The organism is Bacillus sp. PK6-025 (assembly GCF_056530265.1).
On record NZ_CP096509.1, the window covers coordinates 1,123,323 to 1,180,830 of the forward strand.

Annotated in this window: 56 protein-coding genes and 2 pseudogenes (2 of these 58 only partly in view); 36 read left to right on the forward strand and 22 right to left on the reverse strand. The window is 44.3% G+C overall.

All coding sequences use genetic code 11. The annotated features are described in order from the left end of the window. A protein-coding gene (locus tag M1D67_RS05695; protein ID WP_003180300.1) for a cation:dicarboxylate symporter family transporter crosses the window boundary here: on the reverse strand, window positions 1–572 show its 5' portion. The gene continues 715 nt to the left of window position 1, outside the view; only the first 572 of its 1,287 coding nucleotides appear in the window; its start codon is at window positions 570–572; its stop codon lies beyond the left edge, outside the window. Window positions 573–880: 308 nt separating this feature from the next. Further along, the gene (gene yhfH / locus M1D67_RS05700) at window positions 881–1,015 is read right to left on the reverse strand and encodes a protein YhfH (RefSeq protein ID WP_003180302.1); all 135 of its coding nucleotides are present in this window, start codon (window positions 1,013–1,015) and stop codon (window positions 881–883) included. 156 nt (window positions 1,016–1,171) lie between these two features. Between yhfH and M1D67_RS05705 the strand changes: the two genes are divergently transcribed. The 3 genes from M1D67_RS05705 (at window position 1,172) to M1D67_RS05715 (ending at window position 4,615) form a co-directional block, all read left to right on the forward strand. Further along, window positions 1,172–1,906 (forward strand): MBL fold metallo-hydrolase, encoded by a 735-nt coding sequence (locus tag M1D67_RS05705; RefSeq protein WP_195536144.1) that lies wholly within the window; start codon window positions 1,172–1,174, stop codon window positions 1,904–1,906. A gap of 18 nt (window positions 1,907–1,924) precedes the next feature. Then, window positions 1,925–2,914 carry a lipoate--protein ligase gene (gene lplA / locus M1D67_RS05710; protein WP_020450815.1) on the forward strand — a complete coding sequence of 330 codons (990 nt, stop codon included), beginning with the start codon at window positions 1,925–1,927 and terminating at the stop codon, window positions 2,912–2,914. 159 nt (window positions 2,915–3,073) lie between these two features. Then, on the forward strand, window positions 3,074–4,615 hold the full coding sequence (locus M1D67_RS05715; protein ID WP_059231183.1) for a fatty acid--CoA ligase family protein: 1,542 nt from the start codon (window positions 3,074–3,076) through the stop codon (window positions 4,613–4,615). On the opposite strand, the gene M1D67_RS05720 is transcribed toward M1D67_RS05715, so the two are convergent. Beyond that, window positions 4,586–5,032, reverse strand: coding sequence for a YhfM domain-containing protein (locus tag M1D67_RS05720; RefSeq protein ID WP_128822848.1), 447 nt, complete (start codon window positions 5,030–5,032; stop codon window positions 4,586–4,588). The two genes, M1D67_RS05715 and M1D67_RS05720, sit on opposite strands and share 30 nt — an antisense overlap. Window positions 5,033–5,159: 127 nt before the next feature. Here M1D67_RS05720 and M1D67_RS05725 point away from each other — a divergent pair, with 127 nt between their 5' ends. The 4 genes from M1D67_RS05725 (at window position 5,160) to M1D67_RS05740 (ending at window position 8,072) form a co-directional block, all read left to right on the forward strand. Further along, entirely contained in the window at window positions 5,160–5,711 is a 552-nt protein-coding gene (locus M1D67_RS05725; protein WP_003180313.1) for a helix-turn-helix domain-containing protein, read from the forward strand. 12 nt (window positions 5,712–5,723) lie between these two features. Next, window positions 5,724–6,440 (forward strand): AzlC family ABC transporter permease, encoded by a 717-nt coding sequence (locus tag M1D67_RS05730; RefSeq protein WP_003180314.1) that lies wholly within the window; start codon window positions 5,724–5,726, stop codon window positions 6,438–6,440. Beyond that, the gene (locus tag M1D67_RS05735) at window positions 6,433–6,744 is read left to right on the forward strand and encodes an AzlD domain-containing protein (RefSeq protein ID WP_009328928.1); all 312 of its coding nucleotides are present in this window, start codon (window positions 6,433–6,435) and stop codon (window positions 6,742–6,744) included. Before M1D67_RS05730 ends, M1D67_RS05735 begins: the two co-directional genes overlap by 8 nt. Before the next feature lie 71 nt (window positions 6,745–6,815). After that, window positions 6,816–8,072, forward strand: a complete 1,257-nt coding sequence (locus tag M1D67_RS05740) for a M48 family metallopeptidase (RefSeq protein WP_020450818.1) — start codon at window positions 6,816–6,818, stop codon at window positions 8,070–8,072. 57 nt (window positions 8,073–8,129) lie between these two features. Here M1D67_RS05740 and M1D67_RS05745 read toward each other — a convergent pair whose 3' ends face one another. Then, window positions 8,130–9,266, reverse strand: a complete 1,137-nt coding sequence (locus M1D67_RS05745; protein ID WP_023856571.1) for a S8 family peptidase — start codon at window positions 9,264–9,266, stop codon at window positions 8,130–8,132. A 384-nt stretch (window positions 9,267–9,650) separates the two neighbouring features. Here M1D67_RS05745 and M1D67_RS05750 point away from each other — a divergent pair, with 384 nt between their 5' ends. The 4 genes from M1D67_RS05750 (at window position 9,651) to M1D67_RS05765 (ending at window position 14,034) form a co-directional block, all read left to right on the forward strand. Then, on the forward strand, window positions 9,651–10,580 hold the full coding sequence (locus M1D67_RS05750) for a DMT family transporter (protein WP_035339432.1): 930 nt from the start codon (window positions 9,651–9,653) through the stop codon (window positions 10,578–10,580). A 109-nt stretch (window positions 10,581–10,689) separates the two neighbouring features. After that, entirely contained in the window at window positions 10,690–11,667 is a 978-nt protein-coding gene (locus tag M1D67_RS05755; protein ID WP_035339055.1) for an ABC transporter substrate-binding protein, read from the forward strand. A 346-nt stretch (window positions 11,668–12,013) separates the two neighbouring features. Continuing rightward, entirely contained in the window at window positions 12,014–13,012 is a 999-nt protein-coding gene (locus tag M1D67_RS05760; protein ID WP_023856573.1) for a FecCD family ABC transporter permease, read from the forward strand. Then, complete coding sequence (locus M1D67_RS05765) at window positions 13,012–14,034, forward strand: FecCD family ABC transporter permease (protein WP_035339053.1); 1,023 nt, start codon at window positions 13,012–13,014, stop codon at window positions 14,032–14,034. The genes M1D67_RS05760 and M1D67_RS05765 overlap by 1 nt, the downstream gene beginning before the upstream one ends. A gap of 30 nt (window positions 14,035–14,064) precedes the next feature. Here M1D67_RS05765 and M1D67_RS05770 read toward each other — a convergent pair whose 3' ends face one another. From M1D67_RS05770 to M1D67_RS05800, 7 genes and pseudogenes are all read right to left on the reverse strand, one after another. Then, complete coding sequence (locus M1D67_RS05770) at window positions 14,065–14,637, reverse strand: histidine phosphatase family protein (RefSeq protein WP_411239130.1); 573 nt, start codon at window positions 14,635–14,637, stop codon at window positions 14,065–14,067. A gap of 107 nt (window positions 14,638–14,744) precedes the next feature. Next, window positions 14,745–15,836 carry an acetyl-CoA C-acyltransferase gene (locus tag M1D67_RS05775; RefSeq protein ID WP_479831656.1) on the reverse strand — a complete coding sequence of 364 codons (1,092 nt, stop codon included), beginning with the start codon at window positions 15,834–15,836 and terminating at the stop codon, window positions 14,745–14,747. Continuing rightward, window positions 15,833–17,266 (reverse strand): AMP-binding protein, encoded by a 1,434-nt coding sequence (locus tag M1D67_RS05780; protein ID WP_479831657.1) that lies wholly within the window; start codon window positions 17,264–17,266, stop codon window positions 15,833–15,835. Before M1D67_RS05780 ends, M1D67_RS05775 begins: the two co-directional genes overlap by 4 nt. Window positions 17,267–17,279: 13 nt before the next feature. After that, the gene (locus tag M1D67_RS05785; RefSeq protein ID WP_043927300.1) at window positions 17,280–17,831 is read right to left on the reverse strand and encodes a biotin transporter BioY; all 552 of its coding nucleotides are present in this window, start codon (window positions 17,829–17,831) and stop codon (window positions 17,280–17,282) included. Window positions 17,832–17,978: 147 nt separating this feature from the next. After that, window positions 17,979–18,485, reverse strand: a complete 507-nt coding sequence (locus M1D67_RS05790; RefSeq protein WP_370510583.1) for a methyl-accepting chemotaxis protein — start codon at window positions 18,483–18,485, stop codon at window positions 17,979–17,981. Window positions 18,486–18,785: 300 nt separating this feature from the next. Continuing rightward, a pseudogene (locus M1D67_RS05795) lies at window positions 18,786–19,157 on the reverse strand (protoglobin family protein); the annotation flags it as partial. Between the two features lie 220 nt (window positions 19,158–19,377). Further along, window positions 19,378–20,928, reverse strand: coding sequence for an FAD-dependent oxidoreductase (locus tag M1D67_RS05800; protein ID WP_479831658.1), 1,551 nt, complete (start codon window positions 20,926–20,928; stop codon window positions 19,378–19,380). A gap of 120 nt (window positions 20,929–21,048) precedes the next feature. Here M1D67_RS05800 and M1D67_RS05805 point away from each other — a divergent pair, with 120 nt between their 5' ends. After that, complete coding sequence (locus M1D67_RS05805; RefSeq protein WP_479831659.1) at window positions 21,049–21,906, forward strand: SDR family oxidoreductase; 858 nt, start codon at window positions 21,049–21,051, stop codon at window positions 21,904–21,906. Between the two features lie 68 nt (window positions 21,907–21,974). Here M1D67_RS05805 and M1D67_RS05810 read toward each other — a convergent pair whose 3' ends face one another. After that, window positions 21,975–22,208, reverse strand: a complete 234-nt coding sequence (locus tag M1D67_RS05810; RefSeq protein WP_020450828.1) for an IDEAL domain-containing protein — start codon at window positions 22,206–22,208, stop codon at window positions 21,975–21,977. Window positions 22,209–22,480: 272 nt separating this feature from the next. Between M1D67_RS05810 and M1D67_RS05815 the strand changes: the two genes are divergently transcribed. Continuing rightward, window positions 22,481–23,059 (forward strand): competence protein ComK, encoded by a 579-nt coding sequence (locus M1D67_RS05815; protein WP_026579946.1) that lies wholly within the window; start codon window positions 22,481–22,483, stop codon window positions 23,057–23,059. Here M1D67_RS05815 and M1D67_RS05820 read toward each other — a convergent pair. Next, a complete protein-coding gene (locus M1D67_RS05820; protein ID WP_020450830.1) occupies window positions 23,053–23,418 on the reverse strand; it encodes a YhjD family protein in 366 nt (121 codons plus the stop codon). The two genes, M1D67_RS05815 and M1D67_RS05820, sit on opposite strands and share 7 nt — an antisense overlap. Before the next feature lie 207 nt (window positions 23,419–23,625). Here M1D67_RS05820 and M1D67_RS05825 point away from each other — a divergent pair, with 207 nt between their 5' ends. Together M1D67_RS05825 and lepB are read left to right on the forward strand one after the other, a co-directional pair. Then, window positions 23,626–24,237, forward strand: coding sequence for a TVP38/TMEM64 family protein (locus tag M1D67_RS05825; RefSeq protein WP_479831660.1), 612 nt, complete (start codon window positions 23,626–23,628; stop codon window positions 24,235–24,237). 12 nt (window positions 24,238–24,249) lie between these two features. Beyond that, window positions 24,250–24,768 carry a signal peptidase I gene (lepB, locus tag M1D67_RS05830; RefSeq protein WP_020450832.1) on the forward strand — a complete coding sequence of 173 codons (519 nt, stop codon included), beginning with the start codon at window positions 24,250–24,252 and terminating at the stop codon, window positions 24,766–24,768. A gap of 143 nt (window positions 24,769–24,911) precedes the next feature. Here the strand turns inward: lepB and M1D67_RS05835 are convergent, their stop codons facing one another. Further along, complete coding sequence (locus tag M1D67_RS05835; protein ID WP_479831661.1) at window positions 24,912–26,687, reverse strand: S8 family peptidase; 1,776 nt, start codon at window positions 26,685–26,687, stop codon at window positions 24,912–24,914. A gap of 422 nt (window positions 26,688–27,109) precedes the next feature. Here M1D67_RS05835 and M1D67_RS05840 point away from each other — a divergent pair, with 422 nt between their 5' ends. Then, window positions 27,110–28,351, forward strand: a complete 1,242-nt coding sequence (locus tag M1D67_RS05840) for an MFS transporter (protein ID WP_035339045.1) — start codon at window positions 27,110–27,112, stop codon at window positions 28,349–28,351. A 40-nt stretch (window positions 28,352–28,391) separates the two neighbouring features. Here the strand turns inward: M1D67_RS05840 and M1D67_RS05845 are convergent, their stop codons facing one another. After that, a complete protein-coding gene (locus tag M1D67_RS05845; protein ID WP_020450835.1) occupies window positions 28,392–30,005 on the reverse strand; it encodes a PucR family transcriptional regulator in 1,614 nt (537 codons plus the stop codon). Between the two features lie 604 nt (window positions 30,006–30,609). Between M1D67_RS05845 and allB the strand changes: the two genes are divergently transcribed. From allB to M1D67_RS05920, 15 genes and pseudogenes are all read left to right on the forward strand, one after another. Further along, a complete protein-coding gene (gene allB, locus M1D67_RS05850) occupies window positions 30,610–31,974 on the forward strand; it encodes an allantoinase AllB (protein WP_039072642.1) in 1,365 nt (454 codons plus the stop codon). 598 nt (window positions 31,975–32,572) lie between these two features. Then, window positions 32,573–33,802 carry an allantoate deiminase gene (gene allC / locus M1D67_RS05855; protein WP_020450840.1) on the forward strand — a complete coding sequence of 410 codons (1,230 nt, stop codon included), beginning with the start codon at window positions 32,573–32,575 and terminating at the stop codon, window positions 33,800–33,802. A 23-nt stretch (window positions 33,803–33,825) separates the two neighbouring features. Further along, window positions 33,826–34,614, forward strand: coding sequence for a (S)-ureidoglycine aminohydrolase (gene allE / locus M1D67_RS05860; RefSeq protein WP_026579941.1), 789 nt, complete (start codon window positions 33,826–33,828; stop codon window positions 34,612–34,614). A gap of 15 nt (window positions 34,615–34,629) precedes the next feature. Next, window positions 34,630–35,658, forward strand: a complete 1,029-nt coding sequence (allD, locus tag M1D67_RS05865; protein WP_020450842.1) for an ureidoglycolate dehydrogenase — start codon at window positions 34,630–34,632, stop codon at window positions 35,656–35,658. A gap of 27 nt (window positions 35,659–35,685) precedes the next feature. Further along, a complete protein-coding gene (allD, locus tag M1D67_RS05870) occupies window positions 35,686–36,735 on the forward strand; it encodes an ureidoglycolate dehydrogenase (RefSeq protein WP_020450843.1) in 1,050 nt (349 codons plus the stop codon). 17 nt (window positions 36,736–36,752) lie between these two features. Further along, window positions 36,753–38,510, forward strand: coding sequence for an acyl-CoA synthetase FdrA (locus tag M1D67_RS05875; protein ID WP_214485514.1), 1,758 nt, complete (start codon window positions 36,753–36,755; stop codon window positions 38,508–38,510). Beyond that, window positions 38,510–39,775 carry a YlbE family protein gene (locus M1D67_RS05880; protein ID WP_035339038.1) on the forward strand — a complete coding sequence of 422 codons (1,266 nt, stop codon included), beginning with the start codon at window positions 38,510–38,512 and terminating at the stop codon, window positions 39,773–39,775. The genes M1D67_RS05875 and M1D67_RS05880 overlap by 1 nt, the downstream gene beginning before the upstream one ends. Further along, window positions 39,772–40,542 (forward strand): oxamate carbamoyltransferase subunit AllH family protein, encoded by a 771-nt coding sequence (locus M1D67_RS05885; RefSeq protein ID WP_479831662.1) that lies wholly within the window; start codon window positions 39,772–39,774, stop codon window positions 40,540–40,542. Before M1D67_RS05880 ends, M1D67_RS05885 begins: the two co-directional genes overlap by 4 nt. A gap of 5 nt (window positions 40,543–40,547) precedes the next feature. Next, window positions 40,548–41,480 (forward strand): carbamate kinase, encoded by a 933-nt coding sequence (arcC, locus tag M1D67_RS05890; RefSeq protein WP_479831663.1) that lies wholly within the window; start codon window positions 40,548–40,550, stop codon window positions 41,478–41,480. 165 nt (window positions 41,481–41,645) lie between these two features. Beyond that, window positions 41,646–42,899 carry an MFS transporter gene (locus tag M1D67_RS05895; RefSeq protein ID WP_075212921.1) on the forward strand — a complete coding sequence of 418 codons (1,254 nt, stop codon included), beginning with the start codon at window positions 41,646–41,648 and terminating at the stop codon, window positions 42,897–42,899. Between the two features lie 71 nt (window positions 42,900–42,970). Then, the gene (locus tag M1D67_RS05900) at window positions 42,971–43,267 is read left to right on the forward strand and encodes a DUF2690 domain-containing protein (protein WP_479831838.1); all 297 of its coding nucleotides are present in this window, start codon (window positions 42,971–42,973) and stop codon (window positions 43,265–43,267) included. Window positions 43,268–43,517: 250 nt separating this feature from the next. After that, complete coding sequence (locus M1D67_RS05905; protein WP_457983402.1) at window positions 43,518–44,615, forward strand: response regulator aspartate phosphatase; 1,098 nt, start codon at window positions 43,518–43,520, stop codon at window positions 44,613–44,615. Continuing rightward, entirely contained in the window at window positions 44,615–44,731 is a 117-nt protein-coding gene (locus M1D67_RS05910; protein ID WP_020450851.1) for a hypothetical protein, read from the forward strand. Before M1D67_RS05905 ends, M1D67_RS05910 begins: the two co-directional genes overlap by 1 nt. A gap of 248 nt (window positions 44,732–44,979) precedes the next feature. Beyond that, entirely contained in the window at window positions 44,980–45,474 is a 495-nt protein-coding gene (locus tag M1D67_RS05915; protein ID WP_026579936.1) for a hypothetical protein, read from the forward strand. 262 nt (window positions 45,475–45,736) lie between these two features. Beyond that, a pseudogene (locus tag M1D67_RS05920) lies at window positions 45,737–45,847 on the forward strand (hypothetical protein); the annotation flags it as partial. Between the two features lie 24 nt (window positions 45,848–45,871). On the opposite strand, the gene M1D67_RS05925 reads toward M1D67_RS05920, so the two are convergent. Beyond that, the gene (locus tag M1D67_RS05925; protein ID WP_105980863.1) at window positions 45,872–47,026 is read right to left on the reverse strand and encodes an AbrB family transcriptional regulator; all 1,155 of its coding nucleotides are present in this window, start codon (window positions 47,024–47,026) and stop codon (window positions 45,872–45,874) included. A 209-nt stretch (window positions 47,027–47,235) separates the two neighbouring features. On the opposite strand from M1D67_RS05925, the gene M1D67_RS05930 reads away from it, so the two are divergent. Genes M1D67_RS05930 through M1D67_RS05940 form a run of 3 tightly spaced genes read left to right on the forward strand, consistent with a single transcriptional unit; the run spans window position 47,236 to window position 48,329 of the window. Next, on the forward strand, window positions 47,236–47,469 hold the full coding sequence (locus M1D67_RS05930; protein ID WP_020450858.1) for a spore coat associated protein CotJA: 234 nt from the start codon (window positions 47,236–47,238) through the stop codon (window positions 47,467–47,469). Window positions 47,470–47,474: 5 nt separating this feature from the next. Further along, window positions 47,475–47,738 (forward strand): spore coat protein CotJB, encoded by a 264-nt coding sequence (locus tag M1D67_RS05935; protein WP_020450859.1) that lies wholly within the window; start codon window positions 47,475–47,477, stop codon window positions 47,736–47,738. A gap of 21 nt (window positions 47,739–47,759) precedes the next feature. Beyond that, entirely contained in the window at window positions 47,760–48,329 is a 570-nt protein-coding gene (locus M1D67_RS05940) for a manganese catalase family protein (protein ID WP_023856600.1), read from the forward strand. Window positions 48,330–48,373: 44 nt separating this feature from the next. Here M1D67_RS05940 and M1D67_RS05945 read toward each other — a convergent pair whose 3' ends face one another. Together M1D67_RS05945 and M1D67_RS05950 are read right to left on the reverse strand one after the other, a co-directional pair. Further along, window positions 48,374–49,993, reverse strand: a complete 1,620-nt coding sequence (locus tag M1D67_RS05945; RefSeq protein WP_023856601.1) for an AMP-binding protein — start codon at window positions 49,991–49,993, stop codon at window positions 48,374–48,376. A 74-nt stretch (window positions 49,994–50,067) separates the two neighbouring features. Continuing rightward, the gene (locus tag M1D67_RS05950; RefSeq protein ID WP_479831664.1) at window positions 50,068–51,270 is read right to left on the reverse strand and encodes an MDR family MFS transporter; all 1,203 of its coding nucleotides are present in this window, start codon (window positions 51,268–51,270) and stop codon (window positions 50,068–50,070) included. 115 nt (window positions 51,271–51,385) lie between these two features. Between M1D67_RS05950 and M1D67_RS05955 the strand changes: the two genes are divergently transcribed. Next, a complete protein-coding gene (locus M1D67_RS05955) occupies window positions 51,386–53,149 on the forward strand; it encodes an ABC transporter substrate-binding protein (RefSeq protein ID WP_479831665.1) in 1,764 nt (587 codons plus the stop codon). Between the two features lie 20 nt (window positions 53,150–53,169). Here the strand turns inward: M1D67_RS05955 and M1D67_RS05960 are convergent, their stop codons facing one another. The 4 genes from M1D67_RS05960 to M1D67_RS05975 form a co-directional block, all read right to left on the reverse strand. Continuing rightward, window positions 53,170–54,405 carry a cell wall-binding repeat-containing protein gene (locus M1D67_RS05960; RefSeq protein WP_026579932.1) on the reverse strand — a complete coding sequence of 412 codons (1,236 nt, stop codon included), beginning with the start codon at window positions 54,403–54,405 and terminating at the stop codon, window positions 53,170–53,172. 83 nt (window positions 54,406–54,488) lie between these two features. Then, on the reverse strand, window positions 54,489–55,856 hold the full coding sequence (locus tag M1D67_RS05965) for a HAMP domain-containing sensor histidine kinase (RefSeq protein ID WP_448155604.1): 1,368 nt from the start codon (window positions 55,854–55,856) through the stop codon (window positions 54,489–54,491). Continuing rightward, window positions 55,853–56,494 (reverse strand): response regulator transcription factor, encoded by a 642-nt coding sequence (locus M1D67_RS05970; RefSeq protein ID WP_479831839.1) that lies wholly within the window; start codon window positions 56,492–56,494, stop codon window positions 55,853–55,855. The genes M1D67_RS05965 and M1D67_RS05970 overlap by 4 nt, the downstream gene beginning before the upstream one ends. A 113-nt stretch (window positions 56,495–56,607) precedes the next feature. After that, window positions 56,608–57,048 carry a ferritin-like domain-containing protein gene (locus tag M1D67_RS05975; RefSeq protein WP_020450867.1) on the reverse strand — a complete coding sequence of 147 codons (441 nt, stop codon included), beginning with the start codon at window positions 57,046–57,048 and terminating at the stop codon, window positions 56,608–56,610. A 238-nt stretch (window positions 57,049–57,286) separates the two neighbouring features. Here M1D67_RS05975 and modA point away from each other — a divergent pair, with 238 nt between their 5' ends. Continuing rightward, window positions 57,287–57,508, forward strand: partial view of a molybdate ABC transporter substrate-binding protein gene (gene modA, locus M1D67_RS05980; protein WP_448155747.1) — the beginning only. Its footprint extends 537 nt past the window's final position; 222 of the gene's 759 nt are visible here — the first part of the coding sequence; it begins with the start codon at window positions 57,287–57,289; its stop codon lies beyond the right edge, outside the window.

Genomic DNA, 57,508 nt, shown 5'->3' on the forward strand with positions numbered 1-57,508 from the left:
ACGTGGAACATGGCTTGAGACGTTGCCTCAAAAAAGGAAAGCACAGGCTTGCCTTTTTCGCCTATGGCTGACACTCCGAGTGCGAACAGAACAGTGAAGCAAATGATCGCAAGCAGATCGCCTTCAGCGAGCGATTGGAAAAAGTTTGTCGGCACAATGTGCAGGAACGTGTCTGCGACAGATTTGGTGCTTGCCTCTTTTTCTGTTTCTACATATTGGCTGATATCCTGTTTTTCAGCACCAGAAAAGTTTACGCCGTGTCCAGGCTGAATGATATTTCCAAGGAGCAGTCCGAGCACGATCGCAAAAGTCGTAATGATTTCAAAGTACAGAATCGTCCGAAAACCGAGCCTGCCGACCTTTTTTCCGCTGCCGGCCCCTGCAACCCCGACAATCAAGCTTGAAACGACAATAGGAATCACAATCATTTTGATTAATCTTAAGAACAAATCACCGACGGGCTGCAGATACGTTGCGACCGCAGGGTTTCCGAACCAAATCGCTCCTGCTGCAACACCTAAAATCAGCCCGAGGAAAATTTGTGTGGCTAATCCGAATTTAAGTCTTTTCATAGATGCCCTCCCAACGCATGCTTAATTTATACTAGAATATTAAACTTGAGATCGTAAATTAAGTATAGCGAAAGAAAATACAGCTCGTCCATTAAAAAAATATCGTCTGAATATATTGAAAATTCAAATATGAGATGATCATCCCAGCTTAAATTCAAATCGGGACGTTCATCGGTGTATATTTCCCTAAGTGAAATAGTAAAATGTTATTAAAATAATGAATTTTGACAAGAATCTCTCTCTTTATAACTAACTTTATGACAAAAAAACGCCCCGGGGAGATCCGCCGGAGCATTTTTTAATGACGTCTATATATCTTTTACATTTAAGCATTTAGAGCAAGTGTTTCCGTAGCATTCGTGCTGCTCATCAATATCGTGACCGCATTTTGAACATTTTTTGGAAGGCAAATTTCTGAAGAACTCGGTGATTTTAGCGAGCATGTTGATTCCCCCAATTCGTTTGTTGTCATCATTGTATTATAACAGTATCCAGGAAATCAATGTCTGTTTTATGACAAAATATAAAACATGCAATTTTTAAGAAAAATGGGTATATTGAATAGGGGGACGATAGACACAAAAAAGAGGTGTGTATATATGAAGATGACAGTCATCGGCTGCTGCGGAGGATTTCCGGCTGCAAATGAAGCGACTTCAGGCTATCTCTTTCAATCCGGGGATTATTCCGTTTTAATCGACTGCGGCAGTGCCGTTTTATCGAAGCTTCAGCTGTTTCTGCCCGTTGAGGAGCTTGATGCCGTTATATTATCCCATTATCATCACGACCATATTGCGGATGTCGGCCCTTTGCAATTTGCCAAACTGGTCGGCTCATTCCTCGGCAAGGGAGCGAATGCCCTTCCGATATATGGACATCCTTTTGATGAAGAGCAGTTTTCAAAGCTTACATATAAAACGCATACCGCTGGATTGGCCTATGATCCGAAAGAGTCTTTGGCAATCGGACCGTTTACGTTCACGTTTTTAAAGACGGTTCATCCTGTTGACTGCTTTGCTATGAGGGTGACGGACGGTGTTCATTCTGTCGTTTATACAGCCGATTCGAGCTTTCAGGAAGCTTTCATCCCGTTCAGCGAAGGAGCCGATCTATTGATCTCGGAGTGCAATTTTTATGCGGATCAGGATGGGAGAAGCGCCGGTCATATGAACAGCCTCGAAGCGGGACGCATCGCTGCAGAAGCGGGTGCGGGACATCTGCTCTTGACACACCTCCCGCATTTCGGGGAACATCAAAAACTAGCAGAAGAGGCCAAAACCGTTTATAAAGGCGCGGTTGATCTGGCGCACACCGGTTATGTGTGGGGAGAATAGAAGGAGGAACTGACAAACATGCTGTTTATCGATAATCAAAATATTACAGATCCGAGGATCAACTTGGCGATTGAGGAGTACTGCTTAAAGCACCTCGATCCTGAAGAGACGTATCTGCTGTTTTATATCAACCAGCCGTCGATCATCATTGGCAAAAACCAAAATACGATTGAGGAAATCAACACAAAGTATGTGGATGAAAACGGGATCATTGTCGTTCGCAGGCTGTCAGGCGGCGGAGCTGTCTACCATGACCTCGGGAACTTGAACTTCAGCTTTATTACGAAAGACGACGGCAACAGCTTCCATAATTTTAAGAAGTTTACGGAGCCCGTTGTGGCCGCTTTAAAGCGGCTTGGCGTCGATGCGGAGCTGAGCGGCCGAAACGACTTGATGGCAAACGGCCGGAAAATTTCGGGAAACGCCCAGTTCTCAACGAAAGGGAGAATGTTCAGCCATGGCACGCTGTTGTTCGATTCTGAGATAGAACATGTCGTATCGGCTTTAAAAGTAAAAAAAGATAAAATCGAATCAAAAGGCATCAAATCGATCAGGAGCCGGGTAGCCAATATCAGCGAATTTCTCGATCAGAAGATGACGACAGTGGAATTCCGAAGCATGCTTCTCCGCTATATTTTTGATACCGAAGGGGAAATACCGGAGTATAAGCTGACTGAAAAAGACTGGAAAATCATCAATCAAATTTCAAAGGAACGCTATCAAAACTGGGATTGGAACTATGGGAAGTCTCCGAAATTCAATCTTCAGCATTCAAAACGATTTCAAGCGGGATCGGTCGACATCCGCCTGGAAGTGCAAAAAGGCGTGATCTGCGAGTGCAAAATATTCGGTGACTTTTTCGGAGTCGGCGATGTCAGCGATATTGAAGAGAAGCTGACAGGCGTACAGTATGAAAGAAAAGCGATTGAAGAAGCCCTTCAAGGCGTCGACATCAAGCATTACTTCGGCAATATTCAAAAAGAAGAATTTTTGGATCTTGTCTACTAAAAGAGAGGCTGCGGTTTCCGCGGCCCCTTTTTAACTTGAGAGGAATGGAAGATATTTCCCAACAGCCCTTGAGTGTTTTCTGTTCATTTACTATAATGGGAATAGATTTTGATTATCACAAAATGAATGGTCATTCATTCATTTTTAAGGGGTGGGAGAATGAATTTAGTTTCAAAATTAGGGGAAACAGCTCAATCAAAGCCTGACAGAACCGCTTATATTTTTGGGGAACAGACGGAAACATACGGGGGATTACAGCAGAAAATTGATTGCTTTGCAGAAGGTCTGCGCGAAATCGGGGTGGAAAAGGGAGATCATGTTGCTTTGCTTCTCGGCAATACCCCGCATTTTGTGATTGCGTTTTACGGTGTGCTGAAGGCCGGAGCCGTTGTCATACCGATCAATCCGGCCTATACGCCGACTGAGATCGGCTATATGCTGACAAATGGCGACGCAAAAGTGATCGTGGCTCTGGGACAGCTGCTTCCGCTTTACGAAAAGGTGCATGAATCCCTTCCGAAAGTCAGCTGCGTCGTACTTTGCGAAACGGGAGAGCCGCTTCGCGAACCGGAAAGCACTGAGGTTAAGATGAAATTGAAATCGTTTACAAACATTATGAAACCTCCTGTCCGGCCGTTTCCTGAAATCGACGCCGAAGATACGGCCGCCATCCTTTATACGTCAGGAACTACGGGAAGACCAAAAGGGGCGATGCTCACACATCAAAATCTATTTTCGAATGCAAATGATACAGCCCGCTATCTAACAATGAATGAATCTGACCTTGTCGTCGCCGCCCTGCCGATGTTCCACGTTTTTTGTTTAACGGTCTGCATGAATGCGCCGCTCATGAACGGCGCAGCGATTTTGATCGTGCCGAAATTCAGTCCCGCCGAGGTTTTCAAGCTGATTAAAAAGCATCAGGCGACGATCTTCTCAGGCGTGCCGACAATGTACAATTACCTGTACCAGTATGAAGGGGCGGATGAAACCGGTTTTCGATCCATCAGGATTTGCATCTCAGGCGGAGCGGCCATGCCTGTCGCTCTCCTGAAAAGCTTTGAAGAAAGATTCGGCGTTCTCGTTTTAGAAGGCTACGGTTTGTCGGAGGCTTCTCCTGTTACATGCTTTAACCCGTTCAGCACCGGCCGCAAGCCAGGATCGATCGGCACGAACATTCTCAATGTGAAAAACAAAGTCGTCAATGAAATCGGGGAAGAGCTGCCTGCCGGTCAAGTCGGGGAGTTGATCGTTAAAGGGCCGAATGTTATGAAAGGGTACTACAACATGCCGGAAGAAACGGCCCATACGATTAAAGACGGATGGCTGTATACAGGTGATTTGGCAAAACGGGATGAAGACGGTTATTTTTATATCGTCGACAGAAAAAAAGACATGATTATCGTCGGCGGCTATAATGTCTATCCGAGGGAGATCGAAGAAGTGCTCTACCTTCATCCGGAAATCGCAGAAGCGGTGGTGATCGGAGTGCCCGACCCGAATACGGGAGAAGCCGTCCAGTGCTATGTCGTTCCGAAGAATAAAACGCTGACAGAGGATGATGTCTTGTCGCATTGCAAAAAGCATCTTGCCAAATACAAGCGCCCGGCGGCGATCGTCTTCATGGATGAAATACCGAAAAATTCGACCGGCAAAATTTTAAGGCGCGCTTTAAAAGACATTTTGACAAATCAATCTTGACACGTTAAAAGGGACGCCTGCCGCGTCCCTTTTCTGCAGTTCTCTGAGAAGAGCGTCTTTTTCCTTTTGTCGGAGAACAAAATATGTGCCCTCCTCTTCTTTCAGGATGACGGCTTCATCTTTCTTCAGCCAGACGGTGAAGTGAACGCGATGTGTGTCGGTCATGCTGATGTATCCGTGATACGCCGGAGAAGGCAGGCTATGCGCCGACTTTTCTTTCATTCTTTTCCCTTTGTTAAATGTATCAAGCAGAACGCCTATGTTGTGCCTATCTTTGATGCTGACCGTTTTTTCGCTGTCATTTGCCTGCTTCAAGATGATTTCTTCGGCATTTCTTGAGTCGAAAGGCTCCGCCATCAAGTGGAATACATAAAAGACAGTGATAGATAAAATACCGAAAAAAAGTATGATCCCCATTATTTTTTTCAGAATGATCACCTCAGGCTATTTATTTTCTCCGTTTAATGGCTTTTCATCCTAAAAAATTATGCTATAATGTTCAATAAATTATACAAATGTTCAATTTATTGAGAGGAGGCAGAAGATGAATTCGATTGAAAAACAAGTCGCAGAAAACATAAAGAGGCTGCGAAAAGTCCGCAATTATAGTCTTGATCAATTGTCATCGATGACTGGCGTCAGCAAAGGCATGCTCGCGCAAATTGAAAAAGGCTCTTCAAGTCCGACGATCACAACTTTGTGGAAGATCGCAAACGGGCTGCAAGTATCATTTACTTCCTTGGCAGAAAAGCCCGCGGGGGAGCCGACGGTCGTCAGAAAGCATGAGAAAACGCCCGTTTTGGCCGGAGAAGAAAAATACGCGGCATTTCCGCATTTTCCCTTCGACCAGAAAAAGAAGTTTGAAATCTTTTATATTGAACTTGCGCCCGGCTGTGTACACGAATCAGAGCCTCACCACGGAGGGATTGAAGAGTATGTGCTCGTCTCTAGAGGAGCGATCGCGGTGACGGCGTGTGATTACACCTGCAGCCTGAACGAAGGCGATGCGATGCATTTCACCGCAAACACCGTGCATACGTACGAAAACAACACGGAACAAACGGCATCATGTTATACACTCATTTATTATCCGTAAAGAGGTGTCAAGATGGAAAAGCACGATTCACTCAATTTTCTAGACGGGCTTCGTTCAGGGGTTTCCCTTGCCGTCGGCTACATTCCGGTCGCTTTGACATTCGGGCTTTTGGCGAAAACAACGGGGCTGTCGCTTTTTGAAACGTTTTTGATGAGCGCCCTTGTTTTCGGAGGAGCGTCCCAGTATATGTCTTTAAGCATGCTCGCCGTTCAGACGGGAATCATCGAAATCGTTATGACGACGTTCATTGTGAATATCAGACATTTTTTATTTTCGGCGACTTTGAATCAATTGGTAGAAAAAGATTCGCCTTGGAAAAAAGCGTTTTACTCATTTTTCGCGGTGACAGATGAATCGTTTGCCGTCGCTGCTCTAAGAAAGGAAAAGCTGACGACCGGGTATATGATCGGCCTCGGTTCGATCGGATATGTAAGCTGGGTTTTTTGGAGTGCGGCCGGGCATTTTGCAGGGGCCGCCATGCCGGCTGTTCTCCAGGAAAGCATGAGCATCGCCCTTTATGCCATGTTTATCGGATTGTTGGTACCGCCTTTGAAAAAACAGCGAAAAGTCCTGCTGCTGGCGGGGGCGGCTGCGCTATTCAATACCGTTTTCCAAATGAACGGAATATTGTCGGCAGGATGGTCGATCGTCTGCGCTACGCTTTTATCCGCCGTCCTGATTGAATGGCTGTACCAATTTAGAACAGAGGGGAAGAGAAACTATGTTTAGCCCGATCATCTGGATGATTATCGGCATGGCTGCCGTTACATATGTGCCGCGGATGGTGCCGCTCATTGCTTTTGAAAGCCTGAAGCTTCCCGGATTTTTGGAGCGCGTGCTGAAAAATGTGCCGTACGCCGTCTTAGGGGCTCTCATTTTTCCGGGAGTTTTTTTGGTGCAAAGCGGTATGCTCTACGGACTTGCCGGCGCTCTTATCGCATTTTTATTTTCCTATTTTGGAGCAAGCGTCATAGTCGTCGTGATGGGGACGATTTTGACGCTCGCAGGCGCCGGCCTCTTGCTCTCATTGTAAGGCTTGGTTCTAACTTTCGCATGAAAAGCTTACAATAGAAGTAACTGCTATGTGAGAGGAAGTGATTCGCCATGCGGAAATGGATCGCGGGAGCCGGTCTCCTGTATGTGCTGTACGGCCTTTTTTTCTATTGGTATCTCTTTATGGCCGGTGAACCCTCCGTTCCTGAGGCGCTGAAAGGGACAAGCGCAGACCCGGCGGCATTTATGAACGAAAGAGAACTCATGCTGACGGAAGAGTACTCGAAAATAAAGGACTTTATGTTTTTTATCCGGATTCCGTTTGAATGGTTTTTATTTTTTATATTGTTGATTGCCGGTTTATCCAGGAAAATGAAAAATTGGGCGGAGCAGACCTCGAAGAGGAGAAGCATTCAAATCACGGCATATGTTTTTGCTTTGTTTCTGATCGTCACGATCGTTTCTTTGCCGCTTGACTGGATCAGCTATCAATATTCGCTTGACTACGGCATATCAACCCAGACAACCGCGAGCTGGATCAAAGACCAGGTGATCGACTTCTGGATCAGTTTTCCGATAACGGCTGCGGCGGTGATCGTCTTTTACTATTTGATCAAAAAGCATGAAAAACGCTGGTGGTTTTATGCCTGGTGTCTGACGGTTCCGGTTACGCTGTTTTTATTTTTTCTCCAGCCGGTTGTCATTGATCCTTTATACAATGACTTTTATCCGCTGAAAAATAAAGATCTTGAACAAAGCATTCTGAAGCTGGCCGATCAGGCGGATATTCCTGCGAATCACGTCTATGAAGTGAACATGTCTGAAAAAACGAATGCGTTAAATGCCTATGTAACAGGAATCGGCGCCAATAAAAGGATTGTGCTCTGGGATACCACGCTGAACAAGCTGGATGAGCCGGAAATTTTATTCATCATGGCGCACGAAATGGGACATTATGTGATGAAGCATGTTTACATAGGACTCGGCGGGTATCTGCTTTTATCCCTTGCTGTCTTTTATGTGATCGACAAGCTGTACAAGCGGATCATCGGCCGCTATGGAAGAAGCCTTCATATTGCGGGAAAATCCGATCTAGCCGCACTTCCGCTTCTTCTGATGCTGATGGGGGTTATCTCTTTCGCGTCGTCTCCATTTACGAACGCAGTTTCGAGGCATCAGGAAAAAGCTGCTGACCAGTATGCGATTGAACTGACGCAAAACAGCGATGCAGCGGTTTCGACGTTTCAAGAGCTCTCAAAAGCCGGGCTGAGCGAGGCAAACCCGCCGTTTCTCGTCAAGATTTTTAAATACGGCCATCCGACGATCATGGAACGGATTCAAAATATTGAACAACCCTCATCAGAATGAAGAAAAAGCTAGTGCTAAAAACACTAGCTTTTTCTATATGCTATTTGTTAGAATATGTTATTGAGCGGCAGCTTCGACATTGATCAGACCTTTCCCATAGTAGAAGGAGCTTCCCAAATAAGTCGCCGTGCTGGAGAGACGGTTGCGGACTTGTGAAGCTGAAAGGTTCGGATGTTTTGACAAGATCAAAGCTGCTGCTCCCGCTACATGAGGAGAAGCCATTGACGTTCCGTTCAATGTTGCATAAGTGTTCGTTGGGTAAGTGCTGTATACGCCTGCGCCAGGAGCCATGACTTCAAGCTCTGCTCCCACACTGGAAAATGAAGCTCTGTTGCTGTTAGAGTCTACCGCACCAACAGCGATGACAGAATCGTATTTCGCAGGATAGCCAATTGTATTCGTGTTTCCTGAAGATCCGCTGTTCCCTGCTGCAGCTACAACGACAACCCCTCTTGCATATGCATTGTCGACTGCCTGTTTCATCGCTGTCGAGCCTGATGCTCCCCCAAGGCTCATATTGATAACATCCATGCCGTTTGTTGTCGCCCACTCGATTCCGCTTACAATGCCGCTGTATGATCCGCTTCCGCTTGAATTCAGTACTTTAACCGCGTACAAGGATACGCTTGGCGCAACGCCTAATACACCCGTTGTATTGTCAAGCGCAGCTACTGTACCGGCAACATGTGTGCCGTGTCCGTTGCCGTCGGTGTTATAAGCTTCGCCAGCCACAAAGCTTGCTCCGCCGACTACGTTCAAGTCCGGATGAGAAGCTTGGATTCCTGTATCCAGGACGGCTACTTTTACATTCGCTCCCTTAAAGCCTTGAGCCTGCACTTTGTCCGCTTTAATGAGAGGAATGCCGTAAGGAACGGTTTGCGCCAAGGCATGGGCCACATGATCCTCTTCCACATAAGCGACATCCGGATCATTTTTGACTTCCTTAAGCGCTTCTTTGTCTAGCTTCGCTTTTGCCGCGTTGATGATTCTAAACTGCTTGTCCACTTTTCCGCCGCTCTCTTTGATGATGTCCTTTTTGACAGATGCGGTTTTCACTCCTGACTTAAATCCGACAATATAATCCTTTTCAACATTTTTCGCCGGTTGAGCAGCAGAAGCGGAATCGCTGAATGCCATCGTGAACACGAGCATGAAGGCCGTCAGCATCCCAAGCCAAAAACTCTTTTTCCTCATCATTACTCACTCTCCTCCTCTTTATTCAGAATAATTTAAATAGAAGGATAATATAATCTATTCCAATTATTCTGTTAATTTATTATAGAAAAAAAATGAATTATATGGTAGGCCTATTTTTTTGGAGGACCAATTTAAAATTTTTTGGTTATTAATAACTGTTTTAGAAAAATGTTCAGTTCGAAAGTATGAATAGACCGCTTCAGCCTGGCAGGGAAAGAGGTCCCGAGGGCCGCGAATGACAGGAGATTGCTCCATCTGATTCATTTTATGAAAATACTATTCATTTATTTTAAGAGATCATTTTTTGCCGAAGGAGGTTGCGGCCTTGTCGATCATCTATTAAAATATGCAATATATCGCATACAGAAACGGGTGAAAGATATGAAATCAGCTCATGTGAAAGGCGTATTGATGGTGCTTGCAGGGGCTTCATTGTGGGGATTATCGGGAAGCGCTGCACAGTACATATTTGAAAGGGGAGCGGTTGAAGCCGGCTCGCTTGTCTCTGTCAGGCTTCTGGCATCGGGAGTCATTCTCTTGTTATATGTTTCAATGAAAAACGGTTTTCAACATGTGTGTCAGATATGGAAGAAAAAAACAGATATTTGTTCGATTTTAGTATTTTCCATTTTTGGAATGCTTGCTGTTCAATATACGTTTTTTGCTTCAATCGAAAAGGGTAATGCCGCGGCTGCTGCAATTCTTCAATACTTGGCGCCTTTTTTCGTATTGTTTTACCTATATGTTAAAAAAGAACTTCCGCCTAAGGGGAAAGATGCCGTACTTACTTTATTGGCGCTTTTCGGCGTGTTTCTTCTTTTGACAGGCGGAAGGCCAGACAGTTTGTATATTCCGGCCGAGGCCGCCGTTTGGGGCATTTTGTCCGGTGGAGCGCTTGCTTTCTATACGGTTTTTGCAGGAGGATTAATTCAATCGTTTGGTGCTTTGACGGTTACGGGATGGGGTATGCTCGTCGGAGGGGCCGGAATTTCTTTTTTGTTTCCGCCGTTTCGGTTTGACCTTTCGCACATTGGGGCAGGGGAGGCGGCAGCCATTCTGTTTGTTGTATTGTGCGGCACAGCTTTGGCGTTTGCCCTATACATCGGCAGCCTTTCTTATCTTTCCGCAAAAGAAACGAGCTGCCTGAGCTGCGCCGAACCGCTAGCGGCTGTTTTGTCGTCGGCGGTCTGGCTGGGTGTGCCGTTCAATGCCTTTCAAGGTGCCGGTACGGTAATGGTGATCATCACGGTCATCATTCTTTCCCTCAGCAGAGAAAGCAAAGCGGGGGATTCCGTGAATGAACGGGTGTAGAAAGGAGAAGGAGGCTCCTTTCTTTTTCTATAATGATAATGATTATCGTTGTCATTGGTATGAAGTGTTGCTATAATAATTTCGTCTACTACCAGAAAAGGAGATACATATGAAGCACAAGTATTTTGCTATTTTATTCCTATTGATGATATCAGTGTTGACAGCCTGCTCGGGGGGAAGCGAAAGTACAAAAACCTCCAGTCAGGATTCCGTGACAGTTAAGCACGACTTAGGAGAAACGAAAGTAAAGAACAATCCGAAAAAAGTTGTGGTTCTTGAATTGGGTTTTATTGATGCGCTCCTTGATGCGGGCATTAAGCCTGTCGGGATTGCGGACGACGGCAAACCTAAGTTTATTAACGAGAAGGTCAGAGAAAAAATCGAAGGGTATACTTCAGTCGGTTCGCGCGCCCAGCCAAGTTTTGAAAAAATTGCTTCTTTAAAGCCCGATTTAATAATTGCCGATTCGAGCAGGCACAGCGGTGTCTATGATAAACTGGCGAAAATTGCGCCGACAATCGCGCTGAAAAACTTGAATGCAGATTATCAGGACACGCTTGACGCGTCTCTTACGATTGCGAAAGCCGTCGGCAAAGAAAGCGCAATGGAGAAAAAGTTGGCTGAACATAAACAAAAGCTGAATGAATTGAAACAGAAATTCGGGAGCCGGAAACAGAGTATTCTTCTGCTCGGAAACACAAATGAAGCAATCACTGTGCGCGACGAAAACTTTTTCACGTCTCAGCTTCTGACGAAAATCGGCTATACATACGGTGTCAGAGACAGCAGCAAAGGCGATGGCGAAAACGGTGAATCCGTCAATATTAAAATGACGCTTGAGCAGCTGCTTGAGAAAGACCCCGACACCATTGTCCTGATGACGGGAGAAAAAGATAAAGTTGATGAAGACGGGAAAAGACCGATCGAAAAAGACCCTCTTTGGAAAAAGCTCAGCGCTGTCAAAAACGGCAAGGTTTATGAAGCCGACAGATTCGCCTGGTCGCTCCGCCGCAGTATTGACGGAGCAGATGCGCTGATAGATGAAATCGGTCAGCATCTTCTGTCTGAGGATCAAAAGAAATCTTAAGAGCCTGCCGGCTTGCTGGACACGCTGGCGCATGCTTTTTACAAAAGCATGCGCCAGCGTGTCGACAAACCCTCGCATTCGTTGTCAGGTCTGCGCGTCGGTGCTCACGAATAAGAGGAAGGATCGGCGGCTAACCGCCCAGGCGTCCTGCCTGAACGCCGCCGTCATCACATCCTGTGAAAGTCAGCTTCCGATGCTCGGCCTTCCTAGACTGCAAGGGTTGAGGGTCACGCTGAAAGGATGACAAAATCCCAAAACTAAGAGCCATTTTGGGATTTTGTCAACAATCTGACGCATGCTTTTTACAAAAGCATGCGCTTGTTTTTTTCTAAAGGAGTGACCTGTTTTGATATATATGAAACGTTTTGCACCGCTCATTTTTGTTTTTCTTTTGCTCGCGGGTTTTGCGCTTTCTGTTTCAATCGGTTCGTCAACGATTGCGCTGCCCGACATTTGGGCAGCTGTGTTTATGTACGACGGTTCAAAATTGCACGCGATTATTCAGTCCATCCGAATTCCGCGCGCCTTGGCCGCCGCATTCATCGGCGCGAATCTAGGGGCCGCGGGCGCACTGATGCAGGCGGTGACAAGAAATGCGCTGGCATCTCCGAGCATCTTCGGAATCAATGCAGGGGCCTCTCTTGCTGTCGTATGTTTGACGGTGATGTTTCCTGCGCTTGCCGCTCCCCAGACAGCGATGGGAGCCGCTTTTGCCGGCGGTGCCGCGGCCGCGCTGGTCGTGTACGCGGTTGCCTCAGTATTCAGCGAACACGACAGGGATATCAGCTTTGCCTTAATCGGTGTCGTCATTCAGGCGATCATTGCTTCGATGACGCAAATGCTGCTCATTTTTCATGAAGAGTCGACGGAAACGCTATTGTTTTGGCTCTCCGGTTCTTTAGCGGGGAGCTCGTGGGATAAGCTTCATTTGTTGATTCCGGTAAGCATTGCAGGTTTGTTGACGGCTTTGGCCTTAGGGAGGGCGGCTTCCGTCATGAGTCTCGGAGATGATGTGTCACATGGGCTGGGACAAAATGTATGGCTCAGCAGATTGTTCATCGCTTTCACTGTTGTCGCGCTGGCAGGAGCATCCGTGTCCGCTGCCGGACCGATTGGTTTCATCGGTTTGATGGTTCCTCATATGATCCGGTATCTGATGGGGGCTGACTATCGGTTCGTGATTCCGTATTCGGCATTGCTTGGAGCCGTTCTTTTGCTGTTTGCTGATATTCTGTCCCGCTTTGTCTATTTTCCGTACCAAACGCCGGTCGGAGTTGTCACGGCAATGATCGGGACGCCGTTTTTCATCTATTTGGCGAGAAGACGGAAAAAGGGGGCGGCATGATGAACAATGCGGAAAGAAAAATGAAAAGACGGCGCGGGCAATCGGCGCTTGTCCTCTCTGCGTTATGCGCATGTTTGTTGATGCTCATTGTACTCAATTTGGCGATCGGCGATGAAAACATCGGACTGTGGGACGTAATGAAATCACTGGCAGGGCAAGGGGATGCAGGAGTCCGCTTCTTGGTGATGGAATTTCGAATGCCGCGCATCCTTCTCGCTGTGCTTGCCGGAGGGGCGCTTTCAATCGCAGGTGTAGTCGCACAATCGCTGATGAAAAATCCGCTGGCCGCCCCTGACACGCTTGGCATTACAGGAGGAGCGGGATTGGGCGCTGTGATCGTTACGGTCTTGTTTTCACAGCAAAGTCCGCTTCTGCTGACAGGCGCCGCCTTTTCAGGAAGCGTTTTGGCTGCGGCTCTCGTCTATTTATTGGCTTATCGAAACGGGATTTCTCCTGTGCGGCTGGCGCTTGTCGGGATCGCGGTCAATGCTTTTTGCCATTCGGGTATTCAGCTACTCATTTCAAGGGGGAGCCCGAATGTCAACAACGCATTAATTTGGCTGAATGGAAGTCTGTGGGGGAGAGACTGGGATGATGTACTGTCTCTTTTCATATGGTGTTGTCTGGTCATTCCTCCGTTATGGTTTGCGGCAAAACCGCTCGATATCATCAAATCAGGGGACGGGATTGCCGTCGGCCTCGGCATCCGGCTCGAAAGAACGCGATTTCTGCTGCTTGCCGGTGCGGTCCTACTGACAGCTGCGGCTGTGACCGCCGTGGGAACAATCGGTTTTATCGGGCTGATGGCGCCCCATATCGCAAGAAAGCTGGCAGGGGCTGAAACGAGGATCTTGATTCCCGTTTCAGCGCTCGTCGGCGGCATCGTTCTTTTGATAGCCGATGCCGCCGGAAGAGGCCTTGTTCCGCCGCTTGAAATACCGGCTGGATTGATCGCAGCCATTATCGGCGGTCCGTATTTTATCTATTTACTGCGCCGCGAAGCGAGGCAGGGGAGAGCATAAAAAAGACGGCATCAACCTTGCCGTCTTTTTTTAATTTGACAAATGGTGTGAAAGATTGTAATCCTTCACATGCCATTTATTTTCATGGAATTTGATGTTGCTTAGGCACGCATTGACGAGCTTCGTATTTTCCAGGTTGATGTCGCCGTTTGAGATTTTTGACAGAAGGGCGTGTATCGCGGCTCCGTGTGCGACGATCAGCACTTTTTTGTCCGGATACTGCTCGCTGACCTTTTGAACGCCGGCCATCAGCCGTTCGGCAAGCGCTTCTTTTGATTCCTGATTCGGATATTCTTTATCGGGGTAGAGCCTCGTTCTTTCTTCGAATGGCATCCCTTCTGCATCTCCGTAATTCCTTTCGATGAAATCTTCCATTTCGATGATTTCAAGTCCCAGGTATTGATTGATGATTTCAGCGGTTTCTTTCGCTCTTCTTAAAGGGCTTGTAATGATGACGTCCCAGTCGGACCCTTTCAAAAACGCCCCGGTTTCTTTTGCCTGTTTTTGACCGGTTTCATTTAAAGGGATATCGGTTCTTCCCTGCAGTTTTCCTAAAGCATTCCAGTCTGTCTCGCCATGCCGGATCAAACAAATCGCAGTCATTCTGAAAAATCTCCTTTCGATGTCGGCTTTCGCGTTTTTCGGTGATATGGCTATTATACTAAATTTAAATACAATGACTACGAATGATGACTGGAACAGAGAAAAATTCAGACGATTTTTTCAAAAAGGAGCGCTATACCGACTCCGCCGCCGCTGCCGATCGCCGCGACGGCATACTTCAAGTTGTCTCTTCTTGCCGCTTCGTAAAACAGGCGGGTTACCAACACGGCTCCTGAAGCACCGTACGGGTGTCCAAGCGCCAAAGCGCCTCCCCTGACATTCAGTTTGTGATAGGGGAGGCCAAGCTCTCCGGCGCAGGCCGCGATTTTGACGGCGAACGCTTCATTGATCTCAAACAAATCGATGTCTTTGACAGACAGGTTTCGTTTCTTTAAGAGTTTTTGAATCGCGGGCACCGGGGAAATTTGCGGAACGTTTGGGTCGACGCCGGCGACCTCGCTGTCAACAAATCGGAGAACAGGCTGCAAGCGGAGCGCTTCCGCTTTTTCTTCGTTCATCACGACAACCGCGCTTGCGCCGTCGTGAATTCCGCAGCTGTTTGCGGCTGTTACGGTTCCTCCTTTTTTAAAGACTGGTTTTGCTCTTTCGATGATGTTTTCCAGCGGTCGTTTGCGAATCATGCTTTCATCGGCCGCCAATCCTTGAAATGGCAGAATCTCGTCGTCATAATAGCCGTTTTCAAACGCGGACTCGCTTCTTTTATAGCTTAACAGGGCATAGTCGTCCTGCATCTTGCGGGTAATGCGGTACCGATCCGCCGTCAGCTCAGCGGCAATTCCCATATCCGGATCACCCCATTCATCGGGAGAAAACCTCGCTCTTCCCGGAAAAGGGGAGAGGCTTGCACTTTCTGTTCCTCCGGCAATATAGCAGGATCCTGCCCCAGCTTGCACGAAACAGCAGGCGGTCCGGATCGCTTCAAGTCCAGCGCTGCATTGACGGTCTATCGTCATTCCTGAGACGGAAGCGGGAAGACCGGCGGCAAGCGCGGATAAACGGGCGATGTTGCCGCCCGGTCCGACCACGTTTCCGAGGATGACCTCGTCCAATATCCCGTTCAGCGGCTTTGCGAGGTGCTTGATCAGGGAGGCGGCCAGATCATGGGGCTCGGCATTTTTCAATAAGCCGTTTTGTCTGGCGAGCGGCGTTCTTTTGGCGGCCGTGATAACAGCTTTCATCTGATCACGTCCTTCAGCTGTTCTTTCAGAAGGTGACGGGCGACTTTTCCTCCGGAAGTATGCGGAATCTGTTCGAGATAGTGCCACATTCTCGGCACTTTGTACGGAGCGAGTCGGCTTTTGCAATATGTTTTAAGCTCTTTAACCGGGGCTTTACCCTTAATGACGGCTGCCGCTTTTTCTCCCCAGTAATCGTCGCGGATGCCGATTACTGCAGCTTCTTCCACTTCCGGGTGTGACAGGAGAACACCTTCAACCTCTTCGGGGAAAATATTGATGCCGCCGTAGACGATCATGCTGTTCTCCCGTCCTGTTATGTACAGGTAACCGTCTTCATCCATCCAGCCCATGTCATCGACTGTCATCCAGCCGTTTTCATCAATCGGGGAGGCGGCGGCCGCTTCTTGGAGGTAGCCTGAAAACAGCATCGGGCTTTTCACGAAAATTTTGCCGACCTCCCCGGTTCGGACTGCTTCCCCTGAGCTTGAACGGATGGCAACGTCAACATTGTGAAAAGGCCGTCCGACAGAGTCCGGCTTCACATGAAAGTCTTCCGGAGCGGACACAGAGACGAAGCTCATCTCAGAAGTTCCATAAAAATCGAATAAAGAAAGATGCGGATACGCTTTTTGAATCGCTTTTTTTGCCTGCCTGCTCCAATTGGCGCCTGAAGAAATGACCTTGACCGGTTTATCGATTCGCCTGTTCTCCGCTCTCAGGGCTTCAGTCATCGTCGGCACCGTGAACAGCGTTGTCACGGGATTCCGGGCGACTGCGTTTTCGAGCCGGGACGGTGAAAATTTTTTCAGAAGGTAGACGGTTCCGCCGAGATACAGCGTTGTCATTGCTCCGTATAAAAAATGCGAGAAGAAGAGCGAGCCGGGTATCACGACGCTGTCTCCGGCTGATAGCTGAAAATCCCTGCTGCTGATGCGGAAGCTTTCGACCCAGGAGCGATGTGATCTGATGAATGCTTTCGGAGCTCCGGTAGACCCGGATGTAAAGCCGATGTAAAACGGTTCATCATCAAATGTGCGAGGTTCCAGGACCGGAGCGTGATTGATTTCGTCAAGGCATTCGTTCAGAAGCAGTGTTTGTTCAAGAGCAGGGAACGGCTGATCCGAGATGAACAGTTCGGCTTTGCAAAGAGAAAGCTTTTCCCGGCATTCAGACGGGCTCCAGCGCGGATCAAACGGAACGGCCGTCCAGCCGGCCATCGCCGCTCCCGCGAACAGCAGCAAAAAAGGCAGTCCGTTTGGAAGCGAAAAGGCCATCCTTTTATTCTTTGTTTTTTTCGCGCTGAGCCAGCCGGCCGTCCTGCATACTAACTGGTGCCATTCCAGATAGCTGACAGACATTTCATCTATTTGAACAGCCGTTTTCTGAGGATAGCGTTTGGCATGGTATTGATAAGTCTCAGTAATTGGCACGGTTTCATTCCTCCTAAGCTGCATTCCTGCTTACGTCGTTTTTGAGCGCTTTTCTCAATCTTAGCACGAGAAAGGCGGCTGCGGCGGATTTTAGCAGGTCTCCGGGTACATACACCAGGCAGAGCTTCATCGCTTCGGTAAGAGGAATTTGCATCAGAAACGCCTGGACAGGGACGCCTGCCGTGTATAACAGCAATACGCCGAATAAGAGATGAATGAAAAAGAGGTTTCGAACATGTAAAACTTTAAGTTTGCCGACGGCCCATGAGATGCAAAAAGCTGCGACAGGGTAGGCGAGCAAGTAGCCGGCGCTTGGTCCCATGAAGACGCCGATTCCGCCCCTTCCTCCTGATAGGAGAGGCAGCCCGCTTGCGACTAGCAGCAAAAAGACGATAAGACTGAGTGCCGCGTTCCGCGGTTTGTTGACTCCGCCGGCGAGCATGACGCCAAGCGTTTGAAACGTAATCGGTACGGGCGTGAACGGCAGGGAGATCGGCGGGAAAAAGCCGAGCACTGCCATGATGGCTGTGCTAAGCGAGATAAATGTCATATCTTTGACTTGCATAGTAGACTCGATTCCTTTCAAATAACGTAATAGAATCAAAGTATCACTTGAAGCTCTATAATGTCAACTTTGTTTTTGTTTAGGTTTACAAAAAGGAGATCGAAAGAAAAAACACAGGCCATGAGTTGACCTGTGTACAGGAATGATTTATTTTTTTGTCAGCTCTACGAGAGAATCGACTGAAACCGCGACTTGTGACACGGCGGCATTCACATCTTGAAGGCCGCTTAAAAATGCCTGCAGATCGCCTTCGATTCGGCCGCTTTGCTCTTTGCTCGTTTTCATATTGGAGACGATATCATCGAATAGATGATTGATCTCCGACATCTTGTCTTTGCTTTCGTTCACGAGCTGGTTTACATCTGTAATATGCTTCGTGACGATCGAGATTTGCGCGTTTGTGTTATTGACGAGCTCAGATACGGTGGAGACGGTTTTTTTCGTATCATCGGACAGCTTTCTGACTTCGTTTGCGACGACTGCGAACCCTTTGCCGTGCTCCCCCGCTCTTGCAGATTCGATCGAGGCGTTGAGCGAAAGCAAATTCGTCTGCTCGGCAATGCCTGTTACGATTCCGAAAATCTTTTCGATCTGCAGCGCGATTTCTTCCAGCTTTTTAATTTCCTGCTCGATTTGCGTCATGCTGCTTCCCATTTGATTCAGCTGGTGTTCCTGCTCCTCAAGCTCCTTTTTTCCGCCGATCGATTTTTGTTCGACAGAAACAGCTGTCTTCGTTCCGGCTCTTGACGTTTCGGCGATTTCGGACGATTTGTCGACCAATTCCTGTACAGCGCCCGTTGTTTCGGCAAATAAAGCGGCCAAAGAACCGGAAGTATCTTTGATTTGCCGGTGAAGGTCATTTTTGCTCTCTTCATCAAGTCTGCGGAGCCTTGCATGCTCGTCTTCAAAGGCCTCGAGGACGATCTGCTGTTCGATGTTGAGAATTTTGGTGACGGCTTTGACTGACCGCCTGTATTCCTCATCGGATAATGCGTTTTCAAAGATTGACAGCATGGAAAGAAGGAGATCTTGAAATGCCCCCAGATACCACTTTGGCAAGAGCCCAATCCGAAGATGAACGTGGGCGATCCGGATCCTTTTTTCTAAAAAGGCTTCGTCGATGACACCTGAAAACATTTCCTGGATGTGGATCGTCAATGTCTTTTTGAGACGGTCAACTGAGCTGTGGTCATGGATGATCTCCATCAAAGAGTTTTCATGCTCAAGGTTTTGGTAAAACCGGGTGACGATGGTTTCGATATGTTCAGTGACTAAAGGCTTCAGCCTGCTCAGCACCCAAAGATCCTCATCCGTCAAATCGACCATTGCCAGCTGTTTTTTAAATTCTGCGTGCTGATTGAGCCTGATTCTTTTTGTTTGGTCAGGACCTTCTTCAGCAAAGAATGATCGTTCTGTCTTTCTATCCTTTTTGAATAACACGATCGTATCCCCCTGTAATCGTTAATGATAAAACTGCCGTTTTTATGAAATTTCCAGCATTTATCTTTTTATCGGCAATTTTTCATTACTTTTTAACTTGTACACCTCAGCTTTCCGGATCTTTCAGAGGTTCTACGGCAGGACCCTCGATGACATCGCCGTCGACCGAAAACCTTGAGCCGTGGCACGGACAGTCCCACGTCTTTTCTCCGTCGTTCCACTCGACTTCGCAGCCCATATGGGTGCATGTTGTGTCAACCAGATGAAGCTCGCCTTTTTCATCGCGATAAGCACCCGCACGTTTCCCGGCATGTGATACGACCGCACCTTCTCCGTTGACAAGGTCTTCCGGCTTCCTGATCGGCTGTTCGAGTTTTCCTTCGGCAAAGTGTTTTGCAACATCCGCGTTATAGGAAATGACTTTTTTGATGCTTGGATCCGGGTGGAAACGGGCCGGTTGAAAGACGGCTTGATAAGGATTGTCTTCGCCTGCGATATGGTCTGTCATCAACTGCGCGGCGAGGGTGCTTGTTGTCATGCCCCATTTCCGAAAGCCGGTGGCGACGAGAATGCGCTTTTCTTTCGGATAGATCGGCCCGATATACGGAATTTTGTCAAGCGTGATTAAATCTTGCGCTGACCAGCGGTAAGGGATCGATTCAATGCCGAACACGCCTTCTGCAAATGATTCAAGCGCCTGATAATGCTTGATTGTATCCTCTCCCTGGCCGGTTTTGTGGCTTTCACCGCCGACAAGAACCATTTCTTCTCCGTCAATCGTCACCGAACGGAGCGAGCGTGAAGGCTGATCTATACTTAAATACATGCCGCCTGGATACGGCGTTTTCGGCTTGACGGCAAGCACGTATGACCGGCTCGGCTCAAGCCTTGCAAAATAGAAGCCTTTTTTATCATGAAACGGAAAGTGCGTGCAGCACGCGACATAATCGCTGAAGATTTGATGCACGTTTCTTGTCAGCACTCTTGGCCGGTCGCCTTCTTTGATTTCTTTAGCCGCCGTGTTTTCGTAAATTTTTCCGCCGGCTTCCAGGACGGCCTCTGCAAGGTGTTTCAAATAGTGGAGCGGATGAAACTGGGCCTGGTTTTTCATAACAAGTCCTGCTTTCATATCGATTGGAACGGGGAGATCTTTGATGAATTCCCTGTCAATCCCGAGCTTTTGGTATGCCTCATATTCCTTTCTGATTTTTTGTACCGATTGTTCTTCAGTTGTGTAAATGCACGCGTCCTGTTCTTCAAAATCGCACGGGATCTTTTGCTCAAGCACGAGGTTTTTGATAAAGGACAGCGCCTTGAGGTTTGCTTCATAATACAGTCTCGCATTCGGCATTCCGATGTGCCCGATCAGCTCATCATAGATCAGATCATGCTGTGCGGTGATTTTGGCTGTCGTATAGCCGGTTGTTCCGTCAAGTATCCGCCCGGATTCGATCAAGACGACGCTGTAGCCTTTTTTCGTCAGTAAATAAGCAGTCGTCAGTCCGGTCATGCCGCCGCCGATGACGGCGACATCTGTTTTGACATCTTCAGACAGTTCTTCGAATTTAGGAAGATCTGTACTGTTTCTCCAATACGATTCAGGCGAGTCCGGCAGTTTTTGTTCTTGATTGCTCACAAGGTTCCCTCCATCATCCATCTGTTTTGTTCTTAAATTTTCCCAATTGAGAAATATTCATGCATGTGAAACGGCTTGTCATAAAAAAGGGGCGTTTTCATAAAATAGTAAGGTTGAATCGATGTGAAGGAGGGAATCGTTTTGAGCAAACAGCCGAAGAAAGTACTGCCTCCCCAGCACCAAACGCAGCGTCCGGGATTGGAGTATTTGATGGATCCCCGGCCCGTTTTCGACCGGCCGAAACGAGAGCGGAAACTGGCCGGGAAAACCGCGATTATTACGGGAGGAGACAGCGGAATCGGCCGTGCCGTATCCGTTTTGTTTGCGAAAGAAGGCGCGAACATTGTCATTGTCTACTTAAATGAACACCGCGATGCAGAAGAAACAAAGGGGTATGTGGAAAAAGAAGGGGTCGGATGCAAGCTGATCGCAGGAGACATCGGAGGCGAGGCTTTTTGCAACGATATTGTGCGCCAGGCAAAGGAAGCATTCCCAACGATCGATATACTCGTCAATAATGCGGCTGAACAGCATCCGCAAAAGGGAATCGAAAAAATTACAAGCCATCAGCTGATCCGAACGTTTCAGACGAATATTTTTTCAATGTTTTATTTGACAAAAGCTGTGCTGCCGCATTTGAAAAAAGGCAGCTCAATCATCAATACCACTTCGATTACGGCTTATGCCGGCAATGAAAGGCTGATCGATTATTCTTCGACGAAAGGAGCGATTACATCATTTACGCGTTCGCTCGCTTTGTCGCTTGTCGATCAGGGCATCCGTGTGAACGGGGTGGCGCCGGGTCCGATTTGGACGCCGCTGATCCCGTCGACGTTTACGGAGAGAGAGGTCGAAATATTCGGTTCAACAACGCCGATGGAACGGCCCGGACAGCCTGCTGAAGTGGCGCCGAGCTATTTGTTTCTAGCCAGCGACGATTCTTCCTACATGACGGGCCAAGTGCTCCATGTCAACGGCGGAACGATTATTAACGGATAAAAAGGCCGGGACTATTTCATAAGCCGGCTTTTTCCGCGTAAAAAAGCCAATCCGGGAGGGATTGGCCGTTAAGCGTGCTTTTTCAGCGCTGTATATTCTCTTGAAAGCTCAAGGAAAGATTGCTTATCTCCTTTGTCTAATGCTTCATTAATCTTCTTGTTCAGCGTGTGCAAACGCCGTTTAAAAAGCGATTCATCAAGGACCATTTGAATGTAGATATCCGTGATGGTTACATCAAGTTCTTTCACCTTTTGGGTATTGCGGGACTTCATGAGCTCAGCGTACGACTTTTTCTCTTTCATAAAGATTCCCCCTGATGCCTTTTTTATAGTATATGGATTACGCAACAAAAAATCAATAAGTATTTATAATTTTTAGATAATTATTTGGAGATGCGTGTTTATAAGAATAAAAGTTTGTATATTTGGACTAAGAAATACGGATTTAATCGAACAAAATATAAAAATTGCATTTTAAAAACATATTTTCAAATTAATTGGAAAAAATCCTGTCGTTTTGTAAAGGATAATGTTAGATTAATAGTATAAATTTACTAACGATTAGGAGGATCAAGATGAGCACAGAGGATATGACAAAAGATACGTATGAAGTAAACAGTTCGACAATGGCTGTCCTGCCTCTGGGAGAGGGGGAGAAACCCGCTTCAAAAATACTCGAGACCGACAGGACTTTCCGCGTCAATATGAAGCCGTTTCAGATCATCGAAAGAAGCTGCCGCTATTTCGGATCGAGCTATGCGGGAAGAAAAGCGGGCACATATGAGGTCATTAAAGTTTCCCATAAACCGCCGATCATGGTGGATCACTCAAACAATATTTTTCTTTTTCCCACATTTTCCTCAACTCGTCCTCAGTGCGGGTGGCTTTCCCATGCGCATGTTCACGAGTTTTGCGCGGCAAAGTATGACAACACGTTTGTCACGTTTGTCAACGGGGAAACGCTGGAGCTGCCCGTATCCATCACATCTTTTGAAAACCAGGTTTACCGAACGGCATGGTTGAGAACAAAATTTATCGACCGGATTGAAGGAAACGCCATGCAGAAGAAACAGGAATTTATGCTTTATCCGAAGGAAGACCGGAATCAGCTGATATACGAATTCATCCTCAGGGAGCTGAAAAAGCGCTATTGATCGGGAGCGGCTTTGAATAAATAGTGCTCAAGAAGCGCGGATACCTGATTGCGGATGCGGGGATTAAAATAGTTATGCTCTTCTTCGTATCCTTCATATATAAAAGAGTACATCGTAAAGGCTTCGTCCCGTGACACTTCGTGCACCTTGATTTTCCGTCGGCGCAATTCATTTTTCACGTCGTACAGATCGCGCTGGGCAAGCTTTAACGCCTGTTCGATCAGACGTTGATAGGGGTCTTTCAGCTTGAATGGCCCCTGCTGGATGATTTTCATGTCCCGGTTTAATATGCTGACGGTCATCGGGAGGTAAATCGCCTTTTCAATCATATCCCTGGCTTCGGCGGGAATTCTTGTCATGGCTTTTCTCCTCATTTCTTTTGTTGATAAGGAACGTTTGTTCTGTTTTTATTTTACACGAAAGACGGCCTTTTAATCAAGAACGGGAAAAAATGACTAAAATGATCAAGTTGTTTCAGACTAATACAGAAAACATCGAGACGGATGATTTAAAGTTTTTGATTTAAAGTGTAGAATAGAAGTAGACAACCGCCCTGAGGAGAATCAATGTTGGAGCAATTATTCAGCTATTTTACAGAAGAGAATTTAACAGAGTTTTTTCAGAGCTACAGGGCTTTTGGTCCTTTTGTAGCCGTTCTGCTGCCGTTTATTGAAGCGCTGCTCCCGTTTTTACCCCTGCTCGTGTTTGTTGTCGCCAATGTAAATTCGTTCGGTTTATGGCAGGGGTTCTTGTTGACGTGGATCGGGGCATCTTTAGGCTCTATAGCAGTTTTTCTTTTTATCCGCCATTTCGGCCAGCAAAGAGCACTCGGTTTTATCCGCAGGCATCCATCCGTAAAAAAACTGATGATCTGGGTGGAAAAACGGGGCTTCGGTCCGCTGTTTCTCCTGCTTTGCTTTCCATTCACGCCTTCGGCTGCGGTAAATGTTGTGGCAGGACTTTCGAGAGTCAGCCTGCTGCCTTTTTCACTGGCGGTGCTTTGCGGCAAGTTCGTGATGATTTTTATGGTGAGCTTTGTCGGCCATGATCTGAAGGCGCTTTTTACCCAGCCTTTGCGGACAGCTGCCGTGATCATCGTCATACTGATCTTATGGTACGCCGGAAAACGGGTTGAACATCGTCTGAACGTGAGATTCAGCCAGAGAGAGAAAGACTAGGGGGACACAGAATTGAAAAAGCGTTTTTTGGTCATAGCCGGGGTGCTGCTTGTCATCGTCGTCGGAATTCAGGTCAAAAATGCCGTTTTCATTGAATATAAAGTAGAAGGCGTCAGCATGAATCCGACCTTTCAGGAGGGCAACGAACTTTTGATCAACAGGTTCGCCCACCACTTTAAAACAATCAGCCGATTTGACATCGTGCTGTTTAAAGGACCTGACAAAGATATATTCATTAAAAGGGTGATCGGGCTTCCGGGCGAAACCCTCCGGTATGAAGATGATCAGCTGTATATCAACGAAGAAAAGATCAAAGAGCCTTATCTGGACGATTTAAAGGCCGTCACTGCCGGAGGGGACTTGACAGGGGATTTTACGCTGAAGGAAGTGACCGGAGAGGAAAAGGTGCCTGAAAATGAGTACTTCGTCCTCGGGGACAACCGGATCCACAGCTTTGACAGCCGCCATTTCGGCTTTGTTTCAGACCGGGACATCGTCGGGATTGTGACGGAAAGAATTGATAAAAAGTGATTGGAGAATGCGGCGGAAAGCAAGCGCCCGGCCGAAAGGAATACGATGTCGCAATTGTCGTGTCCGAAAATGCCAAATTGCAGAACAGCATCAAAAAAGACGTATTCGCAAGAAAAGCCCGGGATTCCGGGCTTTTTTTCTTGCTATTTCAGTTTGATCGCATTGATTCGTTTTTGCAGCTTCGTTTTTTCGGCGGATGCTTTCAGCTTGCTGACCGCTGATTGCGCTGCCGATTTTGTTTTTTTCGTTCTCTTTTGTTCGGCCGTTTTAACTTTGGCTTTCGCCGCTGCCACTTTTTTGTTATAGGCTGACGCGGCTTGCTTTTTCGCGGTGTTCAGCTTTTTTTGCAGATTTGATTTGTTTTTTCCGGCAGGCAGCTCATTAATCGCTTTTTGCGCTTTGCCGAGGTTTGAGTCTGTGGCCGCTTTTTCAGCTTTGGCAACGGCCTGCTTTGCGGTGTTCAAGAGGCTTGAGCGGACCGCGTTGATCCGTTTTTGCAAATTCGTTTTGAAAGTGCCGCTGTCGAGTTCATTGACCGCTTTTTGGGCTGCGTCGGCATTGGTTTTCTTTTTTTGCTTCTCTGCGAGTTTTACTTTGCTTTCGGCTGTCTTTTTAAGCTGCTCTTTAACAGCATCGAGCCTCTTTTTCAAAGCGGTTTTATCGGCGTTTGCAGGCAGCGGTTCGATCGCTTTTTGCGCGGTTTGAATGTCCGCTTTTTTCTTTGTCTTTTCCGCTTGTCCGACTGCTTTTTGCGCTTTCTCCAACGGCTGTGTGATCTCTTTGAAGCGGATTAATCCATAGCCGAACAAATGATCACGGCCGGGAGCGCCCAAATCGCTTGTATAAAACTGCATTTTCTTGCGCAGCTCAGCATTTGAAGCGGTTGGGTACAGCTGTTTCAAAAGTGCAAACATTCCGGTGACGTGCGGCGTTGCCTGTGAAGTGCCGCTTCCGATTGCATAGCCGCGATCGGAAGATGTACTGATAATCGATGTGCCCGGAGCGGCAAACTCGACGGCGCTGCCGGTGTTGGAAAATGAGGCGATCTGATTTTTTTCGTTGGTGGCCGAGACGGCAATGACGCTGCTGTAGGCGGCCGGGTAATAAACGGATTTTCCGTTTCCGGCATTTCCGCTTGCACCGACTAAAATCATTCCCCGTTTGTATGCTCTATCTACTGCATCGTGGAGAACTTGACTGTCGCCTGAAACGACGAGGCTCATATTGATGATATCGATTCCGTGCTGGATCGACCAATCGATGCCTTGTAAGATGCCTTTCAGATCCCCCGAACCATTCCGGTCCAGCGCTTTTACGGCATACAGCTGCGCGCCGGGCGCGAGACCGTCGATCCCCCGTCCGTTATGCTTCGCTCCGATGATTCCGGCAACATGTGTTCCGTGGCCGTTATCATCACGGTATGAAGCGGTATAGCCGACCATCGATGCACCGCCTGCGATTGACAGCTCTTCATGGGGGGAAATCCCGCTGTCAATAACCGCAATTTTCACCTGTTTCCCTGTCAAACCTTTATTCCAAGCCAGTGCGGCTTGAATCGGCTTGATGTTCCACTGTGAAAACGCGGAGGCGGTTTGCGCTGTGCTGCTGGAGACAGCTTTTAGAACGGTGCTGTCGGCAGCAGCTACCGGGAGGTTGTCTTCGACATACAGGACGTCGGGATCTTGTTCAAGTTCCCGCACTGTTTTGTCGTCCGCAGTAACAGCAGCTGCGGGAATGTGCCGGTAAACGTGTTCTACCGTGTCTGCTTGTTCGATGACGTTTTCTTTTCCGCTGGCATTTTTATATACGACAATGACTTCGTTTTCCTGCTTATTGCTTTCCGCTTGAATGCGGGGTGAATTTGCGGAAAAACCGACGAACATTGCAGCGGACACCGCGATTTTCCATAACTTTCTCATCCGGCTCTCCTCCTTATTTAGCGGCATTCGCTATATATATCGGAGAATTTTTGAATTTTCAAAGAGAAAGAAAGCCGGTCTTAAGGGCGCTCGTCGTGCAACTCAGTTCTTGAAATGTTAAGAACGCTGCTATATCAACGTTTGGGGAGCCTTCCTGTTTATTTGGGAAGTGCTTTTTTAATAAATTGTAGGTTTGTTTAAAAAAGAGCCATCTTTTTTACCTGATTGCTTTTATAGAAATGAGAGAGATGGGAAAAATAGGACTAGCTTCTATCGATGAATCTTTCATCGATATTTTTAAGCAGATGCCTTTTGTCTAAAATGTATAATGTTACTTTTGTTTTTGTTGAAAGTGAACAATGTTATTGACTGGCTTATAACCTACAATTTAATTAAATAATAAAAAGGGAGCGTGTCATACCGTGGAAAAAACAAAGAAACATGACCCCGATTATTACAAAAAGATCATTATTGCATTGTGTTTAGGGTGGGTAGCTATTTGGATTTATCGTACAATCCTTACGCCAATATATCCACAGATTCAAGAATCATTAGGACATATTAGTGATACACAAATGGGGTTGGTTGCTTCTATTTATTTCTTTGCCTATACGGGTATGCAAATTCCGTCAGGAGCACTTGTCGATAAATTTGGACAGAAAAAGGTGTTAATTCCTGCATTTATCGTCTTTGCGCTGGCTGCATTTGTAATTGGCACAAGTTCAACTATCATGCAAGTATACATTGGTTCGTTATTGGCTGGTATTTCGACTGGTTCATATTACGGTGCAGCCTTTTCCTTATCAGCCAAACATACGCCAAAAGATAAAAAAAGCTTTTCCAATGCGATAATAAATAGCGGTTCAGCATTAGGAATGGTAATTGGACTAATCGGATCATCGGTTTTAGTAGGCGGTTTTGAAATTCAATGGAATTATATGCTTTTTATAACAGCTATCGTTATCGTAGCTGTAACATTTGTGTTTGTGTTGTTTATTAAACAAGATAAAACATCAGACAAGGAAGTGGCTGAAGAGAAGAAAGACGCCGTACAAAGCACAGAGATTCTAAATGAAAGCTTATTTTCTCCAAGACAATTAGTTGTATATTTTGTGTATTTTGCAACATGCTATGGCTATTATATGATTGTCACTTGGCTGCCATCCTTCCTTGTAGCAGAAAAAGGATTTGCTCAAGGCTCAGTAGGATATGTAGCTGCACTAGTTGCAGTCACTGCAGTGCCTGGTGCTTTGATATTTACTAAATACATAGACAAACATGCACATTTGCGTCTGCGTTTAATTTTATTTCTATTAATTGCTGCGGCAATCACAATTAGTTTGACAGTATTTGCACCAAATCCTGCAGTGCTGTATATTGCATTAATTTTATATGGCTTATTAGGTAAACTTGCGATTGATCCAGTTTTAATAACCTATGTATCTGATTCCGTATCAGGAGATAGAGTGGCCAGAGCATTAACTCTCTTTAACTTCTTTGGAATGAGCTCATCTGTTATTGCACCAACACTTACTGGTTATATTGGTGATGTAACCGGCTCGCAAGTATTAGCATTCTATATTGCAACCATCCTTCTCGCAGCAGCAGCGTTGCTATTTTTCATTGTGGTTATGTTAAGACAGAATAAAACAGTAGCTAACTAAATAAATAGAAAAGAAAACTTCCGGTGGTTCTACTTTTGATTTACAACGATATTTTCTCTGAAGCAAATAATGCCAATCGAATGCTCAGGGATGTATCAGGAGATTCTACAGATTGACCTAATATTTCTTCGCATTTTTTAATACGATATTTCACAGTATTACGGTGAATGAAAATATCCTCTGAGGTCTTTGTAAGATCACATTGGTTTGCCATATAGACATTTAACGTAAACCTTAGTTCTTTTTCCTTCGTTGTTTGGGGATAAGCTAATGGACCGAGTGTATAAATGATAAATGGTTTTAATTTATTCGTTGGAATGAGTTGTAATAATTCTTCTACGCTTTTAGATTTATAGGGCTCTACAAATTCTATTTCGCCTTGTTCATATTTATTATCATAAGCCTCATTCGCTTCGAAAAAAGACAGTGGTAATTGTGAAAGCTCGGAGACCTCATTACCAATGCCAAATGAAAGGGAGCTATTAAAAAATAGCTGATACTCTTTTTGGATATATCTGCAGTATTCCAAATAATAATGATGTCTTCTTTGTAAAAGTATCGTAAATCTGCGTTCACCCTGAGACATATATATACTAATGGAAGGGTCAATCCCAGTAAACTTATGCGTTAACCACTCAAAAGTCATCTGATATCGCTCATTTAAGTAGGCGCTATTTTCTACATTCTTTTCTTTGTCTATCCCGCAAATCATCACTTGGTAGAATTTAGAGGGTTGAATGTGATATTTTTTTAAAAGGTCGGTGTGTTGTGTTAGTGAAACAAGGTTATCAGGATGTTCGGACATCAGAGATGTAAAAAAATGGTTCGTATCCTGCTGCTCTGCTTCTTTGATTTTACTATTTTTATAAATTGCGAGACTAAGTGTGTTAACTGCTTGTTCTATTGTTAATAAACTAAACGGATAGTTGAGCAAATTAACATTTGAAATCATTAGATAATACGGAAAATATTTAAATGCAGGAACCTTAAATATAGCATATTCTTCCTGGAAAACACCATTGTGATTTGGTTCGATTTGCTCTGAATTTAAATATCTTCGGAAATAATTGAGGTTTTTTTGAACATGTTCTGAGTGTTGATGAAAGTGATGACTCGCTGACTCAACTTGATGAAAAGAATTTAGCAGCATGACAGGAACCTTTATAAGTCTACTTAAACGTTCAATCATCATGTTCAGGCTTAACCCTTGCATAAGCATAGCATTTAACTCTTGTTGGATATCTAATGCGAAGTGTAATTTTTCTGTTTCTTCATCCAGGATAAATGACGATATATGATGAGTAATGGATCCTAAATTCCAACTTTCCGGAATTTCAATAATTGGGAATTTTAATTTGTTTGCAAATGCAATAACCTCATCATCTAATTTTTTTAAAAATCGGGATAGCTTGATACCTAGACCAGCAACTTGTATATCATTTAACTCACTAATAAGACTGATTAGTCCGGATTGATCATCCTGATAGCTCATTCCTGTTGTGACGATAAGTGAGTGCGGCGTTGTAAAATTTTTAATATCAGGCGTTTCTGTAATATCAACCATTTCTACCACTCGTTCCAAATCGCCCTGCTCATTTAGCAATGTTAAATCTGAAAATTGTAGTACAGATAATATTTCTTTTAATGTTGTCATAAAGGCTGCCTCCTTATCTTTGTTAGAAAAAGATAAAATAAAAATGAAATATGTAAGATGTTACAAGGATAACTTTTCAATCTGATCGTACACTGTTTTTGAAGGTAATTATACGTATAATCCTTTAGTTAAAAATATTAAAGGAGAATCATTAATGCTTGAACATGATTCTTCGTTTTTTGAAAAGTGTGATTATAACAAAGATATCATGCCGAAGATCACTTGAACAAAGAATTTCATCCTCATTTACTTTTTTTAACGTTGGGGGTGGGACTAGTGCATAATATTCCGGATTATATAGCTGTTGGTGATGTTTTACATCACCATTTCAAGCAACGATATCACTTGTCGGATAGCCTTATGACTTGTTGCGAACGGATACACAGGTTCAAAATATGGCGTCCCGTTTTCATTGATAGTGGGGCGGGGTTGCCATTTATTATTCTTGATCATTAACTTTGCTATCGGTGAAACATTAAATAAGTGCTATCTTAAATCTAATGATTTGCATTTTTTTGGTATTTTGGCTATCCGGGGAATTAATGCTGTCGGTTGCGAAAGGCAGTATTTTATATCCAACCATTAAAAGAGGAGGATGATTTTAATGAACTTTGATTCAATTATCAAAAATGGATTAGTCATTCTGGAAAATGGTGAACAAGAAGTCGAAGTAGGGATTAAAGATGGCAAAATCGCAGCAATCGGTCAGGATTTGGGTACAAGTGCAAAAATTATCGATGCAAAAGGATCGATTGTATCTCCGGGTATGGTTGATGCACATGTTCATATCACAGAGCCGGGCGGCGGCTATCGTGATGAATGGGAAGGCTATGACACAGGAACACGTGCCTCTGCAAAAGGCGGTGTCACAACGATCATCGAAATGCCATTAAATCAAGTGCCAGCAACGGTAGATGAGGAATCTATTCAAGAAAAATTTAAAGCTGGAAAAGGAAAATTATCTGTAGACGTTGCGAGTTACGGCGGTTTAGTACCATTTAACTTGGATGGGGGTATTCAAGAGTTAGATAACAATGGTGTTGTTGCATATAAATGTTTTTTAGCAACATGTGGTGACCGTTCTATAGAAGGAGATTTCATGAATGTGGACGACTATTCCCTCTACGAAGGTATGAAACAAATTGCGAAGACAGGCAAAATATTATCTGTACACGCTGAAAATGCTGCAATTACGGACAAGTTAGGGGAAATAGCATCTAAAAATGGTGAAACCTCATTACGTGCTTATGTAGATTCTCGACCCGTATTTACTGAAGTAGAACCGATTAGAAAAATAATTCTATTTGCGAAAGAAACGGGATGTCGTGTACACATCGTTCATATAGCTTGTGAAGAGGGCGTAGATGAAATTGTCAAAGCACAACAGGAAGGGGTCGATATTACATGCGAAACATGTACACACTATTTATATTTCTATAAAGAAGAACTAGATCATATCGGACCAGTTGTAAAATGTTCTCCGCCAATCCGTGAACAATCACGCTTAGAAGGCATGTGGAATCGGGTATTAAACGGAGATATTTCATTCGTAACATCAGACCATTCACCATGTACCCCAGACTTAAAAGCTACGGATAATGCATTTGAAGCTTGGGGGGGTATCGCAGGTATACAAAATAATGTTGACATATTATTTGATGAGGGGGTGCAAAAACGTAATATGTCATTATCCAAATTTGCAGACATTATTGCTACAAACCCTGCGAAACGTTTTAATCTATCATCAAAAGGCAGTATTGCAGTAGGGAAAGATGCGGATTTCGTATTTATTAAGAAAGATGCACCTTATGAATTAAAGGCTGAGGACTTAGCATATCGACACAAAATTAGTCCGTATATTGGCCGCAAAATTGGTGCTCAGGTAGTGAAAACAATCCTTCGCGGTGTCGAAATCTATGATAAAGAAAAAGGGATTTTAAATGAAAAAGTAGGAAGATTTATTCCTTGAGTGACGGACTAGCTATCCCGTCAGGAATTTGAGGCATAGGAAGGTGTGAAGGCGACCTGAGATTGTGTTACATTCGCAAATTCAGTGTGTCATCAGCATTTCTTATGGCAGCTAATATAGCTGAAGTGAGCATGGCAAAGTTGACTTCATCACAATCTTTCGCTATTACAGCAGCAGTTGTTAATCAATATGTATCCTGACTCTTGGCATATCATTTATGATGTAATGAAACAGATAAATGACCCTATAAATCAATGTTTTTTATTGATTTATAGGGTCATTTTTTTATTTGCACCTTATTTATTTGATTGGTAAAAGAGAAGTTTCGCTCTTTTGAAGCGAGCGATCTGCGATTTTCTTTAGGAGACATTCAATGCAAATTTAATTTGTTATAAAGCGTATTTTTTTATGTAATCGAAAGCCAACAGTTTCTTTTTATATCTGGCATTAGCCCATTATTTAGATACCGTAAATTGATTAAAAGGTGTCTTTGTTAAAAGTGCATAAAATGTTTTTTCATTATTGTTGGTTATGTCAATGAATGGTTGTAAACAGGGTTCTATGATGAAAGTAAATAAAAGAAAGGGGGAGAAAAAGAATGGATATTCAATCAACCTTTGAAACGTTGGATAAGAAATTCACAAGATTTGGCGGTTTAGAAAAAGGGGGAATTACGCGGCTGTTATACTCTCCTGAATGGATTGATGCAGTTCGCGAACTGGAAGCAACATTCAAGGAAGAAGGTTTAGAAGTAAGCTTTGATGATGTTGGGAACTTATCTGGTCGTCTTGTTGGAAGTAAATATTCTGAAGAAACCATTTTAACAGGATCACATATCGACACAGTTGTTGAAGGCGGTCATCTAGATGGACAATTCGGTATCTTATCTGCACTGGTTGCTGTGAAATATTTAAAAGAAAAATATGGTCAACCATTACGAACAATAGAAGTATTATCGCTCGCAGAAGAAGAAGGAAGCCGATTTCCATATACATTTTGGGGAAGTAAAAACTTTTTTAACCTAGCCAAAAAAGAGGATGTTGACACAATAGAAGATGCTGAAGGAATTAAATTCGAAGATGCTATGCACGAATCGGGTTTTGATTACCGTAAAACAGATGATGTTCGTGACGATATTAAAGCATTTATTGAAGTACATATTGAACAAGGGAAAGTATTAGAGACGGAAAATAAAGCGATTGGTGTTGTAACTGGGATTGTCGGTCAAAAACGTTACTCAGTTAACTTGAAAGGTGAAGCAAACCACGCTGGCACAACACCGATGTCATTACGAAGAGATACAGTTGTTGCATATAGTGAGATTGTAACAGACTTAACGAAACGAGCTAGAGAAATTGGGGAGCCTCTTGTATTAACGTTTGGACATGTCACTCCTGTTCCAAACACGGTAAATGTCGTCCCTGGAGAAATTACCTTTTCGATAGACTGTCGTCATATTGATCAACAACTATTAAATGATTTTGCGAGAGAAATTGAAGATAAAGTTAAAGCGGTGGCAGAAGCAAACAGCATGGCTTATGACATTAATTTATGGATGGATGAAGCACCGTCATTGATGGATAAAGAAATCATTCAAATAATTGAACAAGCAGCTAAGGATAATGTGGGGGACAGCTATAAATTGATGCCATCTGGTGCAGGTCATGATGCACAAATTTTTGCGGATTTTGTCCCTACAGCAATGTTGTTTGTACCTTCTATTGGCGGAATCAGCCACAATACCAATGAAGAAACGAAGATAGAAGACCTTGTGAAGGGGATTGAAGTATTGAAAGATGTATTGTTTGAACTAGCTTATAAGGAATAATAATGAAAAGGAGCCAGATACTCATGAGTTACTTAAATCATAATCAAGGATACAGAGAAGGTTTATTAGAAACACGTTCAGTAATAAAAAAGGATAATTATGCGGTAATTACACCCGATGGCTTGGTTAATAATGTTGTACCTGGCTTTGAAGATTGTGATGTAACCATTTTAGGATCCCCGCGTTTAGGTGCAAGGTTTGTAGATTATTTGGTAACAGTTAAAAACAAGGGCGGAAACAAAACCGGTTTTGCCGGTGATGGTATCCAATCATTTGTGTACGTTGAATATGGTAAAATCAACGCTTTTGCGGATGGTAAAAAATACGAATTGGCAAAAGGCGGATTCTTATATGTACCTCCACACTTACAATTGACGTTTGATAATCATAATAATGGTGAGGACAGCCGTTTGTTTTTATACAAAAAGCGTTATCAGCCGCTTAAAGGACATACGCCAGAAATTGTTTCAGGTAATGTGAATAACATCAAACAAGAACCCTATGAAGGGATGAAAGAAGTACTAATTCAAGATTTACTGCCAAAAGAAATCGCATATGACATGAACATTCATATTCTTTCATTTAAGCCGGGTGCTTCGCATGGTTACATTGAAACGCACGTTCAAGAACATGGTGCTTATATATTAAGTGGACGAGGTGTTTACAACTTAGACAACGAGTGGATGCCAGTTGACAAAGGTGACTATATTTTTATGGGAGCTTATACGCCGCAAGCAACCTATGCAATTGGTTTAGATGAACCATTCTCGTATATTTATTCAAAGGATGCGAATAGAGATATTAATCTATAAAGAGGGGCAATTTTAATGAGTGAACCATTAGTGTATGTAGAAAGTAATCGTCTCCGGCAGCTAATGAAAGATAAATTAGTGAAAGCAGGCTTACCTGAAGAACATGCGGATAAAACAGCTGACTTACTCATCTTTGCAGATGAACGAGGTGTTCACTCACATGGTGCAGTGAGAATGCAATACTACTCCGAACGTACATTAAAGGGTGGATATAACCTGAACCCCGACTTAAGCTTCGTAAAAACGGGTCCAGCATCAGGGATTTACCATGGAGATAATGCGTTAGGACATTATGTGAGTTATCAAGCAATGAAAAAGGCAATCGAATTAGCAAAAACATCAGGTATCGGTGTTGTCGGTGTAAAAGAAATGGGACACAGTGGTGCGATTGGTTATTATGCACGTCAAGCAGCATTAGAAGGTATGGTGGCATTAACAGTATGTCAATCTGATCCCATGGTTGTGCCATTTGGCGGTACCGAACCGTACTTTGGCACCAACCCAATTGCTTTTAGTGCGCCTCGAAAAGATGGCAGTCCAATACTGTTTGATATGGCAACAACGGTACAAGCCTGGGGGAAAATCTTAGATGCAAGAAGTAAAAACAAATCTATTCCAGACTCATGGGCAGTGGATAAAAATGGAGCACCAACAACAGACCCGTTTAAGGTAAATGCATTATTACCAATGGCTGGGCCTAAAGGATACGGGTTAATGATGATGGTGGATATTTTATCGGGGAGTTTACTCGGCTTGCCATTTGGCAAGCATGTCACTTCCATGTATAAAGATTTATCAGAGTACCGTCGCTTAGGGCAGCTTCATCTCGTGATCAATCCTGAATACTTTGGCGGGAAGGAGCAATTCCTGGAAAAAATATCTCAAATGGTTGAAGAATTACATGATAACCCGCCTGCTGAAGGATTTGACAAAGTGTATTATCCCGGTGAAATTCAAATAGATGTGATGAAACAGTATAAAAAAACAGGTATCCCAGTTACAAAGGAAATTTTAGATTATTTAGAGTCAGACAACATTTACTAATTATGTAATGGAAGGGGGGAGGATCAGATGCGAGTATCTAAACAGGAGCTGTTTCATTTAATCAAACAGAAGCTAATCAAAGCTGGATTAAATGAAGGAGCCGCACACGATGTTTCAGATGTATTGACATTCGCCGATCATAGAGGGATCCATTCCCATGGAGCAGTACGTGTGGAATACTATGCCGAACGAATCGCAAAAGGCGGTATTACAGCAAACCCAAACTACACATTTGAACAAACAGGACCTGCATCCGCTGTCTTTAGCGGAGATAATGGTCCAGGTCACCAAGCAGCAAAACAAGCGATGGAAAAAGCAATCGAAATGGCAAAAAATTCAGGTGTGGCTGTTGTAGGCATGAAGAATATTTCGCATAGTGGTGCATTGGGTTACTTTGTTGAAATGGCAGCAGAACAGGACATGGTTGCTTTAAGTATGTGCCAATCAGATCCAATGGTCGTACCGTTTGGAGGAACAGAACCATACTTTGGCACCAATCCGATTGCTTATAGTGTACCATCGGCTGATGAACGCATAATCACATTTGATATGGCGACAACTGTTCAGGCATGGGGAAAAGTATTGGATGCCAGAAGTAAAAATGAATCGATCCCGGAAACATGGGCAGTAGATGCAGCCGGTGCACCAACAACGAATGCAAGAGATGTTCATGCACTTGTGCCAATTGCTGGTCCAAAAGGTTATGGATTGATGATGATGGTGGATATTTTATCGGGCAGTCTTCTTGGAGTACCTCATGGCGTCCATGTATCCTCCATGTATCAAGATCTGACAAAAGGCCGCGATTTAGGGCAAATTCATATTGTTATCAATCCCGCATACTTCACAGATTTAACTGCTTTTAAACAACAGATTTCGACGATGCTCGATGAATTAAAAGCACAACCGGCAGCTGAAGGCTATGGAGAAATTTATTATCCGGGTGAGCGCGGTAAATTAAGAAGTGCCAAATATGATAAAGAAGGAATTGAAATTGTAGACGATATTTATAACTACCTCGTTTCAGGCGATGTTCATTACAATCGCTATCATGGAAAGAATAGATTTGCAGAATAACAAAATGGAGGATCATTATGTTATACACAATTATAAAAGAAAACACCTATCAAGATTCTATCGTGTTAATGCTTTTATCAAACAAGTTATCTGCAATAGATGGTGTAAACAAAGTATCGATCATGATGGGAACACCAGCTAACAAAGATATTTTTAAATCTTCGGGTTTAGGCACAGATGAATTGGAAAAAGCAAATCCAAATGACATTGTTATCGTTATAGATACAAATCAAGAAGAAAAAGTAGCGGCAGTGAAAGAAGAAGTAGAAGCAGCTTTAAAAGGTGATGCCGCTTCACAAGACACATCTAAAGGCCAAGAAGCACATAACTGGAAGCGCGCAATGGAACTTGCGAACAACCCTAATTTGGCATTGATCTCCATTCCTGGTCAGTATGCAGCAATGGAAGCGGAAAATGCATTGAATGAAGGGTTACATGTATTTGTATTCAGCGACAATGTATCTAAAGAAGATGAGGTTAAGTTGAAACAAAAGGCGCATGAAAAAGGATTATTAGTAATGGGACCAGACTGCGGGACCGGAATTATCCATGGCGTGCCACTTGCATTTACAAATATCGTGAATGAAGGAGATATTGGCGTTGTGGGTGCATCAGGTACAGGGATTCAGGAAGTGACAAGCATCATTGACCGTTATGGTAAAGGTGTAACAAACGCAATTGGTACAGGTGGTCGGGATTTATCGACAGAGGTTGGTGCTATCACGGTTTTAGATAGTATCAAAGCATTGAACCAAGATCCAAAAGTAAAAGTGATTACAGTAATTTCCAAACCACCTGCAGAGGAAGTGCAGCAAAAAGTATTAAACGTATTAAGAAATATTGAAAAACCGGTTGTTACGTTATTTTTAGGAGATCAACCAACTTATCAGGAAGAAAATATTTATCATGCGTATACACTTGAAGAAGCAGCGGTTGTATCTGTTCAATTATCCAATGGTGACAAACCGAATTTTAAACCGACATTGGCTGAAGATGTAAATGTGTCGTTAAAAGATTCACAAGTTGGTATTAAAGGTTATTACTCAGGTGGTACTTTGGCATCTGAAGCAGCTATGTTATTGAAAGAGGCATTTAAAGAGGAAGTACTTGAAGAGAAGAAAGAAGCCTATATCCTAAAAACAAAACATCATGAAATTATTGACTTAGGCGATGATATGTATACCCAAGGGAAGCCGCACCCGATGATTGATCCTGAAAAGCGTATCGAAATGCTTGAAACATCGGGAAACGATCCTGAAACAGCAGTCATCATGATTGATAACGTTATTGGCTATGGCAGTCATGATGATATGGCAAGTGAATTAGCACCAGCCATTAAACGTATGTTAGCCAATGCACATCAGGGAGGCCGCGAACTTGCAGTTCTTGTAACAGTTGTAGGTACAACTAAAGATCCTCAAGGTTATGAAAAGCAAATTGAAACCTTAAAAGAAAGTGGTGCAATCATTTGTGAGACAAACGACCAAATGGTTCGTACCGCGATTAAACTGGCAGGAGGAAAAGTGGAACAGCCAGTCCTTGATATACAAAAATTTGAACATACCCAAGAAGACTTAACAGTAGACGAAAAAATTGTGTCCTTAATTAATAAGAAGCCAAGTGTCATCAATATTGGGCTGAAAAGTTTTACAGCAGCTGTTCAGAACAGCGGATCAGAGTGTGTTCAATTTAACTGGCGTCCAATTGCTGGCGGTGATGAAAAGTTAATGAAAGTACTTCAATTTCTAAACTACTATGAAGGAGAGACAATCTAATGGGGTACAAAACAATAAATGAAGCGAACGAAGCTGTTATCCAGAAGATCATAGCAGCTGAACCATTCTTAACGGATGTTGTACCTGCCAAGTCTGTGATTCCTGAATTGGAAGATTACGTGTTATTACATGCCGGGCCTCCAATTAAATATGAAAATATGACAGATCCTATGCAAGGCTCTTGTGTTGGAGCGATTCTTTTTGAAGGATGGGCAGAAGATGAAGAGGGAGCGCGTGAACTGCTTGAAAACAATAAGATTACATTTATTCCATGTCATCATGTGAATGCAGTTGGACCAATGGGAGGCATTACATCACCTAATATGCCGGTTCTTGTTGTGGTGAACAAAGAGAGCGGCAACGAGGCGTACTGTCAAATGAACGAAGGCATCGGTGCAGTATTACGCTTCGGTGCTTATCATGAGCAGGTAATCAATCGCCTGCACTGGATGAAAGATGTGTTGGGTCCGGTGTTAAGTAAGGCATTAAGAAAAATTGATGGAGGCTTAAACGTTAATGTATTGATGGCTAAAGCTATTGCAATGGGGGATGAATTTCACCAGCGCAATATTGCAGCGTCATTGGTGTTTTTAAAAGAAGTTGCTCCAGTAATTGCAGCATTAGATGATGTTGAAAACGAACAAAGAACAGAAGTGATCCAATTTTTAGCTGATACAGACCAATTTTTCTTAAACATTGCCATGGCGACAGGAAAAGCAATGATGGATGCAGCGCGTACAATCAAACATGGTACAGTCGTTACCGCAATGTGCCGAAACGGTGAAAACTTTGGCATCCGTATTGCAGGTATGGGAGATGAGTGGTTTACAGCACCTGTTCATACACCACAAGGGTTATATTTTACCGGCTACTCAGCGGAAGATGCAAACACAGATATCGGAGATTCAGCGATTACAGAAACAATCGGTGTTGGCGGTGTAGCAATGATTGCTGCCCCTGCAGTAACACGTTTTGTTGGAACAGGCGGATTTAATGATGCGCTTGAAACAAGCAATCAAATGGCTGAGATCTGTGTTGGAGAAAATCCGAACTTTGTGATTCCGACGTGGGACTTCAAAGGTGCGTGTTTAGGTATTGATGCACGTAAAGTTGTTGAAACAGGCATCACGCCGGTAATCAACACAGGCATTGCACATAAAATTGCCGGATATGGGCAAATTGGTGCTGGTACAGTTCATCCTCCAATCGAATGTTTTGAGAAAGCAATCACAGCATATGCTGAAAAACTGGGTTTTCAAGAATGATTTTACAGGCAAGTGCGATTGGTTCAATCGCACTTCAGCTATTAATTGAGGGAAAAACATTTACTGTGCACAGCATTTTTGAAAAAGGTATAAATATTGTTGATCAGAATGATGAATTGATATTTATCGGCACAAATGAAAATGGGACCTTTCCATTTGGAATTTTGCTTGGTTCACAAACGAAGCAAACATTAAAAGCAGGTCTTGAGGTGGGAGATTCATTACACGTTCGCAATAACCATCTTTCCCACAACTGCTTTAAACTCAATTTTAATGCGAAAATACTTCCGCTATATACGGATTTTAAACATGCAAACATCAATAAATTAAAAGAAAACGTGAAACAGATTTCATTTAAATCGTATGAATCTACTGATTTTGAATCAGTTCATGTGTCGGACTTGATAAATAAATTACACGATCCAACTGAAAATTTGGAAAAAGAATTTCGTTACTTTATCGGACGAGGCCAAGGTTTAACACCAACAGGTGACGATATACTGGTCGGTATATTATATGGACATTTCATCAACTCTTTTATCGCACAAAAACACCTCGAAACATTGGGGAATCTCATCAGAAAACCCTTAACAACCCTTGTTAGCACGCGCTTTTTAACTTGTGCTATAGAAGGTTTATTTAGTTCGAAAATTACAAGATTACAACATGATCCATCTTTGAAAAGTATGAAAAGCCTTATAAAAGTAGGTTCTTCTTCTGGGATGGATACTTTATACGGAATTTATATGGCTTTAACAAAGGAGTGAAAGAAATGGAGAAAAGAGTAGTACTGGCACTAGGAGGTAATGCAATTTTACAGCCAAAACAAGAAGCAACTTATGCCAATCAACTCAAAAATGTAATCTCTGCAACACGTCATATGATTGAAATCAAAGAGGCAGGACATAAAATTGTGATTACACATGGCAATGGTCCGCAAGTGGGGAATATTATTGCTCAAAACGAAGCTGCCAAAAATGTCGTTGAACCACTGCCAATCTATGCTTGTAATGCAGAATCACAGGGATTCATTGGTTATATGCTGGAAAAAGCTTTGAAGAACCATATTAAAGAACGGGGCATTGCTGCGAATGTAGCTACATTTCTAACCATGGTCGAAGTGGACAAGGATGACAAAGCATTTGAAAAACCAACGAAACCAATAGGAGTATTTTATTCAGAAGAAGAGGCGAAGCAATTAGAAGAGAAAGGGTTTACGATGTCAGAAGATGCAGGGCGAGGCTACAGACGAGTTGTGCCTTCCCCGGAACCGAAAGTGATCCATGGAATAGAAGAGATTCGGCGTTTAATTAATGAAACGATTGTTATCTCCTCTGGCGGCGGCGGTATACCTGTATATCGTGATGAGAGCGGTCTATTACACGGTCTTGAAGCAGTTATAGACAAAGATCGTTCAGGATTAAAGCTTGCACAACAAGTAAATGCTGACGTTTTCATGATGTTGACAGACGTACCAAATGTATTTATCAATTTTGGCAAAGAAAATGAGCAAAAACTAAGCCGAATTACAGTAGAAGAAGCTGAACAATATGTGGCAGAAGGGCAATTTCCTGCTGGCAGTATGCTGCCAAAGATCCAAGCGGCTATAGAATTTGCAAAGTCAGGTAAAGAGGCCATGATTTGTTCATTGGATCAAGCGGTAGCTGCGCTAGATGGAAAAGCGGGGACACGCATAACAAAATAAGACAATCCGTGTTGTGCATAAGGAGGATAAAAAGCCAAAATTCCTCCTTTTTTCAGATATGACCACAGACAGATTTCGAAAAGAAACAATCTATGAAGTCTAAATCGAAAGTCAAAGGAAGAGTAGAAAATAATGGATCATTTAAAAGTTGAAGGAGGAAGTTTGATGACAAAAGAGACGGGATCAGTTGAAGGTAAAGGAAAACAACCACTGATTCCCTATTGGGTTAAAGTTGTTATCGTATTTTTCTTCGGTTGGGTAGCTCTTTATGCAACGCGAACAATATTAAACCCGATTATGGGGGATATTGAATCAGCGTTTTCATTAAGCAAGGCACAACTTGGCTTAATTATGAGTATATTTTTCATCGGTTATGCAGGTATGAACGTTCCTGCAGGAATATTAGGAGATAAAATTGGAAAAAAGCGAGTGTTGGTTCCGGGTGTTATTCTATTTGGATCGCTAGCAGCAGTTACAGGAATGATGCCTACATTTTTTCTATTTATCTCTGCATGGCTTATGGTTGGTATGGCTCAGGGGGTATATTATGGGCCGCAATATGGAATATCATCCGAAATGATCCCGAAGAACCGTTTAACATTAGGTAGTGCTGTAATTAATGCAGGGATGGCTTTCGGTACTTCAATTGGCTATTATATCTCCAGTTATGTTGTAGGAGAATGGGGATTCGGATGGAGAATTCCATTTTTTATCATCGGAGTGCCGGTTGTACTTATTGGTATTGCAATGGCAATTGTAATTAAAGACAAGCCCAAAAATGATAAAGAGGTTAAAGGCACCGCTGAACCGTTTAAGTTTTCATCTTTATTTAATAGAAACTTAATTTTGGCTTATATTATTATTTTCTGCTCTATTTACGGATTCTTTATGATTATTACTTGGTTGCCATACTATTTAGAAACAGCACGCGGTTTAACCGGAGGAAATATCGCCTTTGTTGCATCACTTGTTCCGTGGGCCGCGATTCCAGGTTCATTATTTTTTAGTTGGCTGTCAGATAAGCTAGGCCGGCGTAAACCAGTATTGCTCATGATGTTACCGTTTGGTATTTTATCAACAGCTGCAATTGTTTACTTTGATAGCTTACCAATTCTGTATATGACACTAATTGTGTATGGAATTGTAGGGAAAATTAGCGTTAATCCCGTTTTAATTGCGGTTGTAGCTAATAATGCACCAAAGCAATCATTAAGTACAGCATTTGGATTCTACAACTTTGTTGGAATGTTAGGTTCCATTTTAGCTCCGTATATTACAGGCTGGCTTACAGACGCTACAGGAAGTATGAATATAGGATTTTATTTTGCAGCAGCTCTGTTAGTCATCGCATTGATTGCAACATATTTAATAGATGAAAGTAATTTGCCCTCTGTTGATAAAGCAGCTAAAAATCATTAGTCAGTAAAAGCTTATGACTTCTTCACTGTAATTGTGATTCAAGCAGCATAACAAAGGCGACAGCCAGACTGATAGATGCAAATAATAAACAATTCGGGATCGCGGTATTAAAATTCGGCTGCGTCTGCAAAACAGCATGGGTTAAAATGACGCGACAAAGCAGCGCGCTCAGGCTTGGAGGCAAATGCATATGTGAAAAGAAACAAGACGGGAAAGAACTGAGCGGCAGCTCAGCTGGAGGAAACGGAAAAGTGCTCCCGGGTCAGACATCCTGTTATACACCGATGGTTTATGTTCTCGATCCGCGTTCTTATATGCGATGTGGAAATATTATCATTCATCAAGCGAAACCCTCGCTTATGCCCTAGATAAGTTCGTATTTATATTGAAGCACTGAAAGCACCCTTTCAGCAAGGGTGCTTTTTGCTGTCTTATCAGTCCCGGTTTCTCATTTCTTGAAGAGTCATTTGACCTAATGAAGGGGCAGAAATAGCGGGGTATTCAAAAAAACTGTGCAAAATGAACTATTACTATTAATTTATATAAGGGGAAAAATATAGTATGATAAGAAATGAATAAAATACAAAAAAATTGAATATCGGCAGAAAGGAGCTCCATATGAACAAAATCGCCGCGGAAGAAGTCGCCAACATGCTCAATACATGGTACCGCGCCATTAGAAGAAGCGATGCTGAACAGTCGATCAGGCTGTTTGAACAAATCAAGCCGCTGCTGGCAGACATGGAGGAAGATCAGGAAGTTTTGATCTACTATTCCCTGCTGGAACTGCGGCATAAAATTATGCTCTACGATTCGAGAGGCAAAAAGATAGAGCAGCACGACGTAACGGCCGGCGACAGTGCTGCATCACATATGACATCCTATTACTACTACCTGTTTTCAGGAGCTTATGAAGTGTATAAAAAAAATTATGAGCAGGCAATCAGCTTCTATAAAATTGCCGAGAAGAAGCTTGCTCATGTACATGATGAAATTGAAGTTGCCCAATTTCACGATAAAGTCGGAAAGCTCTACTATTACTTGGGCCAGAATATCGTCTCTTTAAACCATACCCGGCAGGCGATGGAAATTTTCAAAGGACATGGCGACCATGACATGAACCTTGTCTCAACTTATATTACAATGGCCGGAAATTATACTGAGATGGGGAAATATACAGAGGCGGAAGAATATTTAACAGAAGCAATCCATACTGTCAGAAAAGCCGGCGACCATTTTAAAGAAATGCAGCTCCTTCATAATTTTGCCTTGCTTTATGCGGCGATGGACAAATCGGACAAGAGCATTCAATTTTTGGACATCGTTTTGAATGATCATGCATATGCTGCATCGGATTATTATTTCAATGTCGTGTTTTTAATGATCAAAGAGCTGTTTAAAACCGGAGACTATGAACGCGCCGCAGCCTTTTACAAAGAAGGGAAGGAAAGGTCGCAATCTGCGGCGAATGAAATATTTGACGCTAAAATCGATCTTTTATATGCGGCTTATGCTGGATGTGGTGAACAGGCGGTTAAAGACTGCAAAGACAACATAGAAATCCTCTTTCAAGCAAAGCAATACGACAGTGCCAGAGAACTATCTCTCTTAACGGCCAATGTTTACAGATCAAAGTCTCTTTATAAAGAGGCCGCACATTTCTTTTTGGAAGCGATTAAAGCGGAAGAAAAAATGAAAAAAGTGGAGGGAATGTGATGAAAAAACTGTTCATTGTTGCTGCGATTGCTGCCGTCGTATGTTCGGGATGGTTTGCGGCAGAAACTCATTCGCCATCCGGCGACATGCAGATTGCTGAAAAGATGGTCGGTTAAATCGAATACCCGGTACGAATATTGAACATCCGCTCCTGAGCTAAGGGGCGGTTTTTCTTCGGATAAAGGTAAAGGATTGGAGGATATGAACAACACATAAGCTCTAAAATATTTAAAATTATGGCATGATAAACGCGGCTATGGCCTTGAATACATCTTCACCAATACTTATGGTGATTGAACTTGGGTCAAATTTTATAACAAAATTGTATATTTAAATTACAACAAAAAGAGAGGAATAGTCATAAATGGGTGAAAAAAATAAAGGAAAAAACTACTCTATTGAGGATCATATTTTTTCAATTTTGGTTGTTCTTCTTATGTGTGTATTTCTTATTTCTTCCCCTTTTCTGATATTCTTCGGAGTCTTTAAATTGGTGGCTTTGGCACCAGATGTGTCAATCAATACAAAAGGTACTTTTGATTCTGTGATCGTTTTATTTAAGTTTTTTGTTCTCACTGTGGTAGTTGTAGGGATTGTAGACGTAGTCTTTTCTCAGATTTTATTGAAAAAAAGGAGATTTCTCAATTTTATTATTGAAGCTTTGTTGATGTTTTGTGTTTTTTATCTATATGTATTGATTTATTCAATGAATTCTCAGGAGATTGTTATACGGAATCATGGTGTATTCTTAGTATCTTTATTTTTGTTTATTTTGTATTTGCTAATAAATGTAGCATATATCGTTTCACGACGGTTATATAAGGCAACTATGAAAAACATACAGAAAAAAAACAACTAATAGAGCAGGCTGCTGTCTGCTCTATTAAAATTTCAATTGCCAATAGTTCCATGTCTTATTTTGAATCCATAAATTGAATAGACTATTAATCCAATTAATAATTTTTTCCTTTGGGTTTGGTGGGTTTGAGGCTATGTCAAGGATGTTAGAATCTAAGTTAATCTATGTGTTCAACCTCTGATGTTTTGGGAAGTAATGTCTGATGAGGCAAGGATTCAGATAAGCAGCTTCAGGAACAGCAGCCGCATCTAGAGAAGTCCTAGCTGCGTTGCTTGATCCGCATACGGCTGCGGAATTATCGATGGATGATATTGTAAGCATGTGCGATGAATTGATCGAAGCACACGGCGACTGGCTGCCGGAATTTGAATAAAAAAATAAAGCCCGAGCGAAGGGATCAGCCTTCAGCTCGGACTTTTTTCATGCGGGGGTGTGAATATTTTTCCGACTTTTGATGAAGCAATCGGAAGAATGGAGGAAGCATCGCGATCACGAGCACCACCCGCAACACTTGGACGGCGACAACGAACGTAGAGTCGGCGTGAAGCGTGACAGATGTTGTCGCCATTTCCGCGATTCCCCCCGGAGCAAACGCCAATATGGCCGTTGTCAGGGAAATGCCTGCCGCTTTAGCGGTGACGGCGGCGCTTAAAATCATTGCAATGATCAGTCCGACGGAGCTGGCAAGTGCGACGATCAGCGTTTTTCTGACGCCGATAAACATTTCTTTGCTGATTTTTGAACCGATCGTCGCGCCGAGACAAATTTGCGACAGCACTGAAAAGCCGTGGGGCCACCAGGCTGTTGCGCTGAGCCCGGTCATTGAAGCGCCTGCGATTTGCAGAACGGCCGCACCGGTCATGCTTCCGAGCAGCCATGGCGCCGGAAACCGCAGTGCTTTCATCGCTTTGCATACCCCGAATCCGCCCAGCATGATCAGCGCAGTCCATGCGATATGAGGCGCTTCAAAAGCCGATGTTCCCGCGGCGATCACTTGGCTGCCGGCAGCATGGGCGTCAGGCTGCTTCGCATTTATCAAAAAAACGAAAAAAGGAATGGTCATGACGACCAGAAGCACACGTATCATCTGCACGAGACTGACGATTGCCGTGTTCGCTCCCACTTCCTGAGCGATGCCCGGCATCGCGGAAAGCCCGCCGGGGGCCGTTCCCACAAAACTCGTCAGCATATCGGTCTTGCTGAACCTCCATAAGACAAAGCCCGACAGCATGGCGAACACGACGGAAAGGAGGAGCATGACGCCGACAATCAGCCAATTTTCCTTAAAAATCGAAATCACGGACATATTGATTTTCTGGCCGAGCTCAATTCCCAATAGCATTTGGCCGAACTGAAGCCAGCCATGATGGATGCCGTTTTGTCTGACAGCAGCCTTTAACGGTGACGGGCGAAACAGCGACAGACAAGCGGCTGCTGTCATTGTGCCGACCATCCAGCCGATCGTCATGCCGGTCAAAGAGAGAAGAAATCCCCCAAAACTGCTGATTAATATCAATAATATATCCCGAAGGAAATCTCTTTTTTCCCTCAAATGAAAAACCTTCTTCCTGATTACTGCAATCATTTTGTTCACTAAGTAAAGTATTTCTATATATCACTATATAATAATTTTAGTGATTGGTAAAATACGAATTTATTTAAAAGATTAATAAGAAAAACTGATCGTTCATTTTTGAACATAACAGATGGAACATATGAATACATTAAATTAGATTCGATCACAAATAGAGGTGAACCGATATGAAACATTCCAAGGAATCATTCACCAAAGTCAAATCGTATCGTCCGTTTCACAGCGCTTTTGATCCGTGTCCTCCGATCGGTAAAAGATATTATAGAACCCCTCCAAATCTATATCTAGGTTTTCAGCCCCGCGGCCTTCCGCAGTTTTCCCCGATGGAGGCGCTGCAAAAAGGGACGCTTTGGCCCGTATTTTACGATCATTATGAAAATCCGTATGAAGATGGGAGGTAAGGGGGGTGACGAACTCTTTACCGCAAGACTATTATCAAAGGCTCCATGAAATTCAGGCCGTCGATTTTGTCATCGTTGAGCTGATGCTTTACCTTGATACACATCCCGATGATACCGACGCCATCAGACAATACAACCAGTATGCCGGATATTCAAGAAAACTGAAAGCAAAGTTTGAATCAAAATACGGCCCTTTGACGCAAGGGAGCCCGGATCAGACGGAATCCTATTGGAGCTGGAAAAAAAGTCCCTGGCCGTGGCAAGTTTAATAGAGGAAGGGAGTCAGGTTCATGTGGCTTTATGAGAAAAAACTGCAGTATCCTGTTAGGGTGAGAGAATGCAATCCGAGACTTGCCAAATTTTTGATTGAGCAATACGGCGGAGCGGACGGCGAATTGGCTGCGGCGCTTCGCTATTTGAACCAGCGCTACAGCATTCCTGACAAAGTCGTCGGACTGCTGACGGACATCGGTACGGAAGAGTTTGCTCACCTTGAAATGATTGCGACGATGGTATATAAATTAACAAAAGACGCGACACCCGAACAGATGAAGGAAGCCGGGCTCGGCGATCATTACGCAGACCATGACAAAGCCCTGTTTTACCATAACGCTGCCGGCGTTCCGTTCACCGCTACATACATCCAGGCAAAAGGCGATCCGATTGCCGATTTATATGAAGATATAGCGGCTGAAGAAAAAGCGAGGGCTACGTATCAATGGCTGATTGACATGTCGGATGATCCGGATTTAAATGACGGGCTGGCATTTTTACGGGAAAGGGAAATCGTTCATTCACAGCGCTTCCGCGAAGCTGTCGAAATTTTGAAGGAAGAGCGCGACAGTAAAAAAGTATTTTAAACAGCAAAAAGCCGAAAATACGATTGGTATTTTCGGCTTTTTGTTTACTGCACAGGGCTCGCAAGCAGCTCTTCTGCGCGGTCGCGAAGCACATACTTTTGGACTTTTCCGGAAGCGGTCAGCGGGTATTCGTCGATCAGAAATACGTACTCCGGAATTTTGTAATATGAAAGCTGTCCTTTGCAAAAATCTCTGACATCTTCAAGCGTCAGCTTTTTGCCCGGTTTGCATTTAATAAAGGCCGCCGTTTTTTCCCCGTATTTTTCATCAGGAACGCCGACAACCTGTACATCGACAATATCCTCATGTTCATAAAGGAATTCCTCTATTTCACGCGGGTATATGTTTTCACCGCCGCGGACGATCATATCTTTTAAGCGGCCGGTAATCCTCACGTATCCGTCCCGGTCCATTTCGGCCAAATCGCCGGTATGGAGCCAGCCGTCTTCATCAATGGCCTTTTTGGTGGCTTCGTCCATTTTATAGTATCCCTTCATGACGAGATATCCTCTTGTGCACAGTTCGCCTTGCTCGTCCGGGCCGAGCGTTTCCCCCGTGTCAGGATCGACGATTTTCATTTCTACATGCGGATGCACTTTACCGACGGTTTCAACGCGGCGTTCGATCGTGTCGGTGACCGTTGTCTGCGTAATCACGGGTGAAGACTCCGTTTGTCCGTATGCGATTGTGATATCCGTCATATTCATTTGCTTCATCACTTTTTTCATGACTTCTTTAGGACACGGGGAGCCTGCCATGATCCCGGTCCGCAATGAAGATAGGTCATAGTTTGCAAAATCGGGGTGGGTGAGCTCGGCGATAAACATTGTCGGCACACCCTGCAGTCCTGTACATCGCTCTTTTTCGACCGTTTGCAGGACGATGTCCGGTTTGAATTCGATGATCGGCAGCATGGCCGCGCCTGACGCGACACAGGCAAGCGTGCTTAGCACACAGCCGAAGCAGTGAAACAGAGGAACCGGAATGCACAGCCTGTCTTCGCTCGTCAGCCCCATTCTGTCGGCAACGATCGCCGCATTATTGACGATATTGTAGTGAGTCAGCATCACACCTTTTGGAAAGCCTGTTGTTCCCGACGTATACTGCATATTGATCACATCATCGTGTGTGAGTGATTGCTCTCTTTCGAAAAGGTCGGCATCAGAGACCGTTTCGCCCAGTTTGGCGATGTCGGCAAAAGCCGTCATATGTTCAGGGACTTTATTCTTGCCAAGGTAGACGAGATTTTTCAGCTTCGGCAGCTTTTCCGGATTTTTCATGATCTCGTCGACCATATCGATATAGGATGTCCCTTTGTAGCCGTCCATTAGAAAGAGGGTGGTGGAATCGGAATGTTCCAATAAGTACTCAAGTTCTCTCGCCTGATAGCTTGTATTGACGGTGACGAGCACAGCGCCGATTCTTGCCGTCGCAAACTGGAGCAGAATCCATTCCGGTATATTGGATGCCCAGATGGCGACATGCTCTCCTTTTTGAATGCCGAGCGCGAGCAGCCCTTTTGCAATTTTAGAGGTTTCTTCAACAAGCTCCTGATACGAATATCTTAAATCGAGCTCAGAATATACAACCGCTTCATGATTCGGAAACCGGCCGGCGGTTGATTTTAAAAGCCCGCCGATCGTTTGTTTTTTTAATGTAATCATAATGCCTCCTTGCCTCCCGAATAAAAACTGTTTCTATTATAGCACTTTGTTCTAGTACCAGGTACTATAAAGAATTAGTTTTTTCTTAGCCGGGAAGATAATGTTAATACTGTTCGGTATTGTGCAATTCCGCCGGCAGCCACGATTCCTGCAATAGCAAGAAATAGCGCTGCCCCGCCGAACTTGATGAACATCATCCCGCCTAAAAAAGGACCGATTGTCCGGGAAATATCCCAATGCAGGCCGAAAAATGCAAAATATCTGCCCCGCATATGATCGGGAGCAAGGCGCGAGACAAAGGTTTGCATGTGATTCAGCAGCATGCTTTCTGCCGCCGTAAATAAAACGGCAGTCGAGAGCAGCCAAAAGATCGATGATGAAAAAGCGAAACCAATCGCTGCCACAGCGTAGCATACATATGATATGGAAACGACCGTTTGGATGTTCAGTCCTTCCGTCCATTTGACAAGCGGAATTTGCATCGTAATGCTAAGAAGGGCGCGGCACACTGTATAAACAGTCAAGATGAATAGGAAATCTTCAAAAAGAGTTTCGAGATAAAGGCGGTAGTTTGACTCCAGTTGAGCATAGAACAGGCTGACGGGGACCGACAAGAACATCACGGACAGAACCGGACGGTGCTGAAAAAATACCTTTTTTGCGGAAAGAAGTTTTTCCCTCTCCAAAATCTCCTTTTGCCTTTTTGACCGCCATACCTCGGGCATTTTAAAATAAACAGCAAGCCAATAGAGAAAAAACGCACATGCCTGAAAGCCGAACATCAGGCTTGGCTGATAGGAATAGACTGCAAGTCCGGCGGCCGGACCGACCGCTGCGCCCAACCCTTCAATGGCATGAAGGACAGCGAACGCTTCAGAGCGACGCCCGCTTTCGGTGCTGTCCGTTATTTGGGCCCGCTGCGCAGGGATGTACAAAGCTCCCCCAATGCCGTTCAGCACATAAAAAAGAGCGAACAGCCAAATGTGATCTGCCATCATAAAACCGGCGGCAGAGACGGTCTGAAAGGCGAGCGCCGCCAGGATCACCTTCCGTCTTCCGATCCGATCCGTCAGTCCTCCTGCGGCAAGCGTCACCGCGACCTCGGTCAGCGGTCTTGCTCCGATGACGAGCATCACCGGCAATATGCCAGTTCCAAGCACATCATACAGATAAAAAAGGAGGAAAGGGGCCAGCATGGCTCCCGTTATTCCGGTCAGGAACTCTCCGAAGAAGCAAATCAGCACGGGAGAACCGTACCTTTGTTTTAAACGGTTCATTTCATATCCTCCTTCAACATAGCAGTGCAATTAGTGTAAAATGGAAAATCATCAGTAAAAAGGACAGAAAACCAGGGGAGAAATTTCCCCTTTTATAAAGCGGGGGATAACGGAGATGAAATCGATCGAACATTACATGGAACTTACCGCGGGAATTAAATGCGAAAGCGAAGGGGAGGCAGAAGAGATTTCAGTCAGTGAAATCGCGGATATTCTGTATTGCACACCGAGGAACGCAAAACTGATTTTAGCGAAACTTGAAGGTTTGCAGTGGATTGCTTGGAAAAGGGGAAGGGGGAGAGGAAACAAATCAGAAATCCGCTTTTTAAAAGAACCTTGTGAACTGCTGCTTGAAACGGCGAAAAATGATACGAAAGAAGGTAAAATCGACCGGGCGAGACACCTTCTCGAAGCATATCAGCATTCGTGTCCGGACGCATTGCCGTCATATAAAGAGTGGCTTGAGCGCGTTTTCGGCTTTCAGACCGAATCGGAGGGCAGCAAGCAAAAAGATGTGCTGAGGCTCATGACCGCGATGGAGCCAGAGCATTTTAAGCGTCTTGATCCGTGCCGTATTTATCTGCGTTCAGAGAGCCATGTCGTTAAGCAGGTATGTGATACATTGATCCGTTTTAATGAAAAGGAAGGAGGTTTTATGCCGCATCTTGCCCACCACTGGGAATGTGACGCCGACCAAAAAACGTGGACGTTCTATTTGAGGAAAGGGATCTATTTCCATGATGGCACAACATTGACAGCTGAGGATGTTAAATACTCGTTTGAGCGTTTTATGCTGGATGATGAAAATAAATGCAAATGGCTCGCAGAGGATATCGGAAATGTTGCGGTCAGGGATGAATATAGTTTTGATATTTGTTTAAAGGCAAAAAACTCGCTGTTTTTGCATCATCTTTGCGATGAAAGGCTGTCTATTTTAAACCGCCATCAGAATGACGGACTGTTGATCGGGACGGGTCCTTTCAGACTTGTCCGCCGGGATGACCGGATTCTCGCGCTTGAAGCGCATGAGCGATATTTTCAAGGGCGGGCTTTTTTAGACCGGATCGAACTATGGTATATGGATGGCAATTTTTCTCTTGTCGACTACGGTTTTTATATGGAAAAAGAAGAACAAAGTCAGGTTTTCGATGAATGGCACGAGGAAAGGAATGTTCAGTACATCTCGGTGAATGCAAACAAATCGGGGCCTCTCAAGCATAAGGCGTTCAGGAAGGCTTTGCGGCAAATCATTTCCCCTTCACATATGGTCAGTGAATTAGCCGGACAACGGACGGCTCCGGCGGGAGGCTTTCTAAACCGGGGTCTTCCGCCTGAATCCGGGGACGACGACATCGGCAAGCTGCTTATGGAAGGCCATTACAAAGGCGATCCGCTTCGGCTTTATACGTTTTCCGAACCGGATCACCGGGAGGATGCGTCATGGATCCAAAAGAGGTGCAGGCGGTACGGCATCGCACTAGAGGTTTGTTATATGAAAGCGGATGAGCTCATGAAGGAAGAAGTGATCGCAAAAGCCGATTTGATTCACGACAGTGCGACATTCGGACGTTCGGAAGAAATGAGCTGGCTGCACCTCCTTTTAACGGAAAACAGCTTTTTACACGTCCATATGCCGGGGGAATGGCAGAGGAAGTCCGCCTTGATGAGGGATCAGCTTCGTTTCATTGATGAGCATTCCAAGCGGATCAGCCTTCTGTGTGAGGCGGACCGCGCCTTGGCAGAAGAGGTTTACACGATTCCGCTATATCAAAACAATATTCGCGTTAAAGCGGGGGAAGCCATTCAAGGCATTGTGCTTAACGAAGAAGGATGGATTGATTTTTACGGCATCTGGTACAAAAAAGAGGCTCTTCTGTAAGAGCCCCTCCATTGTGTTTCTTAATGACCGGAATGTCCTCCATCCGCTGACTTAATTTCCAATATGTCATCAAGAACGCCTTGCGTTCGAAATGAAATCTCATTTTCTGATCCGAGAATGAATGCATGGTTATAAGGGCCGTCCTGCGGTCTGTCCCGAAAAGAAGGCTCGATCTCGGATAAATAGCTGTACATCGTACTGTCTGCCTGTCCATTTTTGAGTAAAAGCAGAGGAGCGTGTTTTCCCAAATGGGAAAATGGCGCTCCGGCAAGCGCCAGCTCGGGCGCGGCCGTTGATGCGAAGGACAGTCCGTGTCCCGGATCTGTGATTCCCCACCCAAAACCGGTGTTTTTATCGCTGAATTTCGCAAACGCAATCGAATTTGCGACAGGAGTATCTCCGGAAATTCTTTTGACTGTTCCATATTCCTTTAATGCATCCTCCGTTTTTTCTGAAACGGCTTTTTTAGGGCCGAGAATATAGATGTTTGCTTTGCCGTCCCTTTTCTTTAATGCTGCGGCCGTCTCTTCGGGAATGCCTTTTTTGTTCACGTACAGGATCGGCTCAGGCATGTGGGCGATCCAGTTTACAGCGGGGAGCGAATAAAGTTCCGCATCTTCCTCGGATGATCCGATGATAACGCTTTTCGGATACTCATCGGCTGCATCCGCGTATTCTTTGTCAATCTCTTTTGCCAGATCAGCCTCGTTCTTCCCTTTCAGCTCTTTTATTTTAAAAGAGTTCAAAGCTTGAAGTGAATCGAATTCTCCGACAGCCATGATTTGCGTTCCGTCTGAAGTGCCCGTCGGGTTCAAGCGCTTGATTTCATTCTGAATCTGCCCGGAGATTTTCCCTTTTTCCGCGATTAAAACAGGTCCGTTATTCGGGTGATGGATCAGATCAGCTGATGCAAGAGCTGCCTGCCATGATCCGCCCGAAACTAAAATCACTGCGCCCGGCCTGTTTTGTTTATGAGTGGCCGGCCATATCGTTTGAGAGGTTTTGATGCTCATTTCTTCCGGTGTATTCGCGTCAAGTCTTGTCGTGTTCTTTGTGTTTTTCACCAGAAGCCCTTCTTCCGCCCGCTTATTGAAATCATTCGGAAGAGAAACGGCGTCTTTTTCTTTCATCTCCGAATGATTCTTTGTATGATGCTCCTTATGTCCGTCCGTGTTTCCCGAGCCGGAATTTTGGCATGCTGCGAGCGGAAGCGCGAAAACAAGCATGACAAAAAGTAAACCGGATTTCAATTTCATGGTGTTTTCCTCCTTTTTGGTCCAGATTACTGAGTAGTATACCCGGGAAATGTGCAAAACTGGTGCAGACATCTCGACATTTGTTACATATTAGAAGGCAGCGTGATGATAAATTCGCTTCCTTTTGGGGTTCTGTTTTTTACTGCAATCTGACCGCCGTGAAGCTCGACGATTTCTTTCGCGATGGCCAGGCCCAGCCCGGTACCGCCGGTTTGTCTCGATCTCGACTTATCGACCCGGTAAAAGCGCTCAAAAATATAATCCAGTTCTTCTTCCGGAATGCCGCAGCCTTCGTCCGCTATCGTAATCTTGACCTGATCCTCTGCTTTTGTTGCGGTGACGGACGCTGTTGAATCAGGATCGGAGTATTGGCGGGCGTTGTTCAGCAAATTTGAGATCACTTGTGAAAAACGGACTTCATCGACTGAGACATAAAGATCCGCCGGGATGTCGAACGAAAGGCTGATTCGTTTTTCCGAAAAAGCGACCGCCGCTTTCTGAACTTCTTTTTTTATGAATGTGTGCAGGTGAACCTGTTTCTTACTGATTTGAAATCCAGGCTGTTTCAGTTTTGTCAGCAAAAATAAATCGTCAACAAGGGTGTTTAAATTGTCCGCTTCCTCTTTGATGATCGACAAGTACTGATTTCTGGCTTGTGGATCGAGTTTATCTCTCATCGCGACATCTGTGTAGCCTTTTATATATGTGATCGGAGTCCGCAGCTCATGAGCGACGCTTGACAGAAAATCGTTTCGTTCTTTTTGAAGCCTGCTGAGATTTGAAGAAAGGCTTTCGATTGATGCGGCGAGCTCGCCGAGTTCATCGTTCCGTTTGATATCAAGCGGAATCGAAGCTTGACCGTTTTTGATACTTTCGGTTGCTTCCTTCAGTTTAATAATCGGCTTCGCTAATATACGGCTGAACCAAAGAATAGCTGCGGCAGTTAAGACGCCGGTTAAGCCAAAGCTGAGGAAAAACCGCTTCGTAATGCTTGCCACCAAGGCTTTTATCGAGGAGGTCTCCAAATACATGAAGACGTAGCCGGCCGTTTCCCGTCCGTTCATGATCGGACTGATCGTACAAATATACTTTGATGTATTCCAATGGGACGATAAAGCGGTCCCTTTCCTCGGGATGTGTTTTTCTTCGAAATGAAGGTGTTCCGTCATGTCTCCCCGGGCAGACTGCGCCAATACGCGTCTATTTTGGTCCGTTATGATTACGTTTGTCCGGGCTTCGGTTTCCATCAGGGTGACGTGGTCTATCGTCCTTTTGTCAAAATGTTTTTCGAGGACGTCTCTGTGGCTGTTGCCCCTTAGTTGGAGCGCGCGGATTTCTTCGTTTATTCTTGTGTTGATAATCGTTGTATACAGCGCCGCAAAAAGGATGGTTTCGATGAAAAGGATTAAAATGAAAAATGAACCTGCGAGCTTAAATGAAATCTTTTTCATGCTCCGGTTCCTTTGCTTGTCCATTTGTAGCCGACGCCGTAGACGGTCCGGAGATGATCTTCAACCGGAAAGCCAGCTTTTTTCAATCGGTTTCGCAAATTTCTCATGTGTGAATCGATGGTGCGGGGCTCGATATCAGAGTTGAACCCCCAGATGTTCTCAATCAATTGGTCTCTCGAAAGCGCTTGATCCGTGTGGTTTAAGAGCGTCCCGAGCAGATCGAATTCACTTGGCGTAATGCCGATTTCCCGTTGATTGACATGCAGGGTATGATGCTGTTTATTCCAGATTAAACCGCGGAACCGGATTTCATGAAACCGACGGGTCCTGCGCAGGACAGCTTCTATTCTGGCAAGCAGCACTTTTTCGCTGAACGGTTTTGTTAAATAATCGTCTGCGCCGCAATTCAATCCGCGCACAATGTCATCCTGCCCGTTTTTGGCGGTGAGCATGATAATCGGAACGCTTGTCAATCTGTGGATCTCTTGGCACACCATCCATCCGTCCATCTCAGGCATCATAATATCGAGAATAACAAGATCAAAATTGTTCATTTTTATTAAATCCAGGGCTTCTTTTCCGGTGGCGGCTTTTGTGCACGAATAATGTTCTAAATAAAGCTCCAGCAGATCGAGCATCCGGATTTCATCATCGACAAGCAGCACGTTCAATGTTTTAGCACCTCTTTAGTCAAAATAAAAGTCCGCTATTTTAAAAATATACCCTATAAGGGTATATTGATCAAGGCGGATCATCTCTTTGTTAAGAAGTATAAAAACCAGACTGCATGGTTTTGTTCGTCAGCTGCCGCCCGCTTGAACGCCTCCCGTATCGCCCGGTCTTTCACATAGTCTGCGATGTCCAAATAAAAATCAACCGTTTCCTGTTCGTCTTTAAATGCGAACTCCAGCGCGTTTCGATACTGTTCCGGACAAGGCTCAGTTATGGAAATGTCAGGCTTTCGGCCGGTAAGAGACGTATAAAATGTTAAGAACGCATTAAAGTGGCGAATTTCATCTTGTCTGATTTCTAAAATCCGCTTTTTTGTTTCGGAATCCGGCGCCTTTTGGGCGATTTTTTGATAGCAGACGACCGCGCTGTGCTCTCCGTTTACCGCTTTTTCAAGATCCTTGATCAGCTTGTCGTTTTGCCTGGCGGGATAGGCGGGAAGATACGGCTGAACATACCACATCTTTTTCACCTCAACACTTTATATTTGACGTCCTGTCATTATATGTATGTGCTTGCATGCATGTGCCTATGGAAGGTTGAGCCTCGAACATGTGTCAAAATGATGTGCGGTGAGCACAATCTATTTTAAAAAAATGAAGTTTGACGTAAAATGGTTGTTAGTGCCGAATTAATGACATACATATCAAAATGGAGTGAGACTATTGAAAAAGGTAATATTGACGGCCGTGGCTTTATTGATGTCGGTTGTTTTGTTCGCCGGCTGCCAGGCGGAAAAAGGGGGATCAGCCAAGGGGAAGTCTGAAAAAGTTCAAATTACGGTTTCCGCGGCTGCGAGTCTCAAAGATGTATTAGCGGAACTTTCCTCCGTATATGAGAAAGAACATCCGAATGTCTCCATAAAGTTTAATTTTGGTTCATCGGGTGCATTGCAGCAGCAGATCGAACAGGGCGCTCCGGCT

Bases quoted from the DNA above. Each gene is read 5' to 3' on its own strand.
- yhfH (WP_003180302.1), bottom strand. From the start codon at position 1,015: ATGCTCGCTAAAATCACCGAGTTCTTCAGAAATTTGCCTTCCAAAAAA.
- M1D67_RS05705 (WP_195536144.1), top strand. From the start codon at position 1,172: ATGAAGATGACAGTCATCGGCTGCTGCGGAGGATTTCCGGCTGCAAAT.
- lplA (WP_020450815.1), top strand. From the start codon at position 1,925: ATGCTGTTTATCGATAATCAAAATATTACAGATCCGAGGATCAACTTG.
- M1D67_RS05715 (WP_059231183.1), top strand. From the start codon at position 3,074: ATGAATTTAGTTTCAAAATTAGGGGAAACAGCTCAATCAAAGCCTGAC.
- M1D67_RS05720 (WP_128822848.1), bottom strand. From the start codon at position 5,032: ATGGGGATCATACTTTTTTTCGGTATTTTATCTATCACTGTCTTTTAT.
- M1D67_RS05725 (WP_003180313.1), top strand. From the start codon at position 5,160: ATGAATTCGATTGAAAAACAAGTCGCAGAAAACATAAAGAGGCTGCGA.
- M1D67_RS05730 (WP_003180314.1), top strand. From the start codon at position 5,724: ATGGAAAAGCACGATTCACTCAATTTTCTAGACGGGCTTCGTTCAGGG.
- M1D67_RS05735 (WP_009328928.1), top strand. From the start codon at position 6,433: ATGTTTAGCCCGATCATCTGGATGATTATCGGCATGGCTGCCGTTACA.
- M1D67_RS05740 (WP_020450818.1), top strand. From the start codon at position 6,816: ATGCGGAAATGGATCGCGGGAGCCGGTCTCCTGTATGTGCTGTACGGC.
- M1D67_RS05745 (WP_023856571.1), bottom strand. From the start codon at position 9,266: ATGAGGAAAAAGAGTTTTTGGCTTGGGATGCTGACGGCCTTCATGCTC.
- M1D67_RS05750 (WP_035339432.1), top strand. From the start codon at position 9,651: ATGAAATCAGCTCATGTGAAAGGCGTATTGATGGTGCTTGCAGGGGCT.
- M1D67_RS05755 (WP_035339055.1), top strand. From the start codon at position 10,690: ATGAAGCACAAGTATTTTGCTATTTTATTCCTATTGATGATATCAGTG.
- M1D67_RS05765 (WP_035339053.1), top strand. From the start codon at position 13,012: ATGAACAATGCGGAAAGAAAAATGAAAAGACGGCGCGGGCAATCGGCG.
- M1D67_RS05770 (WP_411239130.1), bottom strand. From the start codon at position 14,637: ATGACTGCGATTTGTTTGATCCGGCATGGCGAGACAGACTGGAATGCT.
- M1D67_RS05775 (WP_479831656.1), bottom strand. From the start codon at position 15,836: ATGAAAGCTGTTATCACGGCCGCCAAAAGAACGCCGCTCGCCAGACAA.
- M1D67_RS05785 (WP_043927300.1), bottom strand. From the start codon at position 17,831: ATGCAAGTCAAAGATATGACATTTATCTCGCTTAGCACAGCCATCATG.
- M1D67_RS05790 (WP_370510583.1), bottom strand. From the start codon at position 18,485: ATGGGAAGCAGCATGACGCAAATCGAGCAGGAAATTAAAAAGCTGGAA.
- M1D67_RS05800 (WP_479831658.1), bottom strand. From the start codon at position 20,928: ATGGATGATGGAGGGAACCTTGTGAGCAATCAAGAACAAAAACTGCCG.
- M1D67_RS05810 (WP_020450828.1), bottom strand. From the start codon at position 22,208: ATGAAAGAGAAAAAGTCGTACGCTGAGCTCATGAAGTCCCGCAATACC.
- M1D67_RS05815 (WP_026579946.1), top strand. From the start codon at position 22,481: ATGAGCACAGAGGATATGACAAAAGATACGTATGAAGTAAACAGTTCG.
- M1D67_RS05820 (WP_020450830.1), bottom strand. From the start codon at position 23,418: ATGACAAGAATTCCCGCCGAAGCCAGGGATATGATTGAAAAGGCGATT.
- M1D67_RS05825 (WP_479831660.1), top strand. From the start codon at position 23,626: ATGTTGGAGCAATTATTCAGCTATTTTACAGAAGAGAATTTAACAGAG.
- M1D67_RS05835 (WP_479831661.1), bottom strand. From the start codon at position 26,687: ATGAGAAAGTTATGGAAAATCGCGGTGTCCGCTGCAATGTTCGTCGGT.
- M1D67_RS05845 (WP_020450835.1), bottom strand. From the start codon at position 30,005: ATGACAACATTAAAAGAAATATTATCTGTACTACAATTTTCAGATTTA.
- allB (WP_039072642.1), top strand. From the start codon at position 30,610: ATGAACTTTGATTCAATTATCAAAAATGGATTAGTCATTCTGGAAAAT.
- allC (WP_020450840.1), top strand. From the start codon at position 32,573: ATGGATATTCAATCAACCTTTGAAACGTTGGATAAGAAATTCACAAGA.
- allE (WP_026579941.1), top strand. From the start codon at position 33,826: ATGAGTTACTTAAATCATAATCAAGGATACAGAGAAGGTTTATTAGAA.
- allD (WP_020450842.1), top strand. From the start codon at position 34,630: ATGAGTGAACCATTAGTGTATGTAGAAAGTAATCGTCTCCGGCAGCTA.
- allD (WP_020450843.1), top strand. From the start codon at position 35,686: ATGCGAGTATCTAAACAGGAGCTGTTTCATTTAATCAAACAGAAGCTA.
- M1D67_RS05875 (WP_214485514.1), top strand. From the start codon at position 36,753: ATGTTATACACAATTATAAAAGAAAACACCTATCAAGATTCTATCGTG.
- M1D67_RS05880 (WP_035339038.1), top strand. From the start codon at position 38,510: ATGGGGTACAAAACAATAAATGAAGCGAACGAAGCTGTTATCCAGAAG.
- M1D67_RS05885 (WP_479831662.1), top strand. From the start codon at position 39,772: ATGATTTTACAGGCAAGTGCGATTGGTTCAATCGCACTTCAGCTATTA.
- arcC (WP_479831663.1), top strand. From the start codon at position 40,548: ATGGAGAAAAGAGTAGTACTGGCACTAGGAGGTAATGCAATTTTACAG.
- M1D67_RS05895 (WP_075212921.1), top strand. From the start codon at position 41,646: ATGACAAAAGAGACGGGATCAGTTGAAGGTAAAGGAAAACAACCACTG.
- M1D67_RS05905 (WP_457983402.1), top strand. From the start codon at position 43,518: ATGAACAAAATCGCCGCGGAAGAAGTCGCCAACATGCTCAATACATGG.
- M1D67_RS05910 (WP_020450851.1), top strand. From the start codon at position 44,615: ATGAAAAAACTGTTCATTGTTGCTGCGATTGCTGCCGTCGTATGTTCG.
- M1D67_RS05915 (WP_026579936.1), top strand. From the start codon at position 44,980: ATGGGTGAAAAAAATAAAGGAAAAAACTACTCTATTGAGGATCATATT.
- M1D67_RS05930 (WP_020450858.1), top strand. From the start codon at position 47,236: ATGAAACATTCCAAGGAATCATTCACCAAAGTCAAATCGTATCGTCCG.
- M1D67_RS05940 (WP_023856600.1), top strand. From the start codon at position 47,760: ATGTGGCTTTATGAGAAAAAACTGCAGTATCCTGTTAGGGTGAGAGAA.
- M1D67_RS05945 (WP_023856601.1), bottom strand. From the start codon at position 49,993: ATGATTACATTAAAAAAACAAACGATCGGCGGGCTTTTAAAATCAACC.
- M1D67_RS05950 (WP_479831664.1), bottom strand. From the start codon at position 51,270: ATGAACCGTTTAAAACAAAGGTACGGTTCTCCCGTGCTGATTTGCTTC.
- M1D67_RS05955 (WP_479831665.1), top strand. From the start codon at position 51,386: ATGAAATCGATCGAACATTACATGGAACTTACCGCGGGAATTAAATGC.
- M1D67_RS05960 (WP_026579932.1), bottom strand. From the start codon at position 54,405: ATGAAATTGAAATCCGGTTTACTTTTTGTCATGCTTGTTTTCGCGCTT.
- M1D67_RS05965 (WP_448155604.1), bottom strand. From the start codon at position 55,856: ATGAAAAAGATTTCATTTAAGCTCGCAGGTTCATTTTTCATTTTAATC.
- M1D67_RS05970 (WP_479831839.1), bottom strand. From the start codon at position 56,494: ATGCTCGATCTGCTGGAGCTTTATTTAGAACATTATTCGTGCACAAAA.
- M1D67_RS05975 (WP_020450867.1), bottom strand. From the start codon at position 57,048: ATGTGGTATGTTCAGCCGTATCTTCCCGCCTATCCCGCCAGGCAAAAC.